This window comes from Segatella buccae ATCC 33574, assembly GCF_000184945.1.
Lineage (GTDB): Bacteria > Bacteroidota > Bacteroidia > Bacteroidales > Bacteroidaceae > Prevotella > Prevotella buccae.
Genome location: NZ_GL586311.1, coordinates 2,280,590 through 2,338,260, shown reverse-complemented (window position 1 = coordinate 2,338,260; position 57,671 = coordinate 2,280,590). Strand labels below are relative to the sequence as shown.

At 48.7% G+C, this 57,671-nt stretch carries 49 protein-coding genes, 1 pseudogene and 1 riboswitch (1 of these 51 cut by a window edge); of the genes and pseudogenes, 19 read left to right on the top strand and 31 right to left on the bottom strand.

Features of this window, described 5'->3' with window-relative positions; translation table 11 throughout:
• From HMPREF6485_RS09180 to HMPREF6485_RS09135, 10 genes are all read left to right on the top strand, one after another.
• On the top strand, nucleotides 1-788 hold the end of the coding sequence (locus tag HMPREF6485_RS09180) for an NAD(+) synthase (protein ID WP_004346138.1). Its footprint begins 1,168 nt before the window's first position; the window shows 788 of its 1,956 coding nt (coding positions 1,169-1,956); its start codon lies off the left edge, out of view; its stop codon occupies nucleotides 786-788.
• A gap of 70 nt (nucleotides 789-858) precedes the next feature.
• Entirely contained in the window at nucleotides 859-4,473 is a 3,615-nt protein-coding gene (gene ileS, locus HMPREF6485_RS09175; protein ID WP_004346137.1) for an isoleucine--tRNA ligase, read from the top strand.
• Nucleotides 4,474-4,578: 105 nt separating this feature from the next.
• Nucleotides 4,579-4,959, top strand: a complete 381-nt coding sequence (locus HMPREF6485_RS09170; RefSeq protein ID WP_004341862.1) for a TraR/DksA family transcriptional regulator — start codon at nucleotides 4,579-4,581, stop codon at nucleotides 4,957-4,959.
• A 14-nt stretch (nucleotides 4,960-4,973) separates the two neighbouring features.
• Entirely contained in the window at nucleotides 4,974-5,708 is a 735-nt protein-coding gene (locus HMPREF6485_RS09165) for a lipoprotein signal peptidase (RefSeq protein ID WP_004346135.1), read from the top strand.
• Nucleotides 5,705-6,631 (top strand): DUF4296 domain-containing protein, encoded by a 927-nt coding sequence (locus HMPREF6485_RS09160; protein WP_004346133.1) that lies wholly within the window; start codon nucleotides 5,705-5,707, stop codon nucleotides 6,629-6,631. Before HMPREF6485_RS09165 ends, HMPREF6485_RS09160 begins: the two co-directional genes overlap by 4 nt.
• A gap of 53 nt (nucleotides 6,632-6,684) precedes the next feature.
• Nucleotides 6,685-6,849 carry a hypothetical protein gene (locus HMPREF6485_RS09155; protein WP_248622272.1) on the top strand — a complete coding sequence of 55 codons (165 nt, stop codon included), beginning with the start codon at nucleotides 6,685-6,687 and terminating at the stop codon, nucleotides 6,847-6,849.
• Nucleotides 6,850-6,929: 80 nt separating this feature from the next.
• Nucleotides 6,930-7,778 (top strand): carboxylating nicotinate-nucleotide diphosphorylase, encoded by an 849-nt coding sequence (nadC, locus tag HMPREF6485_RS09150; RefSeq protein WP_004341866.1) that lies wholly within the window; start codon nucleotides 6,930-6,932, stop codon nucleotides 7,776-7,778.
• 1 nt (nucleotide 7,779) lies between these two features.
• Complete coding sequence (locus tag HMPREF6485_RS09145; protein ID WP_004346129.1) at nucleotides 7,780-9,447, top strand: M23 family metallopeptidase; 1,668 nt, start codon at nucleotides 7,780-7,782, stop codon at nucleotides 9,445-9,447.
• Between the two features lie 87 nt (nucleotides 9,448-9,534).
• Nucleotides 9,535-11,178 (top strand): dipeptidase, encoded by a 1,644-nt coding sequence (locus tag HMPREF6485_RS09140; protein WP_004346127.1) that lies wholly within the window; start codon nucleotides 9,535-9,537, stop codon nucleotides 11,176-11,178.
• A 431-nt stretch (nucleotides 11,179-11,609) separates the two neighbouring features.
• Nucleotides 11,610-11,870: a hypothetical protein gene (locus tag HMPREF6485_RS09135; protein ID WP_004346125.1), complete on the top strand. Its 261-nt coding sequence runs from the start codon at nucleotides 11,610-11,612 to the stop codon at nucleotides 11,868-11,870.
• A 12-nt stretch (nucleotides 11,871-11,882) separates the two neighbouring features.
• Here HMPREF6485_RS09135 and HMPREF6485_RS09130 read toward each other — a convergent pair whose 3' ends face one another.
• The 16 genes from HMPREF6485_RS09130 to HMPREF6485_RS09055 form a co-directional block, all read right to left on the bottom strand.
• Entirely contained in the window at nucleotides 11,883-13,574 is a 1,692-nt protein-coding gene (locus HMPREF6485_RS09130) for an AAA family ATPase (RefSeq protein WP_004346124.1), read from the bottom strand.
• Nucleotides 13,575-13,659: 85 nt separating this feature from the next.
• On the bottom strand, nucleotides 13,660-16,161 hold the full coding sequence (locus HMPREF6485_RS09125; protein WP_004346123.1) for a transglycosylase domain-containing protein: 2,502 nt from the start codon (nucleotides 16,159-16,161) through the stop codon (nucleotides 13,660-13,662).
• Between the two features lie 30 nt (nucleotides 16,162-16,191).
• Nucleotides 16,192-17,109 (bottom strand): tRNA (adenosine(37)-N6)-dimethylallyltransferase MiaA, encoded by a 918-nt coding sequence (miaA, locus tag HMPREF6485_RS09120; protein ID WP_004346122.1) that lies wholly within the window; start codon nucleotides 17,107-17,109, stop codon nucleotides 16,192-16,194.
• Nucleotides 17,110-17,156: 47 nt separating this feature from the next.
• A complete protein-coding gene (gene lpxA, locus HMPREF6485_RS09115) occupies nucleotides 17,157-17,927 on the bottom strand; it encodes an acyl-ACP--UDP-N-acetylglucosamine O-acyltransferase (RefSeq protein WP_004346121.1) in 771 nt (256 codons plus the stop codon).
• Between the two features lie 9 nt (nucleotides 17,928-17,936).
• Nucleotides 17,937-19,322 (bottom strand): bifunctional UDP-3-O-[3-hydroxymyristoyl] N-acetylglucosamine deacetylase/3-hydroxyacyl-ACP dehydratase, encoded by a 1,386-nt coding sequence (locus HMPREF6485_RS09110; RefSeq protein ID WP_004341874.1) that lies wholly within the window; start codon nucleotides 19,320-19,322, stop codon nucleotides 17,937-17,939.
• 38 nt (nucleotides 19,323-19,360) lie between these two features.
• Nucleotides 19,361-20,404 (bottom strand): UDP-3-O-(3-hydroxymyristoyl)glucosamine N-acyltransferase, encoded by a 1,044-nt coding sequence (lpxD, locus tag HMPREF6485_RS09105; RefSeq protein WP_044126014.1) that lies wholly within the window; start codon nucleotides 20,402-20,404, stop codon nucleotides 19,361-19,363.
• A 47-nt stretch (nucleotides 20,405-20,451) separates the two neighbouring features.
• Nucleotides 20,452-21,672: an HD domain-containing protein gene (locus HMPREF6485_RS09100; protein ID WP_044126010.1), complete on the bottom strand. Its 1,221-nt coding sequence runs from the start codon at nucleotides 21,670-21,672 to the stop codon at nucleotides 20,452-20,454.
• Nucleotides 21,673-21,745: 73 nt separating this feature from the next.
• Nucleotides 21,746-22,567 carry an orotidine-5'-phosphate decarboxylase gene (pyrF, locus tag HMPREF6485_RS09095; RefSeq protein WP_004346116.1) on the bottom strand — a complete coding sequence of 274 codons (822 nt, stop codon included), beginning with the start codon at nucleotides 22,565-22,567 and terminating at the stop codon, nucleotides 21,746-21,748.
• A gap of 91 nt (nucleotides 22,568-22,658) precedes the next feature.
• Entirely contained in the window at nucleotides 22,659-23,771 is a 1,113-nt protein-coding gene (gene prfA, locus HMPREF6485_RS09090; RefSeq protein WP_004341878.1) for a peptide chain release factor 1, read from the bottom strand.
• 65 nt (nucleotides 23,772-23,836) lie between these two features.
• Entirely contained in the window at nucleotides 23,837-25,006 is a 1,170-nt protein-coding gene (locus HMPREF6485_RS09085) for an AIR synthase-related protein (protein ID WP_044126370.1), read from the bottom strand.
• A 32-nt stretch (nucleotides 25,007-25,038) separates the two neighbouring features.
• Nucleotides 25,039-25,782 (bottom strand): shikimate dehydrogenase family protein, encoded by a 744-nt coding sequence (locus tag HMPREF6485_RS09080; RefSeq protein ID WP_044126007.1) that lies wholly within the window; start codon nucleotides 25,780-25,782, stop codon nucleotides 25,039-25,041.
• A gap of 72 nt (nucleotides 25,783-25,854) precedes the next feature.
• A complete protein-coding gene (gene ubiE / locus HMPREF6485_RS09075) occupies nucleotides 25,855-26,586 on the bottom strand; it encodes a bifunctional demethylmenaquinone methyltransferase/2-methoxy-6-polyprenyl-1,4-benzoquinol methylase UbiE (RefSeq protein ID WP_004346113.1) in 732 nt (243 codons plus the stop codon).
• A 16-nt stretch (nucleotides 26,587-26,602) separates the two neighbouring features.
• Nucleotides 26,603-27,553, bottom strand: coding sequence for a phosphoribosylaminoimidazolesuccinocarboxamide synthase (locus tag HMPREF6485_RS09070; RefSeq protein WP_004346112.1), 951 nt, complete (start codon nucleotides 27,551-27,553; stop codon nucleotides 26,603-26,605).
• Nucleotides 27,531-28,526 carry a PhoH family protein gene (locus tag HMPREF6485_RS09065; protein ID WP_004341883.1) on the bottom strand — a complete coding sequence of 332 codons (996 nt, stop codon included), beginning with the start codon at nucleotides 28,524-28,526 and terminating at the stop codon, nucleotides 27,531-27,533. Before HMPREF6485_RS09065 ends, HMPREF6485_RS09070 begins: the two co-directional genes overlap by 23 nt.
• A 288-nt stretch (nucleotides 28,527-28,814) precedes the next feature.
• On the bottom strand, nucleotides 28,815-30,017 hold the full coding sequence (locus HMPREF6485_RS09060) for a C1 family peptidase (protein ID WP_004346110.1): 1,203 nt from the start codon (nucleotides 30,015-30,017) through the stop codon (nucleotides 28,815-28,817).
• A 39-nt stretch (nucleotides 30,018-30,056) separates the two neighbouring features.
• A complete protein-coding gene (locus HMPREF6485_RS09055; protein WP_004341885.1) occupies nucleotides 30,057-31,457 on the bottom strand; it encodes an aminopeptidase P family protein in 1,401 nt (466 codons plus the stop codon).
• Nucleotides 31,458-31,568: 111 nt separating this feature from the next.
• Between HMPREF6485_RS09055 and HMPREF6485_RS09050 the strand changes: the two genes are divergently transcribed.
• Nucleotides 31,569-32,411, top strand: a complete 843-nt coding sequence (locus HMPREF6485_RS09050) for a patatin-like phospholipase family protein (protein WP_004341886.1) — start codon at nucleotides 31,569-31,571, stop codon at nucleotides 32,409-32,411.
• Nucleotides 32,412-32,449: 38 nt separating this feature from the next.
• Here HMPREF6485_RS09050 and HMPREF6485_RS09045 read toward each other — a convergent pair whose 3' ends face one another.
• From HMPREF6485_RS09045 to ligA, 3 genes are all read right to left on the bottom strand, one after another.
• Nucleotides 32,450-34,654: a sodium-translocating pyrophosphatase gene (locus HMPREF6485_RS09045; protein ID WP_044126004.1), complete on the bottom strand. Its 2,205-nt coding sequence runs from the start codon at nucleotides 34,652-34,654 to the stop codon at nucleotides 32,450-32,452.
• A 246-nt stretch (nucleotides 34,655-34,900) separates the two neighbouring features.
• Nucleotides 34,901-35,575: a tRNA (guanosine(37)-N1)-methyltransferase TrmD gene (trmD, locus tag HMPREF6485_RS09040; protein ID WP_004341889.1), complete on the bottom strand. Its 675-nt coding sequence runs from the start codon at nucleotides 35,573-35,575 to the stop codon at nucleotides 34,901-34,903.
• Between the two features lie 59 nt (nucleotides 35,576-35,634).
• Complete coding sequence (ligA, locus tag HMPREF6485_RS09035; RefSeq protein WP_004346105.1) at nucleotides 35,635-37,623, bottom strand: NAD-dependent DNA ligase LigA; 1,989 nt, start codon at nucleotides 37,621-37,623, stop codon at nucleotides 35,635-35,637.
• 124 nt (nucleotides 37,624-37,747) lie between these two features.
• Here ligA and coaW point away from each other — a divergent pair, with 124 nt between their 5' ends.
• On the top strand, nucleotides 37,748-38,578 hold the full coding sequence (gene coaW / locus HMPREF6485_RS09030) for a type II pantothenate kinase (RefSeq protein WP_004341891.1): 831 nt from the start codon (nucleotides 37,748-37,750) through the stop codon (nucleotides 38,576-38,578).
• Between the two features lie 561 nt (nucleotides 38,579-39,139).
• Complete coding sequence (locus HMPREF6485_RS09020) at nucleotides 39,140-39,811, top strand: hypothetical protein (protein WP_004346102.1); 672 nt, start codon at nucleotides 39,140-39,142, stop codon at nucleotides 39,809-39,811.
• A 72-nt stretch (nucleotides 39,812-39,883) separates the two neighbouring features.
• Here the strand turns inward: HMPREF6485_RS09020 and cbiB are convergent, their stop codons facing one another.
• The 8 genes and pseudogenes from cbiB to HMPREF6485_RS08980 all read right to left on the bottom strand — a co-directional run bounded on the left by cbiB (nucleotide 39,884) and on the right by HMPREF6485_RS08980 (nucleotide 48,491).
• Nucleotides 39,884-40,849 (bottom strand): adenosylcobinamide-phosphate synthase CbiB, encoded by a 966-nt coding sequence (gene cbiB, locus HMPREF6485_RS09015; RefSeq protein WP_004346101.1) that lies wholly within the window; start codon nucleotides 40,847-40,849, stop codon nucleotides 39,884-39,886.
• Nucleotides 40,825-41,772 (bottom strand): pyridoxal phosphate-dependent aminotransferase, encoded by a 948-nt coding sequence (locus HMPREF6485_RS09010; RefSeq protein WP_004346100.1) that lies wholly within the window; start codon nucleotides 41,770-41,772, stop codon nucleotides 40,825-40,827. Before HMPREF6485_RS09010 ends, cbiB begins: the two co-directional genes overlap by 25 nt.
• A 160-nt stretch (nucleotides 41,773-41,932) precedes the next feature.
• Nucleotides 41,933-42,649 (bottom strand): annotated as a pseudogene (locus HMPREF6485_RS09005) (cobyric acid synthase); the annotation flags it as partial.
• Nucleotides 42,637-43,137, bottom strand: a complete 501-nt coding sequence (locus HMPREF6485_RS09000) for a cob(I)yrinic acid a,c-diamide adenosyltransferase (RefSeq protein ID WP_004346098.1) — start codon at nucleotides 43,135-43,137, stop codon at nucleotides 42,637-42,639. The pseudogene HMPREF6485_RS09005 and the gene HMPREF6485_RS09000, both read right to left, overlap by 13 nt.
• Before the next feature lie 2 nt (nucleotides 43,138-43,139).
• Nucleotides 43,140-44,186: an iron ABC transporter permease gene (locus HMPREF6485_RS08995; RefSeq protein ID WP_004346097.1), complete on the bottom strand. Its 1,047-nt coding sequence runs from the start codon at nucleotides 44,184-44,186 to the stop codon at nucleotides 43,140-43,142.
• Nucleotides 44,187-44,195: 9 nt separating this feature from the next.
• A complete protein-coding gene (locus HMPREF6485_RS08990) occupies nucleotides 44,196-45,365 on the bottom strand; it encodes an ABC transporter substrate-binding protein (RefSeq protein WP_004346096.1) in 1,170 nt (389 codons plus the stop codon).
• On the bottom strand, nucleotides 45,366-46,484 hold the full coding sequence (locus HMPREF6485_RS08985; protein ID WP_044126002.1) for a YncE family protein: 1,119 nt from the start codon (nucleotides 46,482-46,484) through the stop codon (nucleotides 45,366-45,368).
• 30 nt (nucleotides 46,485-46,514) lie between these two features.
• Entirely contained in the window at nucleotides 46,515-48,491 is a 1,977-nt protein-coding gene (locus HMPREF6485_RS08980; RefSeq protein ID WP_004346094.1) for a TonB-dependent receptor, read from the bottom strand.
• An 82-nt stretch (nucleotides 48,492-48,573) separates the two neighbouring features.
• A riboswitch (cobalamin riboswitch) is annotated at nucleotides 48,574-48,761 on the bottom strand.
• Nucleotides 48,762-48,967: 206 nt separating this feature from the next.
• Between HMPREF6485_RS08980 and HMPREF6485_RS08970 the strand changes: the two genes are divergently transcribed.
• Nucleotides 48,968-50,437, top strand: coding sequence for an SLC13 family permease (locus HMPREF6485_RS08970; protein WP_004346093.1), 1,470 nt, complete (start codon nucleotides 48,968-48,970; stop codon nucleotides 50,435-50,437).
• 628 nt (nucleotides 50,438-51,065) lie between these two features.
• Here the strand turns inward: HMPREF6485_RS08970 and pheS are convergent.
• Nucleotides 51,066-52,106 (bottom strand): phenylalanine--tRNA ligase subunit alpha, encoded by a 1,041-nt coding sequence (gene pheS / locus HMPREF6485_RS08965; protein WP_044125999.1) that lies wholly within the window; start codon nucleotides 52,104-52,106, stop codon nucleotides 51,066-51,068.
• Nucleotides 52,107-52,269: 163 nt separating this feature from the next.
• On the opposite strand from pheS, the gene HMPREF6485_RS08960 reads away from it, so the two are divergent.
• From HMPREF6485_RS08960 to HMPREF6485_RS08950, 3 genes are read left to right on the top strand one after another with little or no spacing between them, the layout of a single operon-like run.
• The gene (locus HMPREF6485_RS08960) at nucleotides 52,270-53,121 is read left to right on the top strand and encodes a DUF4348 domain-containing protein (RefSeq protein WP_211205725.1); all 852 of its coding nucleotides are present in this window, start codon (nucleotides 52,270-52,272) and stop codon (nucleotides 53,119-53,121) included.
• Nucleotides 53,122-53,123: 2 nt separating this feature from the next.
• Entirely contained in the window at nucleotides 53,124-54,164 is a 1,041-nt protein-coding gene (gene murB / locus HMPREF6485_RS08955; RefSeq protein WP_044125997.1) for a UDP-N-acetylmuramate dehydrogenase, read from the top strand.
• Nucleotides 54,161-54,934, top strand: a complete 774-nt coding sequence (locus HMPREF6485_RS08950; RefSeq protein WP_004346087.1) for an MBL fold metallo-hydrolase — start codon at nucleotides 54,161-54,163, stop codon at nucleotides 54,932-54,934. Before murB ends, HMPREF6485_RS08950 begins: the two co-directional genes overlap by 4 nt.
• 441 nt (nucleotides 54,935-55,375) lie before the next feature.
• On the opposite strand, the gene HMPREF6485_RS08945 is transcribed toward HMPREF6485_RS08950, so the two are convergent.
• The 3 genes from HMPREF6485_RS08945 to HMPREF6485_RS08935 form a co-directional block, all read right to left on the bottom strand.
• Complete coding sequence (locus tag HMPREF6485_RS08945) at nucleotides 55,376-55,636, bottom strand: hypothetical protein (protein ID WP_004341906.1); 261 nt, start codon at nucleotides 55,634-55,636, stop codon at nucleotides 55,376-55,378.
• A 110-nt stretch (nucleotides 55,637-55,746) separates the two neighbouring features.
• The gene (locus tag HMPREF6485_RS08940) at nucleotides 55,747-56,097 is read right to left on the bottom strand and encodes a phage holin family protein (protein ID WP_004341907.1); all 351 of its coding nucleotides are present in this window, start codon (nucleotides 56,095-56,097) and stop codon (nucleotides 55,747-55,749) included.
• Between the two features lie 10 nt (nucleotides 56,098-56,107).
• Entirely contained in the window at nucleotides 56,108-56,323 is a 216-nt protein-coding gene (locus HMPREF6485_RS08935) for a YtxH domain-containing protein (protein WP_004341908.1), read from the bottom strand.
• Between the two features lie 290 nt (nucleotides 56,324-56,613).
• Between HMPREF6485_RS08935 and HMPREF6485_RS08925 the strand changes: the two genes are divergently transcribed.
• Nucleotides 56,614-57,108 carry an SPOR domain-containing protein gene (locus HMPREF6485_RS08925; RefSeq protein WP_004341909.1) on the top strand — a complete coding sequence of 165 codons (495 nt, stop codon included), beginning with the start codon at nucleotides 56,614-56,616 and terminating at the stop codon, nucleotides 57,106-57,108.
• The gene (ruvX, locus tag HMPREF6485_RS08920) at nucleotides 57,108-57,527 is read left to right on the top strand and encodes a Holliday junction resolvase RuvX (protein WP_004341910.1); all 420 of its coding nucleotides are present in this window, start codon (nucleotides 57,108-57,110) and stop codon (nucleotides 57,525-57,527) included. The genes HMPREF6485_RS08925 and ruvX overlap by 1 nt, the downstream gene beginning before the upstream one ends.
• Nucleotides 57,528-57,671: the final 144 nt, after the last annotated feature.

Here is a 57,671-nt window from a genome sequence, read left to right as displayed (position 1 = left end):
ATATTATCGGCGTGACGATGCCGGGCTTCGGTACTACAGATCGGACTTATCGTAATGCCATTACCTTGATGGGAAGTCTTGGTGTGACAATACGGGAAATTAGCATTGCAGATGCAGTTGAACAACATTTTAAAGATATAGGACACGACATTTCCGTCCATGATGTGACTTATGAAAATGCACAGGCTCGCGAAAGAACACAAATTCTCATGGATTTGAGTAATGAACTGGGCGGAATTGTTGTAGGGACCGGTGACCTTTCTGAACTTGCCTTGGGATGGGCTACCTACAATGGTGATCACATGAGTATGTATGGTGTTAATGCCAGTGTTCCCAAAACGCTCATTCAACACATGGTGCGCTATGTGGCCGAGAGTGGTGTTGACGAAAAGTCGCGTGTGACTTTGCTTGATATAGTAGATACCCCTATCAGTCCTGAACTTACTCCGGCTGACGAATCCGGAGAGATCCGGCAGAAAACGGAAGATCTTGTAGGCCCTTATGAGCTTCATGACTTTTTCCTCTATTATTTTCTGCGTTTTGGTTTTCGCCCCAAAAAGCTTTTCTTCTTGGCTTGTCGGGCTTTTGAAGGTGTTTATGATGAGATTATTGTCCAAAAATGGTTGGTTGTTTTCTTGCGACGCTTCTTCAGTCAACAATTTAAGCGTAGTTGTCTGCCCGATGGTCCTAAAGTGGGGAATGTAAGTCTTTCTCCACGTGGCGATTGGCGTATGCCAAGTGATGCTTCCTCGGCAATATGGTTAGCCGAGGCAGAAAGTTTATTGTAGATTTTGCCTACTGATATTTTTTTACTATCTTTGCGGACTAATAAAGCATATAAATAAAGTAATAAGATATATGGCTAAGAGATTTGCCGAGCATAATGGTCTTGATTTGACACAGACCAACAATGAAGTTTTGAAGGAGTGGGAGGAAAAGGATATCTTTCACAAATCCATTGATGAACGTGACGGATGCCCTCAGTTTGTTTTCTTTGAGGGACCTCCTTCGGCCAATGGTCATCCTGGAATTCACCATGTGCTCGCTCGCTCAATTAAAGATACTTTCAACAGATATAAGACCATGAAGGGGTTTCAGGTTCACCGTAAAGCCGGATGGGATACCCACGGGTTGCCCGTTGAACTTGGAGTGGAGAAAGAACTCGGCATAACAAAGAAAGACATTGATAACAAGGCTTCAGAAAAATATATTTCCACAGAGGAATATAACCGCCGTTGTCGCGAGAACGTGATGAAGTTCACGGCCGAATGGCGTTCGCTGACGGAAAAGATGGGCTACTTTGTAGATCTTGATCATCCGTATATCACTTACGACAATAAGTATATTGAGACTTTGTGGTGGTTGCTCAAACAGCTTTACAACAAAGGGTTACTTTATAAGGGTTATACCATCCAACCTTATTCGCCTGCGGCCGGTACGGGGCTCAGCTCTCACGAACTCAACCAGCCGGGTTGCTATCGCGATGTGAAAGATACCACCGTTACGGCACAATTCCTTATTAAGGATCCGCGTACGGAGTGGACAGAATGGGGCAAACCCTATTTCCTCGCTTGGACAACGACTCCTTGGACGCTGCCTTCAAACACAGCACTCTGTGTAGGTCCGAAGATTGATTATGTTGCCATACAGACTTACAATCTTTATGATGGCACTCCAATGACACTAATCATGGCCGAGAGTCGTGTGAGTGCCTATCTCAATCCGGAACAGGAGATAAAAGAGGGTAAGCTTCCTGATTTCGACAAGGAGAAAAAAATAGTACCGTTCAAGGTTATTGGTCGTTACAAAGGGAGCGAGCTTGTGGGCTTGCATTATGCCCAACTCATGCCTTGGGTCAAGCCATGCGAAAAAGTAGATGATTTGGCAGCTACTTTTGTTCAGGAGTATGCGCAAAAGCATACTAATAAGGTATTTACGAGTGAGGATGGACGAGATAGCTTCGTTGAGATGGAGAGTGAGGCTTTTCGTGTAATTTCCGGTGATTATGTGACCACAGAAGATGGTACGGGCATTGTACATATTGCTCCCACCTTCGGTGCAGATGATGCCAAAGTTGCGAGAGAAGCTAATATTCCCAGTCTTTTTCTTATCAACAAGAAAGGGGAAACCCGTCCGATGGTTGATTTGCAGGGAAAATATTACGAGCTTAGCGAACTTGATCACAACTTCGTAACTGTCTGCATGGATGAGAAAGCCTACGGGCATCATGCCGGAGACTATGTGAAGAATGCTTATGCACCCGAATTTAACAAGGATGGTGTGTGGGACAAGAAAGCCAGTGAAAAGGCTGAAGACCTTAACATCGTCATCTGCATGGAGATGAAGCAGGAAGGGGTGGCTTTTAAGATAGAGAAGCACGTGCATAATTATCCCCACTGTTGGCGTACGGACAAGCCTATCCTTTATTACCCTCTTGACTCTTGGTTTATCAAAGATACGGCATGTAAAGAGCGGATGGTTGAACTCAACAAAACCATTCGTTGGCAACCTGAATCTACCGGTACCGGACGTTTCGGTAATTGGCTTGAAAATCTCAACGACTGGAATCTTTCCCGTAGCCGCTTTTGGGGAACCCCGTTGCCGGTGTGGCGTGATGAAGAACGCGGCGAGAAGTGTATCGGGAGTCTTCAGGAACTCTATGATGAGATAGAAAAAAGTGTGGCAGCGGGTGTTATGAGCGGTAATCCGCTGAAAGAAAAAGGTTTTGTCCCGGGAGATTACAGCCAAGAAAATTATGATAAGATAGATCTCCACCGTCCGTATGTGGATAATATTGTCCTTGTAAACGAGTCTGGAAAACCAATGTATCGTGAGACTGATCTCATTGATGTGTGGTTTGACTCCGGTTCCATGCCTTATGCCCAACTTCACTATCCTTTTGAGGGAGAGATGAAGCATGGTACTGAAGCCGACCGTCAGGAAATGGTGGAGAGCCGTTATAACGGAATGCCCATTCCGCCCAAGTTCTACCCTGCCGATTTTATCAATGAAGGGGTAGACCAAACACGCGGTTGGTTCTTCACCCTCCATGCCATTGCCACAATGGTTTTCGGTTCTGTAGCCTTTAAGAATGTTATCTCTACAGGCTTGGTACTTGATGCCAAAGGCAATAAGATGAGCAAACATGTAGGTAATGTTACCGACCCGTTTGAAATGATCGGAAAGTATGGAGCTGACCCCGTGCGCTTCTATATGATGACCAATTCCGAACCGTGGGATAATCTGAAGTTCGATCCGAATGGCGTTGATGAAGTGCGTCGCAAGTTTTTCGGCACTTTGTATAATACATACAGCTTCTTCGCTCTCTATGCCAACGTAGATAATTTTGATCCGGAGGCTTCCCAAGTAGATTTGGCCAAACGTCCTGAAATAGATCGTTGGATTCTTTCTTGCTTATCTACCCTCGTCAAGGGAGTAGAGACGGAGCTTGAGAACTTCGATCCTACTCGTGCAGGCAGGTTGATAGACAACTTTGTCAACGATGACTTGAGTAATTGGTATGTCCGTCTCAATCGCAAGCGTTTCTGGGGTAAGGAGATGAGCGAAGACAAACTGAGTGCCTATCAAACCCTTTATACCTGTTTGATGACTGTCAGCAAGTTAATTGCTCCTTTTGCACCATTCTTCGCCGACCAGCTCTATCATGATTTGGGTGGCAAGATGGAGAGTGTTCATTTGGATCACTTCCCTGTAGCCGATGAAGCTATAGTGGATAAAGATCTCGAAGTACGTATGGGCATGGCGCAAAAGATTACTTCAATGACTCTTGCTCTGCGCCGTAAGGTCAATATCAAAGTGCGCCAACCACTCCAGCAAATTATGATTCCTGCTGTCGATTCTGACCAAAAGGCTCACATTGAGGCTGTTGCTGACCTTATCAAAAATGAGGTGAATGTAAAAGAGTTGCAATTTGTTGGAGGCCAAGGTGTTTTAGTAAAAAAGGTAAAGTGCAACTTCCGTGTGATGGGCAAGAAGTTTGGCAAACTTATGAAGGGGGTGGCTGCCAAGATGGATACCCTTGACCAAAACCAAATAGCGACTTTTGAACGTCAGGGGAATATCACCATTGAGGTGGAAGGCCAGCTTGCAACCGTTGAGGTAGCAGATGTGGAGATAATCAGTGAAGACATTCCCGGATGGCTTGTAAGCAATGATGGCAATCTTACAGTAGCTCTTGAAGTAGAGCTTACTGACGAACTGATCAAGGAGGGAATGGCCCGAGAGTTGATTAACCGTATTCAGAATCTTCGTAAAGAGAATGGACTGGAAATTACGGATCGCATCATTGTCACGGTTGCTTCCAACAAGCAGGTTGATGATGCTATAGCCTCCTTTGGCGAATACATTAGGACACAGGTGCTTGCAGATGCTATCAATGTGGCCGAAAATGATGGTGCAGAGGTCGAATTTGATGATTTCAAACTCAACATAAAAGTTGAGAAAAAGGGATAAATGCTGTATAATATCGGTTGGCGGCAACAATGTGGTTGCTGCCGATTGAAAGTGCTTTACAGCATAGGCTATTACTTTATTCACTAATAATTAATATCTAAACTTATGGCAGACAAAACACGTTACAGCGATGAAGAGTTGGAGGAATTCCGCTCAATCATCAATGATAAACTGAAATTGGCGCGTAGAGACTATACAGAGATGATGGCACAGCTAACCAATGCCAATAGCAATGATGTTGTGGATACATCTCCTACCTACAAAGCCTTGGAAGAAGGAAGTACGACGCAGTCAAAAGAAGAACTCATCCAAATGGCCCAACGCCAGCAGAAGTTTATCAAAGGTTTGGAAGCGGCACTGATCCGCATTCAGAACAAGACGTATGGTATAGACCGCATTACGGGAGAACTGATTCCCAAGGAGCGTTTACGCATCGTACCTCATGCTACGCTGAGTGTAGAATCTAAGAATGCACGCAAACATTAAGAAAGAGAGGGCGTATGCTCTCTCTCCTTTTTGAAGTATTTATGATGACGAAAAAGAAAACCGCATGGATTTCCTTGGCAATTATACTCGTTGCACTCATCATTGATCAAGTGATCAAAGTATGGGTGAAGACGCACATGTGCCTTGGCGATTCATTTATTATTACCGATTGGTTTCACATTACTTTCATTGAAAATAATGGTATGGCATGGGGTATGACATTTTTCAACAAGCTCGTGCTTAGCCTTTTTAGGATAGTTGCCATTGTGCTGATTGGCTATTATCTTATAGGTCGTATCAAAGTCGGTGTTCGTTTGCGGTATATAGTTTTTCTGTCCCTTGTATTAGCCGGAGCCATCGGCAATATGATAGACTCCATGTTTTATGGCCTTGTCTTCAGTGCTTCTTCTCCTTATTATGTTGCCTATACGGTTCCGTTTGGGTCTGGTTATCAGTCTTTCTTGATGGGGAAGGTGGTTGATATGTTTAGTTTTCCGCTTTTTTCCACAACCTTACCGGAATGGCTTCCCCTATGCGGAGGAAAGCAATTCAGTTTCTTTGATCCCATTTTTAATTTCGCTGATTCGTGCGTGACTGTCGGTACGCTTTGCTTATTGCTTTTTTGCCGACCGGAATTGGCTACACTTGGCAATTCAGACAGTAATAGAAAGGTAGCTACACCAGCGGATGCGGGAAATATGAATGGTGAAGGTTACAATACAAGTAATGAAAAGAAAACAGAAGTATGATAGTTAGGAAGTATCTCTCTTTCCATATTCTGCTTTTAGGGCTTACACTTGCTTTTGTTCTTGTGTCCTGTAAGCCGTCAGTTCCCTCAAAATATCTGTCACCGGGGGAGATGGAAGATATACTGTATGACTATCATTTGACTATGGCTATGGCCGATAACTCATCCGACCGTGCTGTCACCCAGCGCGTCTATTTAGATGCAGTTTATAAGAAATATGGGATTACGGAGGCGGAGTTTGATTCATCTATGGTCTATTATACCCGCCATATAGATCGTTTGCATGACATTTATGAAAATCTTTCTGAACGTCTCTCCGATGAGGCCTTGTCTTTGGGAGCTTCGGCAAGCGATATCAATATTTACGGGGCGCAAGGCACCAAGGGCGACACTGCGAATATTTGGCCCGGCAGCCGGGCTATGGTGCTGTCACAGCAGATTCCCTATAACTCTTCCTCTTTTTCGTTTAAGGCTGATTCCGCATTCCATAAAGGCGACCGTTTGAATTTGGAGTTTGATGCCCAGTTCTTATTCCAGTCCGGTATGCGGGATGGCATTGCTGTTATTGCAGTTAAATTTGCCAATGACAGTGTGGCCAGTCAAATGTTGCATGTATCCAACACCCAACATTATGTGTTGTCTGTCGAAGATCGTGATAATTTGTTGATAAAGGAAGTACGTGGATTTTTTCTTTTAGGGAATGGGAGTGCCGGTGACGCCAAGTCACCATCCATGCGTCTGCTGGTGCTCCAGAATATTCGCCTTATCCGAATGCATGTCAAGCATGATACCCCGGAACCTTCTAAAACTCCGTTTGGTACAGCTGATTCATCTTCCGGTAGTCAGCCGGTGCATGATATTCCGACTGATAAAGCGATAAATCGGGTTTCTGAACAGCAAGGTAATCTACAACCTGTACATTGATGTCTCAAAAGCGGAGGATTGGATTTCATGAGGTGATCACCACAACCGGGGAAATGATAAAGCAGGCTGTGGTAGAACTTGAAAATGGTTATGTAACAACTTATTTCAAGTTTGAGGGTGAATTACCTATGACAGAATGGTTGGGCGGTAGAGCCGAACTGAGATATGACAGCGATGGGGGACTTTATGTGTTTCTTCATGGAAAGCGGCTTGTCTGATATAATTTAATAAAGTTATGTAGATTACATATATGTATTTGCCATCATCTTTTTAGTATCAAATATTAAATGAAAGTATTATGTTGACAGTAGACCAGTTGGAGGATAAATTGATAGATCTTGCTTTCGCAGAGGATATCGGTGACGGTGATCACACCACTTTGTGTTGCATTCCCGAAGAGGCAATGGGCAAAAGCCATCTTCTCATTAAGGAAGACGGCATCTTGGCCGGTGTTGAAATGGCTAAGAAAGTGTTCTATCGGTTCGATCCTACCATGCAGGTAGAAGTGCTTATAAGTGATGGAGCAGCTGTGAAGAAGGGTGACATAGCCATGATTGTGAGTGGAAAAACACGCTCATTATTACAAACAGAGCGCCTGATGCTTAATATTATGCAGCGTATGAGTGGCATCGCAACCATCACCCATCAATATGTAGAGCGTCTCAAGGGTACTCACACCCATGTACTTGACACTCGTAAAACGACTCCCGGTTTACGTATGCTTGAAAAACAAGCCGTAAAGATTGGAGGAGGCATGAATCATCGTATAGGTCTTTTCGATATGATTTTGCTCAAGGACAATCATATTGATTTTGCCGGTGGTATAGCGCGGGCAATAACTCGTTGTCATAAATATTTGGAAGAAAAAAAACTCGACCTGAAGATAGAAATTGAAGTGCGTAATTTCGACGAACTTCAACAAGTGCTTGATTGTGGCGGAGTGACTCGCATTATGCTTGATAACTTCACCGTTGCCGACACGAAGAAAGCCGTAGAACTTATTGCAGGACGCTATGAGACAGAATCATCGGGCGGTATTACATTTGAAACTATTCGTGACTATGCCGAACAGGGTGTTGATTTTGTGAGCGTGGGTGCCCTCACACACAGTGTGAAGGGGTTGGATATGAGTTTTAAGGCTTGTTGATTTGGGTTTGCTGCTGGGTTTTCTCATGGCATCTCAAATCATATTTGGGTCGCCTGTCCATTATAATATAGAGTTGGCCGGCAACTTTGCCGAGCCACGCCCCAATCATTTTCATGGTGGGATAGACATCAAGACCGGTCAGGTGGAAGGCAAGGCACTTTATTCCATTGGCGATGGATATGTCAGTCAGATTACCATTGGGCTTTTCGGTTTTGGAAATGCACTTTACATCCATCATCCGGAAGGCTATACAAGCGTTTATTGCCACCTCAAGTGTTTTTCTTCTCGCATAATATCTCAGTTGCGGAAACATCAATATATTCAGCAGCAAAGCGTAGGTACTTTCCGATTTAGTCCCGGTGAGTTGCCGGTGGCAAAGGGAGATTTCGTTGCGTTTAGTGGCAATACGGGTTCTTCTCAGGCCCCTCATCTGCATTTGGAAGTCCATGACAATCTTACATGGAGCATGCATGATCCACTTATGTTTATCGGGCAGGAGGTTAAAGACGGCATGCCGCCACAGGCTCACGGCTTTATGGCGAATCCGATTGAGGGTGAAGGTGTTTTTGGAGGTTCATCTGCCAAACAGGTATTTGGATTTGGTCGGCATGATCTGCAAACTCGTTTCACTGCATGGGGGAAAGTCGGGTTCGGCATCTGGGCCAACGACTATATGGAAGCCACTTATAATAATTATGGCATACGGCGCATAGAACTCTATGTAGACAATCATCTGTTTTTTTGCAGTGATGCCTCCCAAATTCCGGTAGAAGACAATTTACAGGTTAACTATTGGGGAGACTATCAGCATTATTTGCGCAGCCATGTGTGGTATATGCGGAGCTGGCTGCTGCCCGGAGTGTCATTGCCGATTTTTGAGACTAATGGACAACGCGGTGTGGTTGACTTTAAGGAGGAACGGGATTATCATGTCATGTATCTGCTCTCAGATTTTCGTGGTAATCAGAGTCGCTATACATTCACGGTGCATGCCACCCCCACCCGCATACCTTCTATTCGGAAACCGGTGAAACCATTGCGCCAACTTCGTTGGGACAAATATAATAACTATCAGCTGCCGGGAATGCAACTTAAGTTGCCATGTCATATCTTAGCCGAGCATGTTGTTTTGGAACCTACGGTGAACCGCGGCCGTTTTTCCTTGAGCTATAGGCTGAAATCTGGATCATACCCTCTGCTAAGCTTTGCACATATCATGCTGCGCGCAACTTCCCCTGTCAAGGATCCGTCCAAACTGTATGTTGTGAGCCAGTGGGGGAGTGAACGTTATATGGGAGGCGTGGTACAGACGGTAAAAAACAAGAATGGGAAACCGGAAATATGGGTTACCGGTAAACTACGTGAGCTTGGAGCCACTTACACTTTGGCTTACGATGATGAGGCACCAAGGGTTGGACCTGTGGGAACACCTGGCATCGGGGGCGTTATCACCATGGGCATGACCGACAACCAAAGTGGGCTAAAGAGTTTTGCCGGTTATGTCGACGGCAAGTTTGTATCGTTTGATGAAGTTCCTAAGAGTCCGTGGGTTCGTTGTGTTTTAACCGAAACTCCTATCAGAAAGACAGGGAAGCTCCATCATTTAAGATTTATGGCTGTTGATAATCGCGATAACAAGCGGATTTACGAGACAGATTTCAGCTATTAAAATAACCTCACAAATTGTCTTTATTTAGTCCCAGAAAGAGACAACATAAGAATAACTAACAATTAAATAATATCAATAGACAAGACTATGAAGAGATTTTTCAGTTTACTGGCCATTCTCCTTGTAGGAGGAACAGTGGTAAGTCAAGCCTGCACCAATTTCATTGTGGGTAAAAAAGCTTCGGCCGATGGTTCTGTGATTTGCAGTTATAATGCCGATGATTATGGCATGTTCATCGGGCTCTGTCATTTCCCTGCCGCCAAGCATGACAAAGGGGCGATGCGTAAGATTGTAAACTGGGACAACCATCGCTATCTTGGTGAAATCCCCGAGGCTGCCGAAACCTATAATGTGATAGGCAACATCAACGAATATCAAGTATCGATAGGTGAAACCACTTATGGCGGTCGGGAGGAAATGGTCGATACCACGGGTCTCATTGACTACGGCTCACTCATCTATTTGGCTCTCCAACGGTCGCGTACCGCCCGTGAGGCTATTCGTGTGATGACAACCTTGGCTCAGACTTATGGCTATTGTTCAGAGGGTGAGACTTTCACAATCTGTGATCCCAACGAAGCGTGGATTATGGAGATGATGGGTAAAGGCCCCGGTTCAAAGAGTGTGGTGTGGGTAGCACAACGCATTCCCGATGATGCTATTTGTGCCCATGCCAACCAGAGTCGTATCGGGAAGTTTGACATGAAGGACAGACAGAATGTCATGTTTTCAAAAGATGTTGTTGCCTTTGCTCGGAAAAAGGGATGGTATAAAGGAGCGGATGCTGACTTCTCGTGGAAAATGGCATACGCTAAGCCAGATTTCTCAGGACGCCGCTTCTGCGATGCCCGTGTCTGGGCTTTCTTCAACCACTATCAAGATATGAGTCGGTATCTTCCTTGGGCACTTGGCAAAGATCCTAATGCGGAAGACATGCCTTTGTGGATCGTACCCAGCAAGAAGTTGAGCGTACAGGATGTGGAAGCCTGTATGCGCGACCATTATGAGAACACACCGTTGGCTCTCGACTCAACAGATATAGGTGGGGGAGTGTGGCAGATGCCCTATCGCCCTACACCACTGATGTATAAAGTTGATGGAAAGAAATATTTCAACGAGCGTCCTACATCGACCCAACAAACAGGTTTTACCTATGTTGCCCAACTTCGTTCATGGCTTCCTCGCGAGATTGGTGGTATCCTTTGGTTCGGAAACGATGACGGCAATATGGTGGCTTATACTCCTGTTTATTGTGGCAACACCGTACAGCCCGAATGTTACAACACGCCCGGAGTCGATGCCTTGACCTTTTCAGAAAAGAATGCCTATTGGGTATGTAATTGGGTGAGCAATATGGTCTATCCCCGCTATTCCCAAATGTTCCCTTCGTTGGCTGCTGTGCGCGACAGTCTTGAAGCAAGCTATTTCATGCGTCAGGGAGAAGTGGAGGCCCATGCCGCGGCACTTTACCGCAATGATAAAGCTGCAGCACTGGCCTATTTGAATGATTATAGCAATACTGTGGCGCAACAGATGCTCGAGCGTTGGAAAAGATTGGCCGTCTATCTTATCGTCAAGTTCAACGACATGGCTGTCAAGCCGGAGCATAATGCCCACTTTACCCGTACACCGGAAGGCATTGGTTCACGTGTCCTTCGGCCCGGTTATCCGACAGCTTTTGCTCGCAAATTGGTTAAAGAGACCGGCAATAAATACCAAGTGCCGGAATAAAATACCGGATGATATGAATAGATATAGGGGCAGGATTTCCATTTCAGGAGAATCCTGCCCTTTCTGTTTTGTTGTGGTTACAATCCCCTTTCTATGAAAGGGTCAAGCACCTGACGAATAGGAATGGAATATTGATTTCCAAGATCGAACTCAATAATGCCAACCGAGCTATTCATTTAGTGAAGATGGTCGAGCGTACATAATAAGTTTAGTGCGAAGTACTTGCACCATCCGTGCATGGGCTTTGCACAAGGCGAGCGGAGTTCTTGCACACTCCGTGCAACAGCTATGCACCATTCCCGGTATTGTCGATTTGAGAGAATCCTTTGGCTTTAGATAAAGATGGTAAGTAGATCGTAAGCTACCGACAGAAATTAAAAACAAGGAAGGATTAGACTGCCAATCGAAAGAAATGTATTATTTTTGCGCGCATGAATAAAAATGAGAAGATGTTTAAAGACTGTGTAGAAACTGCCTTTTGCTTTTTCCACCAGAAGTTGCAGGTGTATTCCGGTATGGTGAGTGACGGCCAAGCAGATGACATTGAGCAGGCCATTGCGACATACGTTAATGGGATGAATGGGGAATTGTATGGCTTGTTGGCGGCAGAAAGAAAAGGTTTTCTTTTAGAACATGCGACCTTTCAAAGTGATCTTATTGATGCTGTCAGGCAACTTGAAAACATGCTTTAAAGGATATGGTGTCTATTTTGTCAGTTTTTGAAGTCTTCGTGTGGCTACAGGATGGGTGGGATAGAGTTCAAGTGCCTTTTTATAGTTGTTGACTGCCGCCTCTCGCATGCCCTCTTTCTCGCACTCTTTGCCTAAAATGACATATTCGGTGGAAAGGGTTTTCAAAAATTCCTCCTGTTTTTTCTTCTCCTCTTTGAGTCGGTTGTTTTCTTCTTTAAGGCTGTTGATGATGCTCAGTTTTCGACGAATGAGCCTGCGGGCTGCCGGTTTTTCTATGTCGTAACGACTGTGGATGGCAAGGAAAAAGTTGTCAAGGGCTTGTTGCATGTCGCCTCGGTCGAAAGCTTGAATAGCATCCCAATATTGTTTGTCGGCTTGGGATTGTTGTAAGGCTGAATGGATGACGCCTTGATTATTATAATTGCGGGCAAACTGCTTGACTTCGTTGCGTACAAACACTTCGGAGGCACGGAGCGGTTCTTGGAGACGTATGCCTTCAAGACTGGTGCAACGGGAGAGGGCTACGTAGGTTTGTCCGCCGGCGAAAACTCCTCCCGTGAAGTCGATATTCACCTGTTTGAATGTAAGGCCTTGACTCTTGTGTACTGTAATAGCCCATGCCAGGCGAATGGGATATTGAAGATAGCGTCCTATTTCCTCTTCTTCTATTTTCTTTTCCTTGTCGTTGAAATGATAGCGCATGTTGCTCCATGCTGCGGGCTCTACCAACACATCGTCTCCTTCTTCCGTTCGAACAAATATTTTCGGTTCGTCGTCATCATCAAATCCAATGACGGTGCCAAGTGTTCCGTTGACCCAGCGGTGATCAGTGTCGTTTTTGATAAAGATGATCTGTGCGCCCGTCTTCAAGTAGAGTTCTATAGGGGTGGGCAGACTGCTTTCAGGAAAGTCGCCTTCGATGCTTCCTCTGAATAGTGTCGCTTCTCCCGGCAGCAGGTCGAGCTGCTGCTGGTTGATGTAGTCCACCGTGTCACGACGGGTGGAGAGGGTGATGGAGAGCTTGGAGTCGCCGGTATTAAGTTCGGCTCCTACGCGCTTGTTGAGTAATGCTAAGTCGGTTGTACGTATTTGGCTGGTGCGTATATGGTCAAGAATGTCGATGAAGACCGGATCGGTTTGCCGGTACACTTTTTTAAGTTCGATGCTTACCAGTTGCATTTGCTGGAAAATTTTGGCATCGAAAAAGAAATTGTCGGGATAGAAAGGTGATAGCAACTTTCGGTCTTCTTCCCTCACTACAGGTTCGAGTTGATAGATATCACCCACCAAAAGAAGTTGTTTTCCACCAAAGGGTTCCCGCATATTGCGGTTGTAGATGCGTAACACTTTGTCAATAAAGTCGATAATGTCAGCTCGCACCATACTCACTTCGTCAATGATAATGAGTTCCACTTCGCGCAGAATGTTGATTTTCTCTGTGTTGTATTTAAGCGTGTCGCGAATGTTGCGCGGAGAATAGCGACTGTCTGTAGGGAGTAGTGGATGGAACGGGAGCTTAAAAAAGCTGTGGAGGGTGGAACCGCCGACATTGATGGCTGCAATACCGGTGGGGGCAAGGATAATATTTTTCTTTTTGGTGGTGGCTGCAATATGTCTAAGGAACGTCGATTTACCCGTCCCTGCTTTTCCTGTGAGGAAAAGCGAGCGACGGGTAAATTGTATGATCTGAAGTGCATTCTGCAATTCTGGATTCTCCAGATCTATTGGTTCAATGTCTTTTGGAGTATCGATATTGTCCGGTATTCTGTTAGAAAGTGAGAGGCTGGATTTACAAGTCTTCGAGCGTTACTGTCTGCTCTGTAGGGTGAGTACGTTTCTTTTCACCTTTTTGTTCTTCCACCTTGATGCCCTGGACGCTCTCCATGAGATTGCGTGGAATAGGATTGCCGTTTGCATCAAGCTGTATCTCGTCTTCATGAGTGAGACTGTCTTCCTTTACGGTGTCGCGAACCACCGGCTTATAGTAGCTTTCACAACCATACATGTCGCTTGTGATATCCTCGTCTTTCGGTTTGTCAAACTTTCCGTGATACCCTTGAAATGCCGGGTCGGAGAATACGGACTTGATGAAATAGCCACAAATGGGGAGGGCAGTCTTGGAGCCTTGTCCAAGTGCTCCCGTTCGGAAGTGGATGCTACGGTATTCGCCTCCAACCCATGCTCCAACCACAAGCTTGGGACTCACAGCAATGAACCAAGCGTCGGAGTGATTGTTGGAGGTGCCGGTTTTTCCGCCGAAGTCAGTGTCTCTGAAGAAAGAACCGGCGTAATCGGCAGAAGAAAAACTCACAGAAGTGCCGCCGGCATCATGAGTGCCGCTCATCAACAGCTTTTGCATGAAGAAAGCACTCTTGTAGGGGATGACCTGTTCATCGGTTTTCGGCCCCACATAGACTTCGTTGCCCTCATGGTCTACGATACGCGTTACCAATACAGGATCATGGTGTTTCCCATTGTCGGCAACGACACAGTAAGCATTGACCATTTCCAACAGATTGACGTCGCTGGACCCTAATGCCAGAGACGGTTGATCGTCAAGGGGACTGTGGATGCCCATGGCTTGTGCAGTGGTAATGATACGCTTGATACCCATTTCCTGCCCGAGGCGCACGGCAATGGAGTTGACACTCTTGGCAAAAGCACTCTTGAGCGGCATGGAGTCACCGGAGAATGAGCCATTGGCATTAGAAGGTGTCCAAGTCACGTTCTCATGCTTGTTCTTATCGTATACTTGCATGGAGATATACTCATCCCGGCGTTTGTCACACGGTGTGAGCCCTTGGTTCATGGCTTCTGTATAAACAAATAGTTTGAAGGTGGAACCAGGCTGTCGCATGGCTGTCACCTTATCATATTTCCATGAATTGAAGTCAATGTCACCCACCCAGGCCTTAACGGCACCACTCTGTGGCTCCATGGCCACCATGGCACAATGCATGAAATGCACCATATAACGGATAGAGTCCATGGTCGACATTTCTTTCTCAATGGTGCCCTTTTCGTAGTCAAAGAGCTTTACCTTGTGAGGCTTATTGAGATAGTAAGTGATGGAGTCGGGCTGATTGGGGAATCGAGCCATCAAGGCCTTGTATTCCGGTTGTCGTTGGGCTATGCCTTCAATGAAACCGGGAATCACCTTACCCTTTTCGTCAATCCACGGATCATTATTACCCCAATGTGCCTTGAAGTTTTGTTGCACCTTCTTCATCTGCTTGATGGCAGCTTCTTCCGCATATTTCTGCATACGCGTGTCGATGGTAGTGTAAATTTTCAAGCCACTTGAATAGAGATCATAACCTTCCTGTTCACACCAGTCTTTCAGATAGTTGGCAACAGCTTCGCGGAAGTATTTAGCTTGTCCATCATAGTTTTCCTCCACTTTGAAATCTAGTTTGATGGGCAGTTGTGATAGAGAATCGCAGGCCGTGCGAGACAAATCACCATGCTTCATCATATTGTTGAGCACCGTATTGCGACGGGAAAGGCTGTTCTTGGGATTGCTCCGCGGATTGTAGTAGGTCGTGGCTTTCAGCATACCTACAAGGACAGCCGCTTGCTCGGTTGTCAGGTCGCGTGGTGTTGTATTAAAATAAGTTTTTGCCGCTGTCTTAATACCATACGAATTGGCTCCAAAATCAACGGTGTTGGCATACATTGTGATGATGTCTTTCTTGGAGTAAACCGTTTCGAGCTTTGTGGCAATGATCCACTCCTTGCTCTTGATAATCAATATCTTAAGACCGGGTATCTTGCCAAGAAGTCCGGTACTATATTGCGAACGTACACGGAACATGTTTTTAGCTAACTGCTGGGTGATGGTGGAAGCTCCGCGCCCGTCATGATGCAATACAGCATCTTTCATGGCACCGAAAATGCCGATAGGGTCAATACCGAAATGCTTGTAGAAACGTTCGTCTTCGGTATCTACAAGAGCATGAAAAAAAGCGGGATTGACATCTTCGTATTTTACGGGAGTGCGATTCTCATTGAAATACTTTCCAATGAGTTTGCCGTCAGCACTGTAAATTTCAGATGCTTCGCTTGTTTGAGGGTGCATGATGCCTGAGAAATAGCCTGGGGATTTACCGAACAACCATAGGAAATTGATGTCTACAGCTCCCAAATAGAGGAAGAATGCTATAAAAAGGGAGAGACAAGCGACACCTGTCTTGACATACCATGCGCGTCCATGGTATAGTCCTTTATACCAAAGCCAGGCGTTATGGGTTATCCCGGAACACCGGCTGAAGAAATTCTTTATCTTGTTCATTTCTTTAAAGTTTCTACTGATAAGACAAAATTACACATTTATTTCATTCTGCAAGCGACAGTCCAGATAATTTATGATTTCTTTAATATTGTCGGGATGAAACCATCTGATTTGTTCATCATGCTTGAACCACGTGAGTTGTTTACGCATATATCGACGCGAGTTGGACTGTATCTGCCGCACAGCTTCTTCCCGGTTGATGCTGCCGTCGAAAAAGGCGAATAGTTCTTTGTAACCAACCGTATTCAAGGCGTTCAATCCTCTAAGGGGATATAAAGCCCTCGCCTCGTCTTCCAATCCTTCTTCCATCATCTTGAGCACCCGATTGTTGATGCGTTCATAGAGTTCTTCCCTGTCTCTGTCAAGCCCTATCCTTATGATGTTGAACGGTCGCCGTTTTATTTGATTCGTACGGAAAGAGGTGTAGGTCCTCCCCGTCATGTGACAAATCTCGAGGGCATGGATAACACGGCGAGGATTCTTTTTATCCACAATCTCCCAATGTTCAGGATCAAGTCGTTTCAACTCGGCTACGAGTGTGGGTAGCCCTTCGCCTGACAAACGCTGTTTCATCAATGTGCGTGTATGTTCATCAACGGTAGGTATGTCATCAATACCCTTGCAGACAGCATCAATATACATCATACTGCCGCCGGAGAGGAGGGCTCTGTGAGAATGGGAATGGAATATTTGGGGAAGAAGTTTTAAAACATCTTCTTCATACATGGAGGCATTGTAGTAATCCTGTATATGGTGGTTGCCGACAAAGAAATGTTTTACACACCGTTGTTGTTCTTTAGATGGGGCAGCGGTGCCAATAGGAAGCTCTGCAAAAATCTGCCTGCTGTCTGCATTAATGACAGGAGTGCCGAGATGTTCAGCAAGCTGTAGGCAGAGTTCTGTTTTTCCTACACCGGTGGGACCAAGAACAATAACGAGCGTATCCATATATAGAAAGGATCTTGTCTGTCAGTTGGTATGATGCAGCAAGGGGATTAACGGATGATTCCGCGCTTGGAGTCCTTCACAAAATCAATGATATATTGAATTTCCGGAGTCATCTGTAAATTATTCTTTATTTCCTGTATACCCTCGGCCAACACGCCTTTGGAGTAGAGTAGGCGATAGGCTTCGTGGATGTGTTGGATGAGATCATTGCTGAATCCACGCCGGCGGAGTCCCACCAAATTCAAACCGGCGAAACGGATAGGTTCTTTACCGGCGATGATATATGGAGGAATGTCTTGAGAGAAACGGCTTCCGCCTTGTATCATCACGTAACCGCCGATATGGCAAAATTGATGGCAGAGCACTGTGGCACTAATGATAGCGTTGTCATCAATGGTGACTTCACCGGCCAATTTGGTAGAATTGCCTATGATAAGACCACTTCCGAGAATGCAATCGTGGGCCACATGCATATTCTCCATCAGCAGGTTATTGCTACCGACAGTAGTGGTTCCTTTGGAGGCTGTACCACGGGAGATGGTTACATTCTCCCGGATGCTGTTGTTGTTACCAAGCACACAGGTGGTCTCTTCTCCCTTGAATTTCAAGTCTTGCGGCTTGGTAGAGATGCTTGCACCGGGAAATATCTCATTGTCGTTTCCAATGCGGGCACCTGTATGGACAGTAACACTATTTTGAAGTACATTATTATCACCAAGTACTGTGTTTTTGTCAATGTAACAGAAAGGGCCTATGATGTTGTTGTCGCCGAGCTTGGCCTCCGGATGAACAAAGGCTAACGGACTGATTTGATTCATATTAGAATGTTATTTGTTTTTTACGATTTGAGCCGTGAACGATGCCTCTGACACTACCTGATCGCCGACAAACATATAGCCTTTCATGGAACTTATGCCGTGGCGAACGGGATGAAGAAGTTCTACACGGAAAAGGAGAGTGTCACCGGGAATGACTTTTTGACGGAATTTTACTTCATCAATCTTCATGAAATAGGTGCTCCACCGTTCGGGTTCTTCCAATTGATTGAGAACAAGCAACCCTCCACATTGTGCCATTGCTTCAATTTGCAGAACACCCGGCATTACCGGTTCTTCCGGAAAGTGTCCTTGGAAGAAAGGTTCATTGGCTGTCACATTTTTGATACCTACAATACTGGTCGGGCCCATGGATATGATCTTGTCAACCAGCTGCATGGGGTAACGGTGAGGAAGCAACTGACGGATGCGGATATTGTCCATCACCGGCTTCTCATTGGGATTATAGATAGGAGCCTGCACTTCATGTTTACGTATTTCTTTACGCATTAGGCGTGCAAACTTGTTGTTAATGGTGTGTCCCGGTCGTGTGGCAACAATACGTCCTTTAATGGGTTTGCCAATCAGTGCCATGTCACCAATGATGTCAAGGAGTTTGTGGCGTGTGCATTCATTTTCCCACATGAGCGGTTTGTGCTGTATGTAGCCTACTTTCGTTGCATCCATGTGAGGAACTTTGAGTACATCAGCCAAGTGGTCGAGCTGCTCTTGAGTCACCTCGCGTTCATAAATCACGATGGCATTGTCAAGATCTCCGCCTTTTATGAGGTTGGCATCAAGCAGCGGAACTATATCGCGCACGAAGACAAATGTGCGGGCTGGTGCAATTTCTGTGGGGAAAGTCTCAATATTGTCGAGCGTTGCAAACTGGCTGTTGATAAACTTCGACTGGAAAGAGCACATGGCCGTGATAGAAAACTGGTCATCGGGAAGTATCGTTATCGTAGAACCGGTCTCTTCGTCTTTCACCTCAAGTTTATGACGAATGATATAATAGTCCTTCTCGGCATTTTGTTCGACGATTCCAATTTCCTGGATTTTCTCTACATACATGGCTGCAGAGCCGTCAAGGATAGGAAATTCGGGACCATTGACCTGAATCAGGCAGTTGTCGATGCCCAGTGCATAAAGTGCGGCCATGCCATGTTCGACAGTAGATACTCTGGCTTCACCATTTGCGAGAACCGTGCCCCGCTGTGTATCAACGACCTTTTCAGCGATAGCATCGATAATTGGCTGATCTTCAAGGTCGATACGCTGTATCTTGTAGCCGGTGTTCTCGGGAGCAGGATTGAAAGTGACGGTGAGACTTAATCCTGTATGTAGGCCTTTTCCGTAGAGTGAAAAACTGCCTTTAAGTGTCCTCTGCTTAGACATATCTATAATCAAATTCGTTATTTATATGTTGATCGAAATTATCTTTGCTGCTTCTTGAGTTTTTCCACTGCCTTTTGCAAGTCGTCCAACTGTTTGTACATATCGGGTAAGCGGCGGAAGATAGCTTGAGATTTGAAATAGGGCTTGGGTTCCATCGGGGGAGTTCCGATAAGTGTCTGGTTGTCCTTGATGCTCCCCGGGACACCACTTTGCGCACCTAAAAATACCTTGTTCCCGATTTGGATATGCCCTGCAATGCCCACTTGCCCGCCGAACATACACCATTGTCCAACTTTGGTACTTCCCGCTATGCCTACTTGGGCAGACATCACTGTATTTTCACCCACTTCGACATTGTGTGCCACCTGCACCAAATTGTCGAGCTTCACACCTTTACGAATGATGGTACTGCCCATTGTGGAGCGGTCGATACAGGTGTTGGCTCCAATTTCCACATCGTCTTCTATATTGACAATACCGATCTGTGGAATCTTGTCGTAGCCGTTTCCATCACTCGAAGGTGCAAATCCGAAACCGTCTGCCCCAATGACTGCACCAGCGTGGACAATGATCTTGTTCCCCAATTTACAGCCATGATAGATGGTCACATTGGGGTAAATAATACACTGTGTACCGATTTCAACGCCATCGCCGATATAGGCGTGGGGATAAATTTGGCTTCCGTCACCCACAACGGCCCCATCGCCAATGAAGGCAAATGCTCCGATATAGACATCTTTTCCAACTTTGGCCTTAGGAGAAATAAATGCAAGGGAATCAATACCGATTTTTTTTGTTTTGGAAGCTTCATACATCTGTAAAAGGCGAGCCACGCAATCGCGGGCATCTTTCACACGGATAAGCGTGGCCTTTACAGGCTTGTCAATTTCCACATCTTCGCTGACGAGGACGATAGATGCAGCTGTTTCATAAATAAAATGGGTATATTTGGGGTTGGCGAGAAACGAAATGGCACCGGGAGCTCCTTCCTCGATTTTAGTGAAAGTACTCACGGTGGCGTTTTCGTCGCCTTCAATTCGGCCTTCTACAAAGGCAGCGATTTGCTTAGCGGTAAATTCCATTTTTATCAATCAGCTTGAATTATTTTTGCAAATATAACAAAAAATATTCAGAAACGCTGATGACAGAGATAATATTTGCGAATTTTTTTAGAAGGAATGGCTATATTAAGGAGGTCAGATGCGTCAGCTATATCTTTCATCGAACCATCTTTGTAAACTATTGTGATGCGGTCTTCATCAGCCTCATACATGTCTTTGGCGATGGTATTGTAACTCATGAGGTATTCCACTTCGTCTTCTGAAACATGTAAATTGTCTATCAGCCCTTGACGGATATGGTCGAGGTATTCTGCCTCAAATGGTGTCTCTTGCACTTCCATTTTGAAAAGTCGCCTGTTAACGAAATCGGAGGCTAGCAATGCCAAAATTCTGTCTTCATGGTGCATCCATACTTTGGCACTGCTCCAGATATCATTGTCATCAAGCAATTCATACATGTCAAGCGACTTCTCATGCTCATGAAAGAATGTGGCATCGACATTGTTGTAGAGGAAATATGCGAGTTGGGGTGAAGCGAAGACTTCTTGTCCTTCGGCTGCCAAGTGTTTGGCGCGTTTAAGCAGGTTGACTAGAATCTTTTCATAACCTACGGCCGTCTTGTGAAGATACACTTGCCAATACATCAATCGTCGCGAGGTGAGATAATTCTCCACGGAATAGATACCTTTTGACTCCACCACCAATTGATCTTCCACGACATCAAGCATTTTGATAATGCGGGCTGAGCCGATATTCCCTTCCGTCACGCCAGTGAAGAAACTGTCTCGTCGGAGATAGTCAAGCCTGTCCATGTCAAGTTGTGAACTGATGAGCTGATGGAGAAAGCGTTTGGGATATTCGTCCTTGAATATTTTTAGAGCCAGATTGAGTGCACCGTTCATCTCCCGATTGATTTTTTCCATCATCATGAGCGATATTTCTTCATGCGAGATGTCGTGAATCAATGTGCCTTCAAGCACATGTGAGAATGGTGCGTGCCCTATGTCGTGCATGAGGATGGCCGCTTCGACGGCCTCCGCTTCACTGTCGAAGATGAAATGCCCTTTTTGTTGCAGGGAGAGTACGGCCTCGCTCATCAGATGGTAGGCTCCGATGGAATGTTGAAAGCGGGTGTGCTGGGCACCCGGGTAAACGACCGAAGCGAGCCCGTTCTGCTTGATACGGGTCAACCGTTGCATAAGCGGATGCTTCACGATGTCAAGAAGGATGCCTTTGGGGATTTTGATGAATCCGAATACAGGATCATTGATGATTTTGCTGTCATTCATTTGGGAAAACCGTATGTAAAATCCCCCTATACTGTTCCTGCGTAAGAGCATATAGAGGGATTATGATGGGGCGTTATAGATTATTCAGTTCTTCTTCCATTTGCAACTGCATTTCTTTAGCTTTTCGGGCCGCTGTGGAAGCGAAGTCCCTGCCATTGTCTGCATAGATGATGCCTCGGGAGGAGTTGACAAGTAGTCCGCAGTCTTTGATGATTCCGTATTTGCACACTTCTTGAAGGCTTCCGCCTTGGGCTCCGACACCCGGAACAAGAAGGAAATGTTCGGGAGCGTATCGGCGAATGTCCTTAAACATCTCACCTTGAGTGGCTCCCACAACATACATCATGTTTTCGCTATTGCCCCACTCACGGCTTTTCTTCAGCACTTTTTCAAAGAGTCGCTCCCCTTGAGCATCTTTTATGAGCTGAAAGTCGTGCGCCCCTTTATTGCTTGTCAGTGCCAGCAAGATGACCCACTTGCCTTCATACTCAAGGAAAGGCTTCACACTGTCTTCACCCATATACGGAGCCACGGTGAGAGAATCCAAGTCATACTCTTCAAAGAAGGTACGGGCATACATTTTGGAGGTATTGCCTATGTCTCCACGTTTCGCATCTGCTATGATGAAATGGTGGGGATAGTGCTTTTTAAGATAGACTATTGTGCGCTCAAAGGCAACCATACCCTTCAGTCCATAGCATTCGTAGAAAGCAAGATTGGGTTTGTAGGCCACGCAATAGGGAGCTGTAGTATCAATGATAGCTTTGTTGAATGCAAACAAAGGGTCTTCTTCCGAGAGTAGGTGCTCGGGGATTTTCTTTAAATCCGTGTCAAGACCTACGCACAAAAAACTTTTTTTTGTGAAAATCTGTTCTATGAGTTCTTTTCTTGTCATGGGATGGGAATGGATTTTGTGGATTGAATGTGTCCGGCCTATTGCCCCTCTTGCCCGGCTAAAAGGTGGAGATGGGGAGAGGGCGGTGAGACTAAAGTTCGTTCTCTTTCAGTTTCTCGGCATTCTCGGCCACAGTGAGGGCATCTATCATGTCTTGGATGTCACCACCCATAAAACCTTGCAGGTCGTGTGTGGTGTAGCCGATGCGATGATCCGTCACGCGGCCTTGCGGGAAGTTGTAGGTGCGGATTTTTGCCGAACGGTCGCCGGTGGAAACCAAGCTCTTTCGCCGACTGGCTATGTCGTCTATGTATTTCTGATGTTCGCGATCGTGGATGAATGTGTAAAGACGGCTCAAAGCCCGTTCTTTATTCTTGGGTTGGTCGCGTGTTTCGGTGCATTCGATGAGTATTTCCTCCACTTCTCCGGTATTCGGATTCTTCCAGGGATAGCGCAGGCGCACGCCTGATTCCACCTTGTTGACATTCTGTCCGCCGGCACCGCTTGAACGGAACGTGTCCCACTTGATGTCGCCTTCGTTGATATTCACCTCAAATTTGTCTGCTTCGGGGAGCACAGCCACCGTCGCAGCACTGGTGTGCATACGGCCTTGAGTTTCTGTAGCGGGTACACGCTGCACGCGATGCACGCCTGATTCGTATTTCAGAGTACCGTAGACATCGACTCCGCTCACTGCAAAATCTATTTCCTTATATCCCCCTACGGCTCCTTCAGAAACACTTGTCACACTGAGGTTCCATCCTTTGGAGTCACAGTATTTTTTGTACATGTTGAAAAGGTCGCCGGCAAAGAGGGCCGCCTCATCGCCTCCGGCTCCCGCCCTGATTTCCATCTGCACGTTTTTGGCATCTTCCGGGTCTTTGGGCACTAATGCGATTTTGATTTCCTCTTCCAGCTTGGGTTGCAAGTCTTCATTCGTGGCCAGTTCCTCGCGCGCCATCTCCTTCATGTCTGCATCGCTCTCGTTGGCCAGAATGTCTTTAGATTCCTTGATGGCATTCAGGCAGGCTATGTAGCGTTTACGCACATCCATGATGTCTCCCAAGTCTTTATATTCCTTGGTGAGTTTGACATAGCGTTGCTGGTCGGCTATCACATCCGGGTCGGTGATTAAGGTCGATACCTCTTCAAATCGGCTCTCAAGACCGTCTAATTTTTCTAAAATGTTATTGTTATCCGGCATATAGTTTAAATATGTGTTGATATGTATATAGAGAAATGGAGAACGGGAGTCCCGTCTTCCTCTTCCTATCCTTCATAGTTGAAAGTTCCAAACTCGCTTTCGATGGTGAGACTTCGTTTTCCATCCTCAATATGCCCCACCACTTGGGCATCGATATTGAACTCCTTGCTGATGGCAATGATTCGTTCGGCTATTTCTGGGCGCACATAAATCTCCATGCGGTGGCCCATGTTGAACACTTGGTACATTTCTTTCCAGTCGGTTGCAGAGCAATCGTGAATAGCCTTGAACAGCGGTGGAACGGGGAACATGTTATCTTTCACCACCTTACAGTTGTCGTTCACGAAGTGGAGCACCTTTGTTTGTGCGCCTCCGGTGCAATGCACCATGCCGTGTATTTCCGGGCGAAGCTCGTCAAGCATTTTTTTGATGACGGGGGCGTAGGTGCGGGTAGGGGAGAGCACCAGTTTGCCGGCAACAACGGGGGCACCGTCCACACTGTCCGTCAACCGGTATTGTCCGCTATACACAAGGTCGTCTGGTACGTCGTGGTCGTAACTTTCCGGATATTTTTCTGCCAGATATTTGGCGAACATATCGTGCCGAGCACTTGTCAGTCCGTTGCTTCCCATGCCCCCGTTATATTGTCTCTCGTATGTAGCCTGCCCGGTGGACGAGAGTCCGACGATAACATCGCCCGGCCGTATGTTGGCATTGTCTATCACATCCGAACGCTTCATGCGGCACGTCACGGTGGAGTCTACGATGATTGTCCGCACAAGGTCGCCCACATCGGCAGTCTCTCCCCCCGTGGGATAGATGCCGATGCCCATGCCACGCAGTTCTGCCAGCAGTTCGTCCGTGCCGTTGATGATGGCTGAAATCACCTCACCCGGTATCAGCATCTTATTACGCCCGATGGTGGATGACACCAAAATGTTGTCTACCGCCCCTACACAGAGCAAATCATCGGTATTCATCACAATGGCATCCTGCGCGATTCCTTTCCACACGTCCATGTCACCGGTTTCTTTCCAATACATATAGGCCAGGCTCGACTTGGTGCCTGCACCGTCGGCGTGCATGATATTGCAATAGTCGGGGTCGCCTCCCAGCACATCGGGGATAATTTTGCAGAAAGCCCGTGGGAATATTCCTTTGTCGATATTCTTAATGGCATTGTGTACATCTTCCTTGGCAGCACTCACGCCACGCATCATATAACGGTTGTTCACTTCTTTATTTCGATTAAGTATGTTTTTAAAGATTATTTGCCATTCCAAAAGTCCCAACTTGCAAAAGCCTGCAAGAGCAACATCTCAAGACCGTTTTTTGTTGTGGCCCCATATTCCTTTCCCCGTTTCATGAAAAGGGTTTCGTCGGGATTGTAGATAAGATCGTAGAGGAGCGTATGGGTGTCCATTGCCTCGTATGGCAGTTCCGGACATTCGTCTACATGGGGGTACATGCCGCAAGGGGTGCAATTCACAATGACATTGTATTCCCTGACTACTTCCGGTGTAATGTCGGCATATTGGATTGTTCCCTGACGCTCAAAGCGACTCACAAACAAGGTCTCCAGCCCCAGGCTTTTGAGTCCGTAGTCGATGGCCTTGGAGGCTCCTCCCGTTCCCAAGATAAGTGCCTTCTTATGGCATCGCTCCAATAGCGGTTCTATGCTTTTGGTGAAACCAATGACATCGCTATTGAAGCCTTTGAGCTCCACTTTCTTGCCTTTATGAGTCACTTTAATGACATTGACGGCACCGATGGCACGGGCTTCAGGACTGATGGCATCAAGATAGCTCATCACCTTTTGCTTATAGGGAATGGTCACATTGAGCCCTTTCAGCGTGGGGTTGGAGTCGAGTATCTCTGTCAGATTCTCGATGGCAGGAATCTCGAAGTTGATGTATCGGGCATCAATACCTTCGTTCTCAAACTTCTCGTTGAAATAATTCTTCGAGAAGGAGTGCCCTAACGGGAAACCTATCAGTCCGAATTTGTCCATAATCGTTTTTGTTAATGATAAAATCTTTAAATCTTCTGTGACATTCACCTTACTTTATATATGCCCATTCTCTTATTTGGTGGCCAGATACATGGTACATATACCGAATGTGAGCCGCTCGAAACGGGCTTCAGAAAAGCCGGCTTTCTTGAAAATTCCAACCATCTGCTCACCTTGTGGAAAAGCTTCTATGGTGGCTGTGAGGTAGTGGTAGGCACTGTCGTCGCGTGAGACGAGGCGACCGTAAATGGGCAACACCGTGTGAGAATAGACCTTGAAAAGCTGTTTCATGGGAAAAGTGACAGGAGACGTGAGCTCGACGATACTCAAATGTCCGTCCGGTTTGAGCACTCTGAATATTTCTTTCAGCCCGCGGTCCAGATCGGGAAAGTTCCTGATACCGAAAGCCGCGGTCACCGCATCAAAAGAGTTCTCGGGATAGGAGAGCTGCAGGCAGTCTTCTTTCTCAAATGAGATGATTTGTTCGAGCCTCGCCCGTTTCACTTTCTGCCGGCCTATATCCATCATTCCCTCTGAGATGTCGGCTCCGATGAGCTTTTCTGGAGTCAGCATCCGAGCTGCGAGAATGGCAAAATCACCTGTCCCCGTAGCGATGTCGAGTATATGCCGGGGGCTGAAAGGTTGCAGTTGGGCGATAGCCTTTTTCCTCCATCCTTTGTCTATATCCCATGACAGACGATGGTTCAAGGTGTCGTAGGTGGGGGCGATGTTGTTGAACATCTCCTCCACCTGCTTTCCTTTCTCGCCTGAGTTGTAAGGCTTTATACTTTCCTGTTCGTACACGTTTCCGTTAGTGAGATTATTTTCTTGCGGCGAGATACTCGCTCACGTTCTTCTCTATGCGTGTGGCGATGTCTCCCTGCTCGGTTGCCTTGTCAAATTTCTCGCCGGTGATGTGTTCATAGAGCTCTATGTAGCGGTCGCTCACGTTCTCGGCGTAGTCGTCGGTGATTTCGGGCATCTGCTGTCCGGGCTCGTTCATGAAGTTATGTTCGATGAGCCACTGGCGCACAAATTCTTTGGAAAGTTGCTTTTGTGGTTCGCCTTTCTCGAATTTCTCTTCATAGCCATCGGCATAGAAATATCGGCTGGAGTCAGGCGTGTGGATTTCATCGATGAGATACACTTTGCCGTCTCGCTTGCCAAACTCATATTTGGTATCCACAAGGATAAGTCCCTGCTTGGCAGCGATTTCCTGCCCGCGCTTAAAGAGTTTGCGTGTGTAGTCTTCCATCACGGCATAGTCTTCGGCCGAGACGATGCCCTGAGCAATGATTTCCTCTTTCGAGATGTTGAGGTCGTGGCCCTCGTCGGCCTTGGTTGTCGGTGTTACGATAGGTTCCGGAAAGCGTTCGTTCTCCCTCATTCCCTCCGGCAGTTTCACACCACAAATCTCGCGGCAGCCGTTTTTGTACTCCCGCCATGCCGAACCTGTGAGGATGCCGCGAATGATCATTTCCACGCGAAAGCCTTCGCATTTCAGTCCTACTGTGACCATCGGGTCGGGTGTGGCCAATTTCCAGTTGGGGCAGATGTCGGTCGTGGCATCGAGAAACTTGGCTGCAATTTGGTTCAAGACTTGTCCCTTAAACGGGATACCTTTGGGCAGAATGACATCGAAAGCGGAGATTCTGTCGGTAGCGACCATCACCAGCAGGTCGTCATTGATGTCGTAAACGTCACGCACTTTGCCGTGATAAACACTCTTCTGTCCATCGAAATGGAAATCAGTCTTTGTTAATGCTTTCATTTTTAGTATTTTGTTTGAAACTCTTCTCTTCGGCTTTTTCCCGGTCGTAGGCATCGTATGCGTTTACGATGCGCGTCACGAGCTTATGTCTCACAATGTCTTTGTCGCCCAGATGCACGACACCGATGCCCTCCAATCCCTGTAAAATGCCCAGTGCCTCACGGAGTCCGCTCCGCTGTTCTCGTGGCAGGTCTATCTGGGTCATGTCGCCCGTGATAATCATTTTGGTATTCCAGCCCATTCGGGTCAGGAACATGCGGATTTGCTGTGGGGTGGTGTTCTGCGCCTCATCAAGTATCACCACAGCATCACTCAGCGTACGGCCTCGCATGAATGCCAGCGGAGCAATCTGTATGATGTGTTTCTCCATCATGTCTTGCAGTTTTACGGCGGGTAGCATATCCTCCAGCGCGTCGTAGAGCGGTTGCAGATAAGGGTCTATTTTATCCTTCATGTCGCCCGGGAGGAAGCCCAGTTTCTCGCCTGCCTCCACAGCCGGCCGCGAGAGGATGATCTTCTTGGCCGTCTTCTCCTTCAGGGCTTTCACGGCCAAAGCGATGCTCAGATAGGTCTTACCCGTTCCGGCAGGGCCTACGGCAAACACCATGTCGTTGTGTTCGTAAGCCTCAATGAGTCGCTGTTGGTTCACCGTGCGGCTCTTGATGGGACGGCCCGAAATGCTGTACACAAGTACTCCCTTCACAGCATCGGCCTTTGTCTGTCTCCCTTTTACAATGTCGAGGATGTCTTCGTCGCTGATGGTGTTGTATTTCAGCACATGCTTCCGCATGGTTTCGATGTCTTCTTCCACTTTTGCCATTTCCTCTTCGTCACCAAGCAGTCTGATGACATTGTCGCGGGCCACGATACGCAGTTTGGGAAACAGCGACTTCAACATCTGCAAATGTGCATTGTTAATCCCGTAGAACATCACGGGATCTATATCTTCAAGAACAATATGCTTCTCTATCAATGGATTAAGAGCTGGTTTCGTTTTTATTATCAATAATGTTGCAAAGTTACAAAGTTTTATCGAAACCACCAACAAATATCGAAAGAGAAATATTCGAAGTGTCTGCCCAACTGTCAAGTGATGGTGCATGACTGGTGCACCATCCGCGCATGGTTGTTGCACGCTTTGTGCAAAGCCTCTGCACGACCGGTGCAGACATCCCGCACCAGAGCCGGAAGAACATAAAAAAGAGCATCTGCCAACCTGGGCGGATGCTCTTGATGCTGTTTCTGTATTTTGATGCTGTGTTTAGATACCCAACTTCTTGCGGATGTCTTTGGGCACAGCGTTCTTGTTCACCATAAAGTCCATGGTCTTATAGGTAACGAAAGTCTTGGTCAGGTACCAAGTGCCGGAGTAGTCACCATACTTGCCCCATGAGTTTTTCACCATGTAGTATTCTTTGCCATTCTGGTCTTTGGCTATACCGTAGATGTGCATACCGTGGTCATCGGTAGTTTCCCAGTTGTCAAAAGCGTCTTGGCGCATTTGTTGTGTGGGCACGATTTCGGGAGCGTTAACACCCAGAGAATCAAACTTCTCGCTCTTCTCGGTCTTGGAGAGCTTGAACCAACGGTCGGCATCGGTGCCTGCCATGGAGCGCACTTTCTTCACGTCGTAGGCTATGCCGAGGCCTTTGCGAGTGAAACCGTCTTCAGTGACATCGCCGCCCCAAGCCACGGTGTAGCCGTTGGCGAGTGCATTGTCTATGATTTTGGTGAGGTCGTCCATCGGGACATTCCAACTCATGGGCCAACGCCAGTTGTCCTGCACCTCAACGGCAAACTCCGTCCAGAAGGGATGGTGTGTATAGCTGGTGAAAGTCACATAGTCGTCCCAGTTCAGTCCCAGACTTGCTGCAAAGGTTTTCGGGGTGTAGTTCTTGCCTTCGTAAGTGAAGTTGGCCGGTGCCTTGCCCAAGTAGGCATCGAGAATGCCCTGCAGTCCGTTCTTCCATGCCGGAGAAAGTTTCTTGGCATCGCTCTTGGCCACGGCCTCCACGTAGGGTGTCAAGGCCTTGAAAAATTCGCTGAAGTTGGCCAACGAGTCACCTGTCATGGTGCCGGGAGCCGGCATGGCAGATTCGGGCACGCTGCCATAGTTCTTGAGGCAGTAGAGCACATCGTAGGCACTGCCACCTTGCGAGAAGCTCACGTCACCGTGCATTCTCACGGCCATGACGGCACGATCAAGGTAAGTCTTGTTGGCAACGAACATTTCCGAGAGGTCGTATGTCTTGCCACTCTTCTTGAGTATTTCACTCTCAAAGAAGCTCAAGGTGGAATAAGCCCAGCAAGTGCCCGACTTGTTCTGATCCTTTATGCTTGTGATGGGGAGTTCTTTGACTACAGTGAATACTGGTTTGTTCTTGTTCACCGAATCCTTTTCTGTCTTTGCGTCAGCTCCCGAAGCAACCACTGCGAGGAGCGCCAATGCTAATAACTTTTTCATCTATAAGTTTTAATGTTGAAAATAATAATCGTTTTTTGGTTAATTGTGTTGCATGAACTCTTCTACGTCTTTTGCATGGTAGGGTATACGGTCCTTGCCGAGGAATCGGCAACCGTCTTTTGTGATGAGCACATCATCCTCTATGCGTATGCCTCCGAAATCTTTATAGGTCTCGAGTTTGTCGAAATTAAGGAATTCCGCGCAATGTCCGTTGGCCTTCCATTCGTCAATGAGAGCTGGAATGAAGTAAATGCCCGGCTCGTCGGTCACTACAAAACCTTCTTCGAGGCGGCGACCCATGCGCAGGCAGTTGGTGCCAAACTGCTCAAGATTGGGGCGCGTCTCCTCGTCGAAGCCTACGTTGATTTGGTCGAGAGCCTCCATGTCGTGCACATCCATGCCCATCATGTGTCCCAAACCGTGGGGGAGGAACATGGCGTGGGCACCGGCCCTCACGGCCTCTTCGGCGTCTCCCTTCATCAGTCCGAGCTCCTTGAGGCGGTCGGTCATCAGGCGACATACGGCAAAATGCACGTCCATCCATTTCACACCGGGCTTGGCCACTTCGAGGGCATAGTCGTGACAGGCTTCCACTATGGAGTAGATTTCCAGTTGTCGTTGGGTGAACTTACCACTCACGGGCATGGTGCGGGTGTTGTCGGAACAATAGTTGTTGACCGTCTCCGCACCGGCATCGCAGAGGACGAGGCGGCCTGCCTCCAAAGGAGCGGGCGAAGGACTGCCATGCAAGATTTCACCATGCTGTGTGAAGATGGTGGGGAAACTGACCATGGAGCCGTAGGAATGGGCCGTACCATCTACTTGGCCGGCAATGAACTTCTCGGTCACGCCCGGTTTGGTGAGTCTCATGGCTGTGGTGTGCATTTTGTATCCAATAACGGCAGCGCGTTCCAATTCTTCCACTTCCTCGGCAGTCTTGGTCGAACGCATTTTCACAACGGCCCTGATGAGTTCCATTGAGGTTTCCTGCTTTTGCTGGTTGGGGTGGATTCCCAACAGGTCGAACAGTTGAAGCTTGATGTCGTAGCGGTAGGGAGGGAGGAAATGAATCTTCCTTCTCTTTGCCAGAGCTTCGGCACAGATGCCTTGCAAGGCCTTCATGGGGGCGGAATTGGACACACCCACCTGCTCGGCCATCATCTTTACGCTCTCCACACTGCCATACCACACAATGTCTTCAATGTCGATATCGTCACCGATGAGCGTCTCTGTATCGTTGTCCACATCAATGACCCCTACGAGTCCGTCTCTCTGCTGCCCGAAATAGTAGAGAAAACTCGAGTCTTGGCGGAACGGATAATAGCCGTTGGCAGGGAAATTGCATGGCGACTCATTATTACCGAAAATAAGTATAATGCCGCTGTTAACAAGTTGTTTAAGTTGTTGGCGGCGCGCTATATAAGTTTCCGTTTTAAACATAATTAGTGAATTTAATCCAGAATCGATTGCAAAGTTACACTTTTTTTGTAGATATTTGTTATCTTTGCAATCAAAAATGAATGTTACTTGAAAATTTATAAATAATTAAGAGTGAAGATAGACAGAAACACGGGATTGGTTCTTGAAGGTGGAGGTATGAGGGGCGTTTTTACGAGTGGTGTTTTGGATGCTTTCATGAAGTATGAACGTTATTTCCCTTATATTGTGGCAGTCTCGGCAGGGGCCTGCAACGGCATGTCGTATGTGAGCCGTCAGCCTCGTCGGGCCCGTGTGTCAAATATTGACTTTTTAGCGCGCTATCAGTATATCGGTCTTCGCCATCTGGTCACTCAAGGGTGTATCTTCGACCGTGAATTGCTCTACGACAAGTTTCCCAACCAGTTGTTGCCTTTTGATTTTGATACTTATTTTAAATATGCCGCCGGTTTTGAGATGGTCACGACAAATTGTCTGACCGGTCGACCGATGTATCTAAGTGAGACCACTGAACAACGGCGAGCCTTGGATATCGTAAGGGCCTCGAGCAGTTTGCCTTATGTAAGCAAGATAGTGGAGGTGGATGGCATACCGATGCTCGATGGGGGAATCACCGATTCCATACCGGTGGCGCGTGCAATGGCTGTCGGGCACAGCCGGAATGTGGTGGTGCTGACTCGCAATAAGGGATGGCGGGACGAGAGTAGAGACCGCAAGGTGCCTAAGTTCATCTATAAGAATTATCCCCGGTTGAGGGTGGCTTTGAGCCGTCGGCATGTGATTTACAACGAACAGCTTCAACTCATTGACGACTTGGAGGCCGCCGGGCAGATAGAGTGTATTCGCCCGCAGCGTCCCTTGGAGGTGGGGCGCATCGAAAAGGACATTGATAAATTGGAACGCCTTTATGAAGAAGGCTTCTCACTTGGAGAAGCCTTCTGTGTTACCCATGAATGATTTTACCTGAAAAACCTATTAAAGATGGGCTTTATCGTTTAGATGAATGCCACCGTGAGGCCGGCCATCACGATGCTCACCATTGACATCAGCTTGATAAGAATATTCAGACTGGGCCCGGAGGTGTCCTTGAACGGGTCACCTACAGTGTCGCCCACGATGGTTGCCTTGTGGCATTCCGAACCTTTACCGCCGAAATGACCTTCTTCCACCAGTTTCTTAGCATTGTCCCAAGCACCTCCGGCATTGGCCATAAACACGGCCAGTGTGAAACCTGCCGACAGTCCTCCCACCAAGAGGCCCAACACACCGGCCACACCGAGCACAGCACCCACAGCTATGGGAATGAGGATGGCAAGGAACGAGGGGAGTATCATCTCCCGTTGGGCACTGCGGGTGGAGATTTCCACACAGCGTCCGTAGTCGGGTGTGGCTTTGCCTTCGAGAATACCTTTGATTTCTTGGAATTGGCGGCGCACCTCTTCGACCATAGCACCGGCGGCGCGTCCCACAGCTCCCATGGTGAGACCGCAGAAGAGGAAGGCTGCCATTGCCCCGATGAAAACGCCCACAAGCACTTTCGGGTTCATCAAGTTTACTTGGAAGAATGCCATGAAGTCGGCCATGTCGGCTGTCGCCGGATTAAATGCGTTGCCGGCAGCGTCGATAAAACGAGTCCCTTCCTCCATAGCCCGGGCCATGGCAATCTTCACTTCTTCCACGTATGAGGCCAATAAGGCCAGTGCCGTGAGGGCTGCCGACCCAATGGCGAAGCCCTTGCCCGTAGCAGCTGTAGTGTTTCCGAGGGCATCGAGGGCATCTGTGCGGTGGCGCACCTCCTCTCCCAGTTCGCTCATCTCCGCATTGCCGCCGGCGTTGTCGGCTATGGGACCGTAGGCATCGGTTGCCAGTGTGATGCCTAGTGTGGAGAGCATCCCTACGGCAGCAATGCCAATGCCGTAAAGACCGCGCGAGATGGAGGCCGACGACATGGACAAATCGAAGCCGTTGGCGCAGAGATAGCTCAGCATGATGGCCACAGAGATGGTCACCACAGGCACACAGGTGGAAATCATACCGGTGCCGATGCCCTTGATGATGACTGTGGCCGAGCCTGTCTGTGATGCTTCGGCTATCTTTTTAGTGGGGGTATAGCTTTGGGAAGTGTAGTATTCGGTAGCCTGACCGATGATGACACCGGCTGTCAAACCGCTGATAACGGAAAACGACACGCCCAACCAGTTGTCCAACTCCAGCAAATAAAGGATGAGGAAGGTGGCAAGTGCTATGAGCACTGCCGACACATTGGTACCCATTCCGAGCGAATGGAGCAGGTCTTTCATTGTTGCACCCTCCTTGGTCTTCACAAGAAAGATGCCTATGAGCGAGAGGAAGATGCCTACGGCGGCGATGATCATGGGGGCGATGACGGCTTTGAGTTGCATGTCGGCATTCATGGCAAAAGCAGTTGCACCGAGAGCGGCTGTGGAGAGTATCGAACCACAGTAGCTCTCGTAGAGGTCGGCACCCATACCGGCCACGTCTCCCACATTGTCTCCCACGTTGTCGGCGATGGTTGCCGGATTGCGCGGGTCGTCTTCGGGGATGTTGGCTTCCACCTTGCCCACAAGATCGGCACCCACATCGGCTGCTTTGGTGTAGATGCCTCCGCCCACGCGGGCAAACAAGGCTTGTGTAGAAGCACCCATACCGAATGTAAGCATGGTGGTCGTGATGGTGACCAAGGCCATGTTTTCGCCTTGATATACGGCGTTTAGCACGAGAAACCACAAGGCGATGTCGAGCAATCCGAGTCCCACCACCACGAGCCCCATCACAGCTCCACTGCGGAAGGCAATCTTCAGTCCACGGTCAAGGCCTTCACGGGCACCATTGGCCGTGCGTCCGGACGCGTAAGTGGCAGTTTTCATGCCGAAGAAACCGGAAAGTCCGGAGAAGAAACCACCTGTGAGAAATGCAAACGGAACCCACGGATTTTGTACTTTCAGCACGTATGCCATCAATGAAAAGATAACGGCCAGTACGATAAATACTATCAGCACCACTTTATACTGCTGTTTGAGATAGGCCATAGCCCCCTTTCTCACGTGTTCGGCTATTTCAATCATTCGTGGAGTGCCTTCTTCCGCTTTCATCATGGAGTTGAAAAAATACCAAGCCATGCTTAAAGCCACAATAGAGGCTACTGGGACCAACCAAAATACAGTAGGGATTCCGTTCATAAACAAATTAGATTTAATAATGTATAAGTCAATAATAGATTTCTCTTTTAATACATCGCAAATATAGTGAAAACATCGTTTCGTGTTGTAAAGATTTACGTAAATGTTACGTAAAATGCCAAAAGGCCCGTTTCCCAATCGAGAAACGGGCCTTGATGTATAATGCTTTCAAAATATCTTCCGGAGACGGAAACCACTCAAGAATCAAACGTGCCATTTTGCGTGTACGACCTTTTGGATCAACGCTTATTCCAACAAGTCGGGGCGTAGCCGCCGGGTGCGCTCTATAGCCTGATCCAACTCCCATTGCCTGATTTTAGCCTCGTTGCCGCTCAGCAGCACTTCGGGCACTTTCCATCCTTTATAGTCGGCCGGCCGGGTGTAGATGGGCGCGGCAAGGAGATTGTCTTGAAAACAGTCGGAGAGGGCACTCTGCTCGTCGCCAATCACGCCCGGCACCACGCGTATCACGGCATCGGCAATGATGGCTGCTGCCAGTTCGCCACCGGTAAGCACAAAGTCACCCACTGATATTTCCTTGGTGATGAGATGTTCTCTGATGCGTTGGTCAATACCCTTGTAGTGGCCGCAGAGGATGATGAGATTGCCTTGCAGCGACATCTCGTTGGCCATCTTTTGGTTGAAAGTCTCCCCGTCGGGCGACACATAGATCACATCGTCGTAGTCTCGTTCGCCTTTCAATTTGGAGATGCAGCGGTCTATCGGCTCGCACTGCATCACCATACCGGCCGACCCACCGTATGGATAGTCGTCCACGCGGCGCCATTTGTCCTGCGTGTAGTCGCGCAGGTTGTGCAGATGTATCTCGGCCAGTCCTTTCTTTTGTGCTCTGGCCAATATGGATTCGTTAATAAAGCCCTCAATCATTTCGGGCAAAACGGTGATGATGTCTATTCTCATATTTTCGGCAAAGGTAGCAATAAATCCCAAAACTCACAATGAAAGCCCCCGCAAATGCTTCAGACCGCATCGGGATTGCCGAAACGGCTTATGAAATCATCTTCCGAAATAATCTCGATGCCGAGCAGTTTGGCCTTCTTGTTTTTCCCCGAAGTCGACTCCACATCGTTGTTGATGAGGAAACTCGTGGCCCCGCTCACACTGCCCGCCACCTTGCCGCCTTCCGACTCGATGTAGGATTTCAGTTCGTTGCGATTCTTGAAATGATACACATCGCCTGTGATGACGAATGTAAGACCGGCACATTTGTTTCCTTGGGGGACTTCCGACACTTGCGACACACGAATCTCGCACAACAGATGGTCGACGAGCTGTTGGTTAGCTTGTGACCGGTTCCAGTTGATGAACGAAGCCGACTTTTCCGGTCCGATGCCCGGGATATGGGCGAAGTGGTCGAGATTTTCTACCGTGCGGGCCGTGGACAGAAGGTCAGCCAGCGGATAGGCGGAGAGCAAACGCTTGCACACGTCGGCTCCGCAAAGGGGGATGGACAGGGCAAAGAGCAGCCGATGGGCCTCGGCATCGCGTGATTTCTCAACCGATGCCATGATGTTGGCAGCCGAGCGCTCGCCGAAGCCTTCAAGCCCTGCCAACTCGCGTTGGTGCTCGCGCAGATGGTAGAGGTCGGCATATTCGCCCACCCATCCGAGATTGATAAATTTGGCAAGGGTCTGTTCGCTGATACCGTCAATGTTCATAGCTTCTTTGGACACGAAGCGGGTAAACTTCTTGAGCTGCTTGGCCGGGCAGGCATCGTTGGTGCAATGGAGGGTTTCGGTGTCGCTCATGCCGCTGATGGAAATTTCTGTCGGCGCACAGCAAACGGGACACTTGCCCGGAATGTCAAACTCGCCCACAGTCTCAATCACCTTGATAACCTTGGGGATAATCTTGTTGGCCTTGATGACAGAGAGGCGCGTGCCGCTCCCGCCGATACCCAACCGGCGACACTCGCTGATGTTGCAGAGCGATGCACGCTTCACGGTGGTGCCCTCCAACTCCACGGGGCGGAAGACGGCCACGGGCGAGATGGTGTTGGTGGCGCACGACCACTCCACATGGTCGAGTTCGGTTTCGGCGGCCTCGTCCTGCCACTTGAAGGCCAGGCCGGCCCGGGTGGCATGATGTCCCGTCACGGCCCCCGTGGCGGCATAGGCCGTGTCGTCGTAGGAGATCACCAGCCCGTCTACGGGGTAGGGATTGATGCGGTGGGTCACTTTCTCCGTCCAGCGGGCAATGACAGTTTCCACTTCTTCAAGCGTGGGGTTGGCTATCAGCTCCCGCTCAACAGGCTTGAAACCGTTGGCTTCCAACCAGTCCATGCGCTTGCCCCATGCGTCTATTTCTTCGTCGGTATAGACCAGTGTGAAGGGTATCCAGCGGATGTGGCGCTGTTTGATTTCGTTCACATCTTTGAGTGTCAGCGAGCCCGATGCCAGATTGCGCGGGTTGGCATATTCCTCGTCGCTCTCCATGTTGAAGCGTTCAAAGTCTTCGTAGGAGATGACGGCCTCACCGCGGATCACGGTGTGCCCGGCCGATTTGATTCTGGCAGGCAACCCGTTGATGGCTTGTGCCAGATGGGTGATGTTGGTGCCGATGTGCCCGTTACCCCGTGTGACGACTTTGGTGAGCCTTCCCCCGTCGTAGGTGGCAACGAGTGTCAGTCCGTCGAGCTTCCACGAGAGCCAGATGGGACGGCCCTCGGCCCATTTCACAAGTTCTTCGGGGCGTTTGGTCTTAGCCAGCGAGAGGGCGGGAAACTCGTGTTCTTCCTTTTGTCCCTTCACATCGTCGGCGGAGACTTTGGCTGTGGGCGAATCGGGAAGCGTTTCCCCCGTCTCTTCTTCCAACTGTCTGAGCCGGTCGAAAAGGGCATCCCACTCATAGTCGGTCATCAGTTCCGGTTGGCCGTTATAATAAGCGTCGGAGGCGGCATTGAGCCGTTCGACGAACTGTCGCATCTGTTGTCGTTTGTCTTCTGTCATGGTTGCAAAGTTAATGAAAAATGTAGATAAAATGCCGGCAGTGTTAAGTTATTTTTCCTTTTCCAGCCTTTTCTTTACAATTATTGTTATCTTTGCAGCATCAATCAAAAAGACGTAAGAGCGTATGAGCAAAATAGTTATCGGAATCGATGTCGGTATCAGCACAACGAAGATAGTGGGTGTCAATGCCGACGGTGTGGTGATTTCACCCATCCGCATCAAGGCCACCGACCCCATCACCTCTCTCTATGGGGCTTTTGGCAAATACCTGCACGACAACAGGGTGCGGTTGGAAGACGTGGAGCATGTGATGCTCACGGGCGTGGGAGCCGCCTACATCGATGAAGACATCTATGGGCTGCCCACATCCAAGAGCGAGGAGTTTGTCGCCGACGGACTGGGGGCGCGTTACGAGTCCAAACTCGACCGCATGATCGTTGTGAGTATGGGCACCGGCACCAGTCTTGTGAAATGTGAGGGCGACGACATACGCCACATTGGCGGTATCGGCATCGGTGGGGGCACGCTGGCCGGACTGAGCCGCATCATGCTCAAGACGGATGACATCAAGCAGATAGCCGCTCTGGCAATGGAGGGCGACATCACCAAGATCAACTTGCTGATTGGCGACATCAGTGCCCATCCTCTGCCGGGACTGCCCATGAGTGCTACGGCCAGCTTGTTCAGCAATGCCAAGGCCAACGCTACTCGTGAAGACATTGCCATCGGCCTGATACACATGGTGTTGCAGTCGATAGGGTCGGGCAGCATTTTAAGCAGTCTGGGCAGTGGCATCAAAGACTTTGTGATGATAGGTAATCTGACACTCCTGCCGCAGTGCAGGGAGGTGTATTCCGCCATGGAAAAGCTTTATGGCGTTCATTTCCGTATCCCCAAGTACTCCGAGTTCTGTACGGCTATCGGCGCAGCCTTGAATTATTACAGGGAAAGATAGAATAGTCGGTTGTATAGTGAGATTTTGAAAATACATGACTTGCTCCTTTCTCCCATTCTTGGCGGCAAACGAAAAAGCTGTGCCGGAAAAGCAAAAAAGGAGAGGAAAAATGGTCAAAGGGGCTTCGTCGCAACGCCAAAGGGCCACACTTGGAAGCTCGTTTGGGCCGAGTGGGAACACGAAACGGGCTCTTTGACAATACCATACGGGCCGGCACTGTAGGAGAAGGCCCCCTTTAGGGGGTGGGGGAACAAAAAAGGGAAGCACATACGCGCTTCCCTTGCTCATGCAAATATACAACTTTTTGCGGCAAAATGCAAATGGATGTGGAAATATGTTGACAGCTTGAGTGCCTGGCTGATAATTTAACAGGGGTCGTAGCTTAACTTTTGTCGTTTTTGCAAAAGTGCGGTATATATTATATTAAGGTGTCGTTTCCCAAGCCTTAGTCTTCCTTTTGCATTAGGATTCATTTGCAAACATGTTCCAAAAAGTTTGGGCCAAATATTTGTCCGTCTCAGAAAATCTCCTTACCTTTGGCGAAAACGAAAGGAAGTGACCATGAAAATTACGCAAGACAACTTCGACGCCCTATACGTCGATCCTATCGAGCAGCAGCAGATAGACCATTTTATCTGCCGTGAGATGGCCCGGCAGATTCATCGTTACATCAAGGCTATGTCGGGCTCAAAGCAAATCATGCTGAAGTTTGAGGAGCAACTTGCCACGCTCACCGATGCTGACAAGGAGCGGGCCATTGCCAGATATATCGACCTCAACCGCAAGGCAATCAACGGATTGGACTTCAAGCAGGTGCTGGTGAGAGCCGTGGCCAACTATTGCGACACCTACGGGTATATGTTGAAAATGGTCAATGACAAGCGTCGAATGATTTACTACTATCTCCACATGAAGCAGAAATATCTGCAATTTCATGAAGTGTTTGAGGAGAACGGACTTTTCGGTATGCGCGACCATGAAGGAAAAGTCATCATTGCGCCCAACTACCAATTCCTCCGCACATGCTATGTCTATGTGGATGACCTCCGCACATTGCCGGTCATTGCACAGAAAGACGGCCGCATGGGGTTGATATTGCCTGACGGACAAGAGACGGTGGTGTCGCCGTTTGTCTATGATGATATAGCTTTGCGTGACGAGTATCCTTATTTTGAGGCTTATAAAGGACGGAAGAAATACCTCATCGGTAAAGAGGGAAAGGTGGTGGCGTGAATTGGTTTTCCGTTCCGGCATGGCAAGATTAGCCCACTCCGGAGACGAAATCTGACCAGTCGGCGTATATTGTCAGCACTTCGCGTATAACATTCCCGTCATAGTCACAGCCATTACCGCTACAAGCATCATGGCTTCTGTCAGGCGGTTGAGTCTGACGGCTGCTTTCATGTCGTCACGGTGTAGCGGTCTTTCATGCTCACCGATATACGGTTTTTCTATCCACTCGCCATGATAGCTGTGTCCGCCGCCAAAGCGACAACCGAGCAAGCATGCCAAGGCCGCTTCGGGCCATCCGCTGTTGGGGCTGAGGTGGGCATGGGAGAAGTAGCACATTTGGCGAAAGCGTCCGGCCAAGGACGTTCTCGAGAGCGGAAAAGAAGTTGAAAGAAAGAGGGCACCCATGAGCATCAGGCAGGCTGTGAGCCGTGCCGGCAGCCAGTTGGCTGCATCGTCGATGCGTGCAGCCACACACCCAAAATCCTTATAGCGCACTGTGCGGTAGCCGATCATCGAGTCGAGTGTGTTGATCATCTTGTAAGCCATCATTCCCGGCACCCCTAAAAGCATCAGCCAGAACAGCGGTGCGATGACCCCGTCTGAAAGATTCTCGGACAGAGTTTCCAAAGCTGCCTTTTTCACTTCCTGTTCCGACAGTTCGGTCGTGTCCCTTCCGACGATGCGGGCCACTTGTCGTCGACCTTTTTCAAGTGAGATGTCCAATGCGTCGAACACCTTTTCCACTTCTTTTATCAGTGTGGTGCCGGCCAGGCAAAAGAATATCAGAATCGTTTCCAGGCAGACTTTGGCTTCATGGCTCAGGACAGACAGAAGAAGCGATGTGCCGCCCCATGTGCAACCTATAAGTACAAGGGACAGCACACCGCCTTTTATTTTTCTTTGTTTACCTTTGTTTAGCCGACTTTCCCCCGCACGGATCATTTTGCCAAATGCCACAACGGGATGGGGAAGCCATGAAGGATCGCCCAACAGGAGGTCGAGCAGCCAACCAATTATGAGAGATATTGGATTAAACATCTGATGAGTTTGTCGTTTTCTTCCGGCAGTTGGGTAGCCAGCCGGATATATTCCGGGCCTATTCCCTTAAACGTTGAAGCGTCCCGAACGAGGATTCCATACCGTTGGGCCAATGCTTCTTTCACTTGGCGTGCAGAGTGACCACTCAGTCGCACAAGGAAAAAATGAGTGTCGGTGGGCTGTGCCTCGCACCCTTCTATCTGATTGAGCAGATAGCGGAAACGTTGAGTTTCTTTCAAAAGCCAAGCCATTTCGGGAAGCACGTGGATATCGTTAGTCACCAGAAACTTGCCGGCTTCTATGGCTAAGGCATTGACACTCCACGGCACCATGTTTCGGCGCAGCCGGGCGATGAGGTCACGATGGGCTGTGAGGTAGCCCAACCGTAATCCCGGTATGCAGTATTTCTTGGTCATGGAGTGGAGGAGTATGCAGTTGGGACGGTTCACGATGTCGCGATCGGTCAGCATCGGAGCTAAGGTGTAGGCTTCGTATGCTTGGTCGATGACATGCAAATCGTCAGAATCGTGAGGAGGAATAAGTTCTGCAGGTGGCCTGCTATGGCCTGTCGGGTTGTTAGGATTACAGATCCACCGGAGTACTCCCGTCCCTTTTTTCTCGGGATATTCGGAGAATGTTGGGTGAAGAGTCACTTGATTTCGCTCTGAAAAACTATTGGCTATCAGCCGGATAGCATCGGTTGCACCGTTGGTTACCAGTATCTCTTCCTGAGAGATGCCCAACCGTTCTGCCAGTATCTTTTCAAGGGAGCTGGCTTCCGGTTCCGGATAATTGCGGATGAGGTCTAAACGTTTGGACAGATGCTCTTTTAACAAAGACAGGTCGGCATGTGTCCAAATGTTCGAACTGAAATTGATTTGGATATTCGGATAGTTGTATAGGTCATCACCGTGGTGTTGCATCGTCTTTCTTTCAAACAGTTTACATATCCTCTTTGTTTTTCATCAGTACCTTCAATGCTTCTATGTCGAGATATTTCCTTACGTGATCGGCCAACAAGTCGTATTGTCTTTCGCGAAAAGAAGCGTTTTCTAATAATTCATTGTCGGGCGTGTTCCCACGTAGAGTGTCTTCCTCTTCGATGACAATATGGTGGTAATAGGGTATCACCCCGAGCACCGGAACGCCACATAGCTCTTCCAGCATTCTCTTGCCATCTTCAAAGAGGCGGCCGTCACCGCGGAATTTATTGATGACTATGCCCTTGATGCGTTTTTGGTTTTCAGGCGTTTGAAGTTTGATACTCCCGTAGCAACTGGCAAACACACCGCCCCGATCGATGTCGGCTACAAGTATGACAGCAGCATCGGCGTATGCAGCCATGGGCATATTTACGAGATCTTGGCGTTGAAGATTCAGTTCCGAGACGCTTCCGGCCCCTTCCATGATGATAGGGTCGTAAATGTCTTTCAGTCGGTCGAAAGCGGCAAATATCTGTTGTCTGAGTATGGAACGGTCGTCTTCCCGATAGAGTTGCATGGCCGTTTTACAGCCTAATGAGGTGCCGTTGAGGATAACCTCAGACGTATGGTCTCCCTGCGGAATCAACAGTAGAGGATTCATGTCCGTAGTCGGGGATATTCCGGCGGCTTCTGCCTGCACGGCCTGTGCTCGGGCTACTTGCTTTCCGTCTTCAGTCAGCCGGTAGTATGGGGCCATGTTTTGAGCTTTGAAAGGTGCCGGATGCAAACCGTCTTGCCTCAATATACGGCACACGGCGGTGGCCAGGGTACTCTTACCCACATCGCTGCCCGTGCCACAAAACATTATCGGTCGCATATCGCCAACATGAAAAGGTAGTCGCTGAGCCGGTTCATAAATTTCATGACGGCTTCGTTTAAAGGGTATTCGCGCTGAAGTGTCCACATCCTACGCTCACAAGTGCGAGCTTTTGAGCGGGCATAATGCAGGAATGCTGCCATCCGGCTGCCTCCGGGAATTACGAAAGTAAAGGGTGTGCTGCCGGATGTCGTGTCGATAAAAATCTCCAGTTTCTTGGTTAGGGTCATGATGGCCGCCAAGTCAAATGTTTCTTGGCTTTTCGTGTTAGCTATAAGGGCCATGATGGCCATCAGTTGCTTTTGAATGGACTGTATGAATGTCTTTCCTTCGTCGCCATCTTCCATCATTGACGTGATGATGCCCAACAGCGAGTTTAGTTCGTCTATCTGTCCGTTGGTCTCTATGCGAATGTCGTCTTTCGGCACTCTCACACCTTGGCGCAAAGAGGTTTCGCCGCCATCTCCTCTTTTCGTATATATCTTCATAGCTATTTGTTTTTGATGATTACATAGATGATGACCGGTGCCCCGAGTAGAGGAGTCACTGCATTGAGTGGTATGACGCCCGTCTCGCCGGGTAAATAGCAGAGCAGGTTGCACAGCAGAGCCACCACGGCTCCCGTCAATATGGTTGCGGGTAGCAGTTGCCGGTGGTTGTCGGTGGTGAGCAGCAGCCGTGCTATATGGGGGACGGCCAATCCGATGAAAGCCACCGGTCCGCAAAAGGCGGTGGTGATGGCCGTTAATAATCCGGTCACGAGAAGCAGAATATTCCTCACCCGGTGTGTGTTGATGCCCAAATTCTCTGCATACTGTTCGCCGAGCAGTAAGGCATTGAGCGGTTTGATGAGTGCGATAGACAGGATAAGACCCACTAATGTGACCGAGGCAAACACGGGCATGTGCGCCATCGACACACCACCGAAGTTGCCCAATCCCCACACCATATACGACTTGACGCCCTCTTCTGTGGCGAAGAAATTGAGCAGTGATATGGCCGAACTGGACAGATAGCCTATCATGATGCCGATGATGAGGAGCATGATGTTGTTTCTCACCATAGAAGAGCACACAAAGATGATACCCGTAACGAGCATAGCTCCGGTAAATGCAGCTAAAAGAATGGCCACGAAACCGCTCACTGTGAAAGCGTTGGTCATCACACTTCCACCAAGCAGCAACATGACCAGTGCTACCCCCAGTCCGGCTCCGCTATTGATGCCGAAGATGCTTGGGCCGGCCAGTGGATTACGGAAGGCCGTTTGCAGCATCAAGCCGCTCACGGCCAGCGATGCTCCCGACAGCATGGCGGTGAGGGCTTGAGGTAACCGTGCTTCCATGATGATGAATTGCCACGAAGGATGTTCAGCAACGACAAGTCCCGATGAGGGAAACAGCATGGCTGACAGGCGAGGAAACAATACGGATATGACTCCTGTGGCGGGAATCTTCACGCTCCCCACCACAAGGTTTAAGGCAAACAGTGCGATGGCTGTAGCCCCCAGTCCGATACAAAGTTTCACTCCTTTGGGCATACGCTTGGGTTATCGCAATTTTTCGTAATAGTGCATGGGCGCAAACCCCGCAATGTCGGGGTGTACAATTTGGATGATATCGCTCAACAGACGGTCGGGATGGAAACTCACTTCCTCAAAATAGGGGCGGCGTGTACAGTCGCACGCAAAGACCATTCCCGTGTGGAAGGCCTTCAATTCCTTGTATCCGTGATATTCGGCCAACAGCTCTTGCAGCGTGGCCGGATGCTCGTTATATTTGTAGAGCCATACATCGGCCTCCCCGGCCTTGTCGAGCACGGTCTCGAAGGGCAAAGAGATGCTTCCGGAGTGGGTGTCACCGGCAAAGGGGTAGTGTGCCCCGGCATCTTTCAGCATTTCGCCTATCACGCTTTTTCCGCCGGGTACATACCACACGCTACCCGTTTTCTTTTCCGTGATCACCGAGCGTGACACTTTTGAGTGGGCCGCGGTTGCCTTCAATGTTTGGTAATTGCGGTCCACTTTTTCAAATAATGCCTCTGCCTCTTTCTCCTTACCGTAGAGCATACCATAAAATTTCATCCATTCGGCGCGCCCGAGTGCCGAAGTCTCCATGTAGTCGGCTGTCTCTATGATAGGAATGTTGATTTCTTCCAATTTGCCATAGCCTCCGCTGTTCTCGAATGGGGAGATGAGTAAAGCCTGCGGTTTGAGGTCGATAATCTTCTCCACATCGGCGCTCATGCCGTTGCCGCAATCCACAATGGAGTGGGGATTGGTCTTTGACAACGGGGCTGCCGTGCGCCTCTGCACATCGGGAATATCGATGTACTTCAAGTCGCACACCCCACTGATGGCCTGTTCCGCTTTCAAGTCGTAGAGCAATGCGCAGTGTACGGTCGTGAAAACGACAGAACGTTCTATTGGCGTTCTCACCACCGTAGCCTCTTTACCGGCGAGTCCGGCCATTCGGGTTGTCAGGTCATCCCCTTTTCTGCCTTTAGGCACCAAGGCGTATGTATGCAGTGTCTTTCCTTCATTCCACGGGTCGATGAGCTTCACCACAGTGTAACCATCATATTTCACGATGGTGAGATGGCGTGCGTAAGAGAGTGCTACGGTGTCTCCACCGCTTGCTGCCGGCCCTGTGGAAGATCCGGTGCAAGCGGTGAAAATACCGCACAAGAGAATTGCAAAAGCAATGAAGAGCCTTTTCATTTACTTCCAGCTGACCGAAGTGTTGAAGAATATAGCACCCGGGCCTACACCGATGTCATATTTACGCAGCTCTGTGCTGTTGGCATCATATTCTTTCAGATAAGCAGGAGCTTTATAGTCTGCCCTTTTTGTATCGGCATTTGTGTTATAGGAGGTCAGGAAGATGTGTCCTGTAGCCGGATCAACAGCAATAGACGCGGGATGTTCTACAGAAAGATTGAGTGAAGAACTCTTTTGGTTTCGGACATCATACTTGCTGTATGATACGGTGGCTGCGCCATAGGGGGCATTCACGGTATAGAAAGCACCGCTGTGGTAGGCTGCGCTTGTAGCGTCAGGGACAACGACTTTTTTCAGTGATATTTTACCCATGCCGATGGTCAGCTGCTTGATGCCGGCATCTTTCTGGTTCCACTTCTCGTCGTATCTGCCTAAATCGAGTACATATAAGTTGTCGTTGATGTAGTAGACCGCTGTTGGATTTGTCACGCCTTCCACTTTGCTTTCCCCCACTTGACCATCTTTAAGGTTGATAATCGAAATGCTGCCATTGCCGTTTCCATAATCGGAGTTGGCCACATAGATGATGTTGTTGATGCCGGTCAGTCCCTCGGGATAAGAGCCCACCTTATATTTACTGCGCAACTTGAAGGTTGCCGTGTCAATGGCAGCCACGTAGCCACCGTAGGTAGTCACCCAAATGGCACCACCACCGGCGATGATGTGACGAGGCTTATCCCCATCCTTTGTACCCAGCAGCTCGGTAGTTTTGATTTGCCGGATGGATTTCAGATTCTTGTCGGTCACTTCTATCGTGTTTTCACCCGTCACTACGATATAGACCTTGCTGCCATAGACTAAACCGTCGTTGGGTGTATCGCCCAGACTGCGGCCGTTGGCGGCCTTGAATGCTCCGTTGGCAGCTTTGTTGGTGGCAATGTCGATATGCGTCAACGAGCCATCAATCTTGCCGGACAGATTGCCTGTACACACGACATAGGCTCCTTTGGAGGACAATACCGGCGTGAGCGGTCGTAAAGACGGATCGTCATCATCGCACGATGTGAATGTGGCTGTGCCCATGAGCACGACGGCCAAACTTAATAAATACTTTTTCATCTTCTGTTCTATTAAATATATGTATAACAATTAAAACTCATAACCGATGGTCATTTGCCAACTGATGCCGGGCATGGGATAGCTGGCGACAATTTCGTATTGTCGGTTGAGCAGGTTTTTCAGGTCGCCCCGCAGTTGTAATCGGCCCTTGCCCAGATCTATGTGACGATAGGCCGAGAGCCCGGTCTCCCAATAGCCGGCGATGAGCGTACCCTCGTAGTGCTCGTTGTTGGTCCAGCGGCTGCTGACGCCTGTGCCGTGGAGCGTGAGGTTGACCAACGGATTCTCCCAACTCAGAGCTGCCGAGCCGGTGTGCCGGGGAATATAGGCTATCTGGTTGCCATAGTAAGGCGACTGCCGGTTGGTGCGGTTGACAATATGTTGGTGGCTGTAACTGCCTGTCAGCGAGAGGTGCTGCCGTTCACTCAGACGGCAACCGACGCGCCAAGTGGCATCCACTCCTTTGCCTTCCACCTTGCCCACATTGATGTTGGTCCATATAAACATATTGTAAGGCACGGCCACAATCTTGTCTCTTACATGATTCAGATAAGCGTCTGCTGTCACCTGTGCTTCCCAACGACTGCCAAAATTCTTCTGCCACGTTACACCTATATTATATTGGTCGGTGTTTTCGGCATCCAGATCGGTGCTGCCGTAGTGAAAATAATAGCTCTCGTTGAAGGTGGGCACGCGGAAAATGTTCTTATAGGAGAGACGCACAAAAAGCTGTTCGGCCGGTAGCGGGCGGTAGGAGAGCGAAAGCGAGGGTGACAACCGTCGCATATCCTTGGCCGAGGCCCCATCTTTGGCCTTGTTGAAATAGAGCGAGTGGAGCAGGCGGGCCAACAGTGTGAAACGCCCCGTGGCGTATTTTGCCGACAGCGACTGCAACACCGTGTGCCGGTAGGGGCGTGTGGCGGTGGGCAGACTGCTGCTCAGATTGTTGAAAATGTAGTCGGCTGAGTAGTCGAAGCCCCACCGGTCGTTCGGCTGACAGAGTAGGGCCACCGATGCGTAAGCCTCCCGTTGCCAATAGTCTGCATCTTTCACGCCTCCTGGATAGAGGTCGTCACGGTAGGACGATGCCGCCCAGTTGTATTTGGCAGTGGTCTTCAGCGCCCACCGCCCGTCGCGGTTTTGCGAGAGCCACCGCGCCTGTCCGAAGCAGTTGCGGTCGTGCAGCGTCTCACCGCTTGCATTGGTGTAATATCTCACGATACCCGGCAGCCGCCGATCATTGTCATAGTAGTAGAGCTTGCCCCACAGCCGGTTGAGTTTGTTGGGTTGCCACACGACATTTATCTCCCCGTGGCCGCTGTTCATGCGGCTGTTGGCACGGTGCTCACGAGTCTTGTAGATGCCATTGCGCAAAGTGAAGGGATAGTTGTTTTCGGCGTAGACATATTCGCCCACAGCCGACAGTGTGATCCTTTCAGTGACAGCTTGTGCATAGCGCACGAACGGACTGATATAGCCGAAAGCCCCCCCTCGGAGTTGGGTGGTGAGATGCGGACTGTGGTCTTGGGGTGTTTCGCCCATTGTTTCGATGGAGAGTGTGGCCGGCGAGGCAGCCTGTCGGGCTGGGATGAAGAGGTCGTCGTTGTCGCCCACCACAAGTTGCAGGACAGCCACATGGTCGAGCGAGTAGCGCGAAACGTCTATTTCTCCACTCTGGCATTCGCTCAACAGCACTCCGTCATAGCTCACCCCCGTGTGCCGGGCTCCGAACCCTCTCACGCCCACGGTTTTCATGCCACCCGCCCCGCCATAGTCGCGCAGGTTGACCCCCGGCAGGCGGTGCAGAGCATCGGCTATGTCGGTAATACCCATTTGCAGCAAGTCACCTCGACCGAGGACATATAGCGGGGCTGCGCTTGTGAGTGCCTTATGGTGTCGGCTCTCTGTCACCTCCACGCCTTGCAGCCGATGTGTCCGGAGCGAGTCGGTATGCTCTTGGGCCGAAAGCGACAAGCCGGGCGACATCATACAGCCACACAGCATCATCGCCACTCTATGTATGCGGATACATACCATTCCGTCGATATTCTCTAAAGATTACTGCTTGAGCATTTTCCTCGAAATGCGGAAGCCATATACACAAGCGGCAGGTCTTCTGACTCACGGTCTGGAAAAACGGAACGGCCTTCCCGAAAAAATGTCAGTGGCACGAATGTTCCGCTCAAAGAAAGACCGATTACAGCAGCGGGACTGTTCAGGACTTTCACCTGCTTCCCTTTTAATCAATCGGATGAACCGGCTTGCGGATGCAAAGATAAAACAAATCCTGCAATCCGCCAAACAAAAGCTGCAATTAAACGGATGAGTGCCGTCATGGACGATGGATGCACCGGGCGTGAGCGAAAGAGAGAAAAGACAAATTTTTTCCTATTGATAAATTTGGCGTATCAAAAAAAAACACTACCTTTGTCAACCTAAAAACCGAAGAACATTGACTTTATAAAACAACAAAAAAACACATTATGCAAGAAACTGTTAAAAAGACGCTGACAGGAGAGTTTGACCGGCGCAAAGGACTGATGCTGATTGTCACGGCCCTCCTCACGCTCGTAGTCTGGAATTTGCCTATCGACAGCTTTGGCATCGAAGGGCTGACCGTGGTTCAGCAGCGCGTGATTGCCATTTTCGTGATGGCTGTGATGTTGTGGCTCACCGAAGCCATCCCGTCGTGGGCCACCTCGGTCACCATCATCTTTGTACTGCTGTTTTGTGTCTCCGATTCAGCCTTCAACTTTTTACAAGGGTCGGAAGGCGAATATGGCGAACTCTTGGACTATCAAGGTGTCATGGCCTGTTTTGCCGACCCCACCATCATTCTCTTCCTCGGAGGTTTCATCCTCGCCATCGCCGCAACCAAGAGCGGGCTCGATGTGCTTATGGCCAAGACGCTGATAGCGCCATTTGGCAAAAAGAGCGAGAATGTGCTCTTGGGATTCATGCTCATCACGGGCATCTTCTCCATGTTCATCTCCAATACGGCTACGGCTGCCATGATGCTTACTTTTCTCACGCCGGTGTTCAAGGCCCTGCCTGCCAACGGCAAAGGGCGTATCGCTCTCACCATGGCCATCCCCATCGGTGCCAACTTAGGAGGCATGGGCACACCCATCGGCACGCCTCCCAACGCCTTTGCCTATAAAGTGCTCAATGATCCCACAGGCCTTGACCTCGGTATTACCTTTGGCCATTGGATGCTCATCATGGCTCCCATGGTGATACTGATGCTGATAGTAGCGTGGTTTGTGCTTCGGAAGTTTTTCCCTTTCACCCAAAAGACCATCGAACTCAATATCGAAGGCGATGTGCAGCATAATTGGCGCACCGTCGTGGTGGCTGCCACATTTGTGTTGACCATCGTGCTGTGGGTGGGCGGCAAGCAATATCTGGGCATCAATGCCAACACCGTGGCCATGTTTCCCATAGCCGTGTTTGCCTTTACGGGAGTCATTACAGCCAAAGACCTGCAAGACATCGACTGGGCCGTCATCTGGATGGTGGCCGGCGGATTTGCTCTTGGTCTGGCCATGAACGGCACAGGCTTGGCCGAGAATGCCGTGAAGAGCATCCCGTTTGCCGAGTTCAATCCGATAGTCATTCTGGTCATCAGTGGCTTGGTGTGCTTTGCATTAAGTAACTTCATTTCCAATACAGCCACGGCGGCATTGCTCATTCCCATTCTCACAGTGGTCTGCCAAGGCATGGGCAACCGTCTCGATGCCATTGGCGGCACATCAACCGTACTCATCGGCATTGCTGTGGCGGCTTCATGCGCCATGTCGCTGCCCATCTCCACACCTCCTAATGCCATAGCCTATTCCACGGGACTCATCAAACAAAACGATATGGTGAAGGCCGGCTTCACTGTTGGCATCATCAGTCTGGTGATGGGATATGCCTGCTTGATCGTTTTCTGCAAAATAGGTATTTTGTAACATTGTCCAACCGGTATGAAGCCGGTAGTAACGAATCACATAAAAGGGAGATTCTCCATGCCGAAGAATCTCCCTTTTCGGTGGTATTCGTCCTGTAGGGTGTGTGTTTTGTTGTAAATAAAGTTTATGACGGATTTGGATTTCCCCCATTTTCTCATTAACTTTGCATTAGCAAGAGGAGTACGCAAGTGCTCCTCTTTTTTGGTTCTATAAGTCCTCAACAGCCCCCAACCCCCTAAAGGGGGCTTTTTGCCTCTGCTTTTGGGGGTCGTCCGGCCCGAATGGCGTTGTAAAACGGGCTCTTTCGCTTCCTCATTCGGCCCAAACGAGGATGCAAGTGTGGCTCTTTCGCCAAACCATTTGGGCCTTGCGAGGAGAGGAAAGGATTATTTTTGACAAATGGAATCGGTCATGTTGTCTTTGCAGAGAAATGCTACAACAGTCCGTGTAAACCTTTTTCTCGTGTTTTAATGTTTTGCACTATATGTCTAAAAGATGAGGATGAAAGTTCGGAGGAGCGGTGTTACAAATAAAAAAGGATGTGGCATGCTAAAACGCCACATCCTTTTATCTTGCTTGGTAATATGTTTTATTTTCCGCTTTCGGTTCGTTTCATGCTGCGCGGAGGTCAGCGAGCCGATTCGAACTCGCGGAGGAATTGTGTGTCGTTCTCAGAGAACATACGCAGATCGCTCACACGATATTTCAAGTTGGTGATACGCTCAACACCCATGCCAAACGCATAACCAGTGTAGACACTGGAATCTATGCCACAGGCTTCGAGCACATTGGGGTCTACCATGCCGCAACCTAGGATTTCCACCCATCCCGTGTGTTTACAGAATCCGCATCCCTCGCCTCCGCAGATGTGGCAGGAGATGTCCATCTCGGCACTGGGCTCGGTGAAGGGGAAGTAACTCGGGCGTAGGCGTATCTTGGTGTCGGGGCCGAACATCTCGCGGGCAAAGGTGAGGAGCACTTGTTTCAAGTCGGTGAAACTCACGTTCTTGTCTACATACAGTCCTTCCACTTGATGGAAGAAGCAATGTGCGCGGGCACTGATGGCCTCATTACGATATACGCGTCCTGGACAAAGAATGCGGAATGGGGGATGATGACATTCCATGTAGTGAGCCTGATCATCGCTGGTGTGCGAACGCAGGAGGATGTTTTTGGTCACATCGTTGGGATCGCTCTGCTCGATGAAGAATGTGTCCTGCATGTCTCGGGCGGGATGGTCGGCCGCAAAGTTGAGCATGGTGAACACGTGTTTGTCATCATCTATCTCCGGACCATCGGCCAGCACAAAGCCCATACGCGAGAAAATGTCGATGATGTCGTTGGTGACAATGGTAAGTGGATGGCGCGTGCCCAACTGAATGGGGTAGGAGGTGCGCGTGAGGTCGATGTCGTCACCAGTGGCCTCGGCCTCTTCCAGTTGCTCCCTCAGCTCGTTGATGCGGGCGATGGCAGTCTGCTTGAGTTGGTTGATCTTGATGCCGACCGTCTTTTTCTCTTCGGCGGCGACATTGCGGAAATCGGCCATGAGGGCATTGATTTCACCTTTCTTACTAAGATATTTCAGGCGAAATTGTTCAATCTCCTCGGCATTGGCAGCCGTGAGTCCGCTTACCTCTTTTAGAAGGGTTTCTATCTTTTCTAATAACATAATCCCAATATTGTGGTTTGAGTGGGAAAAACGGGCACCGGAGAGCTGTCGTTTTCCCTGCTTTGCAATTTGTCTGCAAAGATAACATTTTTCAAGGAAAAGACGAAATATCTCGAAATAAAGTTGTACTTTTGCCATGAAATTTCGACTATATAAAAGGTTTATGAGAAAACTGTCATTGATAGTGGTTTTATCGTCGTTGCTCATGATGGTAGGCTTCTCCACTTCCGGGTGTTCAGACAAGAAACCAGCAACCGATTCGGTAGCAGTCGACACGCTGGGGGCCGACATGGTGGCCAGAGATTCGAGCGATGAACTCATCGCCGAAACACCCATGCCCAAGGCTGCCGACGAACTGTTTGACGACTTTGTGTTCAATTTTGCGGCCAATAGAAAACTGCAATTCAACCGCATCCACTTTCCACTGCCGGTCTATCGTGACGGGAAAATAACTGCAAAGTTGGAGAAGAAGCAGTGGAGCATGGAACATTTCTTCATGCGGCAGGATTATTATACCTTGATTTTTGACAACGCGAAGCAAATGGAGCTGGTGAAAGATACGACAATAGACCATGTGGTCGTTGAAAAAGTGTATCTCAAGTCGGGCTCCGTAAAACAATATCTTTTCAACCGCATCAACGGGCAATGGATGATGACCTCTATCAACTATAAGCCGATGTATCAGAATTTGAACGCTTCGTTCCTCAAGTTCTACCGACAATTTGCTACCGATACGGCCTTCCAATATCGCCATCTTCACAATCCTGTGATGTTCACAGGCCCCGACCCCGATGATGATTTCAGTACCATGACGGGAGAAATAGCTCCCGAGACATGGCCTGCTTTTGCTCCGCAACTGCCCGGCAACATGATTTACAATATTCTTTATGGGCAGAAATATGCGGAGAGCACCCAGAAGATATTTGTCATGCGAGGTATAGCCAATGGTTTGGAACTGGAACTGACTTTCCGCAAACAGGGTGGAAAGTGGATGCTCACCAAGTTGAATCAATAGACGTGAAAGATATACGGAATTATAATCTGCTTGCCCACAACACCTTCGGCATAGATGCTCGTTGTAGGAGGTATGTGGAGTTTTCTTCGTCAGAAGAGGCCCGTCGGCTCGTAGGTGAGATGCTGACTGCTGCCGACACCCCACTGCTCATTTTGGGTGGGGGGAGCAATCTCCTGCTCACGGGCGACTATGGGGGGACTGTGGTCAGTCCCGAACCACGCTTTGAAGTGGAAAAGGTGGAGCAGGACGACTGTTCTGTGGTGCTCAGATGCTGGGCTGGAACCACTTTCGACGATGTGGTGGCCTATTGTGTGGAGCATGACTATCATGGGGCAGAGAACCTTTCGCTCATCCCGGGAGAAGTGGGAGCGAGCGCCGTACAGAACATCGGAGCATACGGAGTGGAGGTGAAAGACTTCATCGTGGAGGTGGAAGCGGTGGAGATCGCCACCGGAAAGATGGTGAATTTTACCAATGACGAATGCGAATATGGGTATCGGCAGAGTAAATTCAAGCACGAATGGCGTGACAAATATCTTGTGACACACGTCAGCTACCGTTTTTCGAAAAGGTTTGAGCCCAAACTCGATTATGGCAATATTCGTGCCCGGCTTGGAGAACTTGATATAGATATGCCTACGGCTCGGCAATTACGTGATGTGATTATCGACATCCGACAGGCTAAACTGCCCGATCCTGCTGTGCAGGGCAATGCCGGAAGTTTTTTCATGAACCCCATTGTAAGTGAAGAAAAGTTCCTTGCGCTTCAGGCAGAGTATCCGCAGATGCCTTATTATCAAGTGACAGAAGCGGGAGAAGGGATGCCTGCTGCCTATAAAATTCCGGCTGGTTGGATGATTGATCGCTGCGGTTGGAAAGGTAAGCGGCTCGGCCCGGCCGGAGTCCACGACAAACAGGCCCTGGTGCTTGTCAACCTTGGAGGGGCCCGCGGAGAGGATATTCTGCATTTGTGCAATACCATTCGTAGGGATGTGAGGGCGCGTTTCGGGATCGAAATTTATCCGGAGGTGAATATCCGATGAAAGTGACGCTGTTGGGAACGGGGACTTCCGGTGGCGTGCCGGCACTCGGATGCCAATGTGAAGTGTGCCGGTCGGCTAATCCTAAAGACCATAGGCTGAGGGCTGCGGCACTGGTGGAGACCGAGCGAACACGTGTACTGATAGATGCCGGGCCGGACATTCGGATGCAGTTGCTTGGACAGTCTTTCAAGAAGATAGACGGCGTGTTGCTCACGCATGTCCATTACGACCACGTGGCCGGACTTGACGACCTGCGGCCTTATTGCTATGCTTTCAATGGAGTGGATGTCTATTGCGACGAGAAGGTGAACCGCGGCTTACACTACATGATGCCTTATTGTTTTCCATCCGACCCGATGATGCTTTATCCCGGGGCCCCCGTGTTAAGTCTTCATACCATTGAGGCTCACAGCACATTGAAAATTGGCGAGTTGGATATCATGCCCATACTCGTCATGCACGGCAAGATGCCCATCTTCGGCTACCGTTTCGGCAAGTTTGCCTACATCACTGACATGAAGACAATGGCTGATGAAGAATACTCCTACTTCGAAGGCGTGGAATATTTGGTAATCAATGCACTTCGTTGGGAAAAGCCCCATCACAGCCATCAGCTGGTGGATGATGCCATAAAGGTGGCACGGAAAATTGGGGTTAAACATACATGGTTCACCCATCTTACCCATTATATCGGTTTTCACGAAGATGCCAATCGCCGCTTACCGGCAGGCTTTGAGTTTGGGTATGACAATCAAGTGCTGACATTTTAGCAAGTCATGGCCATTGAGAGAACTTTTCATTTCAGGCATGAAAATCGTTACACCTGCACAAAGTTGCTGTTTTTGGGGTGAAAAGTAGTCAATAGATATTAAAAATAGTTGTAATATGGTCGTTTTTTGCTTGTAACTATTGTAAGCATTATAGAAATGATTATCTTTGCAATGTGTTTTTCATAGTATTAGATTTAAGGTTAACAAGGTTGGAGTACGGCGGTACTCCTTTTTTATGTCCTTAAGTTTGTGAATTCATAAAATATCTGCTTGTATTTTAATGCCTATATGTTTCCCCTCGTCAGTGTTCGGGCATAAAAGGAGGGCAGGTCGAAGTGATTCCGGCCGGCGGCTTGGATCTCCCTTGAACATGAAGGTACAGGAATAATGATGTGGGCAGAAAAATGTGTAGAGAGTAGAGGAATAGAATAAGGAATAAAACTATTTCTTGAATTTACGATAGAGTTTCCAGCCCAATATGATACCATCGAGAATGCCGGCTCCGGTTGTCATGAGTCCGTTAAGCCGCTTGGAAGGGGTAGCCGAAGCATTGAGCATAGCAGATTTGTGGAACAAATCGTTCCAAAGTGCCTTAATCTTTTGGTCGTCTTTGATGATGTCATTACGCACCATTTCTTTGTGGAGCCTGATGTCGGCCAATGACTTGTAGGCGATTGGTGACGAGTCGTGTGTTTCTATCATGCCGGTTATGTATGATTCTTTATTCTTTCTTGTATTATGTGAGTGGCCATATTTCATGCCGAGACTTCAATTTTCCAATTATTGGGGGAAAACACTTGTGACATAGCAGCTTATTTTTGCATGAGCAGACTGGCCAAAAACTTTACCAGCGGCCGCTCTATCCAACTATGGCGGAAGGCCACTGTGAGTAGCAATGCAAGCAGGTAGAAACCTGCAATGATGCAGAAGGCCCAAGCATTGCCGACTATTGGGGCTAACGCGTAGGCGGCGGCGAATGACAGATAGATAAGTGTCAAGGCGAGTAAACCCGTGAGCACGAGAGTCATGGTGGTGACGGTGAGCAGGCGCACGGTCTTATCAACTACATCGAGCTTCATATATTCCGACTGAAGCCCGATGTAGTGTTTGAGCACTTCTACAAGTTGCCCGATAGTCTCTATGTTTTTATCGTTAGAAAACATAGTGGATGCGTTATACCGTTTCCGTCACCGAGTCCTTGATGTCATCAACGAGATCATCTACATCTTTCTTAGACAACTTGATGTCATGCCTTTTGCAGAAATCATCAATAGCGTCAGAAATCTTGTTGCGTGTGTCCTCGCCCTTCTCCGGGGCAAATACCAAACCGAGAGCCGCTCCTGCGATAGCACCGCCGAGGAATGCGCCAATGTAACCTAATGTCTTCATATTGCAATTTCTTTTAAAAATTAAACATTCTCATTTGTAGCCTTCCATTTTTGCCGAATCGGCAGAAGTAGAGAGGTAAGTCTCCTTTTGCAGAAAACTATAGGGCAAATATAAGGAAAAGTTCCGATATACAGCCGGTTTGAATCTTAATTTTTCGTTAAAAGTGTTGTATAAACTTGATTTAACAAACTTTATGCGCCTTTTCTCTATCTGTTTCATAAGATTTTTGTACTTTCGCAACGAATTATTTTATGAATTTGAAGTTTAACAATATAAACCTATTACGCATTATGAAGAAATATATGGTATTGTGCGCAGGATTATGCGTAGCGCTGGCTTTTTCAAGCTGTAAGTCAAGTGAGAGTGCTTATAAGAAAGCATACGAGAAGGCCAAAGCCCAAGAGACTCAGACGGCTGCACAAGGACCTATCTCTACAGAAACGCCCGTTGTGACTCCGTTGGAAACTACTCCCGCCACACAGACTACTATGGTTGATAATGTCGACAATGCCACTGTGCGCACGGAAGATGTAACGGTGGTCAGCGGTGCCGGTCTGCAGAATTATAGCGTGGTGGTAGGTTCTTTCTCTTTGAAAGCTAATGCCGAGGGATTGCAGAATACGTTGAAGAATGCCGGCTACGATGCACAGATCGCTTACAATTCTGCCCGCAACATGTATCGTGTAGTGGCCTCGACCTTTGCCGATAAGTCGAGTGCTGTACAGAGCCGCAACCAGTTCCGTGCAGGAAATTATCCTGATGCCTGGCTGTTGTTCAAAAAGTAATGAGAATCGTATCAATCGACTACGGTAAGAAACGAACCGGATTGGCAGTGACCGACCCATTGCAGATTATTGCCAATGGGTTGGCCACTGTTTCGTCTGTAGAGCTTTTCGGCTTCCTTGAGACCTATGTGAAGAAAGAGGGCGTGGAGCGTATCGTCATAGGCAGGCCTACACAGATGAATGGACAGCCGAGTGAAAATCTTGTGCGTGTAGAGAACTTCTACAACCGCTGGTGCAAGGCGCATCCTGAAATTCCCATTGAGTATTACGATGAGCGTTTTACATCGGTCATTGCCCACCGGGCTATGATAGATGGAGGGGTGAAGAAGAAGGTGAGACAGGAAAACAAAGGATTGGTTGATGAAATCAGCGCCACAATCATTCTTCAAGATTATATGAAGTCAAGGAAAAGGTTTTAGCCTGCCGGAAAGCCCTCAAAGCGTGTTGAAAGGACAATATACGTTTTTGAGATGGATAAGAACTTTTGAAAGACTAAGTTCCGATGGGGACTTTGGCAATATTAAACCCTGCTCTCCTGCGTGTGGATTTGATTAAAAAGTATT

Excerpts from the sequence above, each read along its gene's own strand:
- HMPREF6485_RS08985 (WP_044126002.1), bottom strand. The coding sequence starts at position 46,484 with ATGAAAAAGTATTTATTAAGTTTGGCCGTCGTGCTCATGGGCACAGCC.
- HMPREF6485_RS08960 (WP_211205725.1), top strand. The coding sequence starts at position 52,270 with ATGAGAAAACTGTCATTGATAGTGGTTTTATCGTCGTTGCTCATGATG.
- cbiB (WP_004346101.1), bottom strand. The coding sequence starts at position 40,849 with ATGTTTAATCCAATATCTCTCATAATTGGTTGGCTGCTCGACCTCCTG.
- HMPREF6485_RS09170 (WP_004341862.1), top strand. The coding sequence starts at position 4,579 with ATGGCAGACAAAACACGTTACAGCGATGAAGAGTTGGAGGAATTCCGC.
- HMPREF6485_RS09070 (WP_004346112.1), bottom strand. The coding sequence starts at position 27,553 with ATGAAAGCATTAACAAAGACTGATTTCCATTTCGATGGACAGAAGAGT.
- HMPREF6485_RS08940 (WP_004341907.1), bottom strand. The coding sequence starts at position 56,097 with ATGTTTTCTAACGATAAAAACATAGAGACTATCGGGCAACTTGTAGAA.
- HMPREF6485_RS09155 (WP_248622272.1), top strand. The coding sequence starts at position 6,685 with ATGATAAAGCAGGCTGTGGTAGAACTTGAAAATGGTTATGTAACAACT.
- HMPREF6485_RS09000 (WP_004346098.1), bottom strand. The coding sequence starts at position 43,137 with ATGAAGATATATACGAAAAGAGGAGATGGCGGCGAAACCTCTTTGCGC.
- HMPREF6485_RS09010 (WP_004346100.1), bottom strand. The coding sequence starts at position 41,772 with ATGCAACACCACGGTGATGACCTATACAACTATCCGAATATCCAAATC.
- HMPREF6485_RS08990 (WP_004346096.1), bottom strand. The coding sequence starts at position 45,365 with ATGAAAAGGCTCTTCATTGCTTTTGCAATTCTCTTGTGCGGTATTTTC.
- lpxD (WP_044126014.1), bottom strand. The coding sequence starts at position 20,404 with ATGGAATTTACCGCTAAGCAAATCGCTGCCTTTGTAGAAGGCCGAATT.
- HMPREF6485_RS09045 (WP_044126004.1), bottom strand. The coding sequence starts at position 34,654 with ATGAACGGAATCCCTACTGTATTTTGGTTGGTCCCAGTAGCCTCTATT.
- HMPREF6485_RS08995 (WP_004346097.1), bottom strand. The coding sequence starts at position 44,186 with ATGCCCAAAGGAGTGAAACTTTGTATCGGACTGGGGGCTACAGCCATC.
- HMPREF6485_RS09110 (WP_004341874.1), bottom strand. The coding sequence starts at position 19,322 with ATGTCTAAGCAGAGGACACTTAAAGGCAGTTTTTCACTCTACGGAAAA.
- HMPREF6485_RS09135 (WP_004346125.1), top strand. The coding sequence starts at position 11,610 with ATGAATAAAAATGAGAAGATGTTTAAAGACTGTGTAGAAACTGCCTTT.
- lpxA (WP_004346121.1), bottom strand. The coding sequence starts at position 17,927 with ATGAATCAAATCAGTCCGTTAGCCTTTGTTCATCCGGAGGCCAAGCTC.
- ileS (WP_004346137.1), top strand. The coding sequence starts at position 859 with ATGGCTAAGAGATTTGCCGAGCATAATGGTCTTGATTTGACACAGACC.
- trmD (WP_004341889.1), bottom strand. The coding sequence starts at position 35,575 with ATGAGAATAGACATCATCACCGTTTTGCCCGAAATGATTGAGGGCTTT.
- HMPREF6485_RS09165 (WP_004346135.1), top strand. The coding sequence starts at position 4,974 with ATGCTCTCTCTCCTTTTTGAAGTATTTATGATGACGAAAAAGAAAACC.
- HMPREF6485_RS09100 (WP_044126010.1), bottom strand. The coding sequence starts at position 21,672 with ATGAATGACAGCAAAATCATCAATGATCCTGTATTCGGATTCATCAAA.
- HMPREF6485_RS08980 (WP_004346094.1), bottom strand. The coding sequence starts at position 48,491 with ATGATGCTGTGTGGCTGTATGATGTCGCCCGGCTTGTCGCTTTCGGCC.
- HMPREF6485_RS08935 (WP_004341908.1), bottom strand. The coding sequence starts at position 56,323 with ATGAAGACATTAGGTTACATTGGCGCATTCCTCGGCGGTGCTATCGCA.
- pyrF (WP_004346116.1), bottom strand. The coding sequence starts at position 22,567 with ATGACAAGAAAAGAACTCATAGAACAGATTTTCACAAAAAAAAGTTTT.
- HMPREF6485_RS09055 (WP_004341885.1), bottom strand. The coding sequence starts at position 31,457 with ATGTTTAAAACGGAAACTTATATAGCGCGCCGCCAACAACTTAAACAA.
- nadC (WP_004341866.1), top strand. The coding sequence starts at position 6,930 with ATGTTGACAGTAGACCAGTTGGAGGATAAATTGATAGATCTTGCTTTC.
- HMPREF6485_RS09080 (WP_044126007.1), bottom strand. The coding sequence starts at position 25,782 with ATGGACAAATTCGGACTGATAGGTTTCCCGTTAGGGCACTCCTTCTCG.
- HMPREF6485_RS08970 (WP_004346093.1), top strand. The coding sequence starts at position 48,968 with ATGCAAGAAACTGTTAAAAAGACGCTGACAGGAGAGTTTGACCGGCGC.
- coaW (WP_004341891.1), top strand. The coding sequence starts at position 37,748 with ATGAGCAAAATAGTTATCGGAATCGATGTCGGTATCAGCACAACGAAG.
- ruvX (WP_004341910.1), top strand. The coding sequence starts at position 57,108 with ATGAGAATCGTATCAATCGACTACGGTAAGAAACGAACCGGATTGGCA.
- HMPREF6485_RS09160 (WP_004346133.1), top strand. The coding sequence starts at position 5,705 with ATGATAGTTAGGAAGTATCTCTCTTTCCATATTCTGCTTTTAGGGCTT.
- HMPREF6485_RS09140 (WP_004346127.1), top strand. The coding sequence starts at position 9,535 with ATGAAGAGATTTTTCAGTTTACTGGCCATTCTCCTTGTAGGAGGAACA.
- HMPREF6485_RS08950 (WP_004346087.1), top strand. The coding sequence starts at position 54,161 with ATGAAAGTGACGCTGTTGGGAACGGGGACTTCCGGTGGCGTGCCGGCA.
- pheS (WP_044125999.1), bottom strand. The coding sequence starts at position 52,106 with ATGTTATTAGAAAAGATAGAAACCCTTCTAAAAGAGGTAAGCGGACTC.
- HMPREF6485_RS09060 (WP_004346110.1), bottom strand. The coding sequence starts at position 30,017 with ATGAAAAAGTTATTAGCATTGGCGCTCCTCGCAGTGGTTGCTTCGGGA.
- ligA (WP_004346105.1), bottom strand. The coding sequence starts at position 37,623 with ATGACAGAAGACAAACGACAACAGATGCGACAGTTCGTCGAACGGCTC.
- HMPREF6485_RS09020 (WP_004346102.1), top strand. The coding sequence starts at position 39,140 with ATGAAAATTACGCAAGACAACTTCGACGCCCTATACGTCGATCCTATC.
- HMPREF6485_RS08945 (WP_004341906.1), bottom strand. The coding sequence starts at position 55,636 with ATGATAGAAACACACGACTCGTCACCAATCGCCTACAAGTCATTGGCC.
- miaA (WP_004346122.1), bottom strand. The coding sequence starts at position 17,109 with ATGGATACGCTCGTTATTGTTCTTGGTCCCACCGGTGTAGGAAAAACA.
- prfA (WP_004341878.1), bottom strand. The coding sequence starts at position 23,771 with ATGCCGGATAACAATAACATTTTAGAAAAATTAGACGGTCTTGAGAGC.
- HMPREF6485_RS09125 (WP_004346123.1), bottom strand. The coding sequence starts at position 16,161 with ATGAACAAGATAAAGAATTTCTTCAGCCGGTGTTCCGGGATAACCCAT.
- HMPREF6485_RS08925 (WP_004341909.1), top strand. The coding sequence starts at position 56,614 with ATGAAGAAATATATGGTATTGTGCGCAGGATTATGCGTAGCGCTGGCT.